This window comes from Roseofilum halophilum BLCC-M91 (assembly GCF_030068445.1).
Classification (GTDB): Bacteria; Cyanobacteriota; Cyanobacteriia; order Cyanobacteriales; family Desertifilaceae; genus Roseofilum; species Roseofilum halophilum.
On sequence record NZ_JAQPOK010000012.1, the window covers coordinates 1 to 52047 of the forward strand.

The following is a 52047-nucleotide window of genomic DNA, read 5'->3' on the forward strand; positions in this document are numbered from 1 at the left end:
GCCGCAGGACTTGCGGTGTCAGTCTGTGGAGCGAGTGTAAGACCAGAGCAGAGTAAATCTGTGAAGGCAACTGCTATGAAGCAGAAACCTAAATTGTGAGATTTAGGAATCACCGTCCTTCTAGGGCGGTGAGGATGTCAACTTAACCTGTGTCAGACCATTAACTCGATAAAAGTTACCCTCTCCTCTGGGAGATTGCGATTTTAAGTATTTTTATTTATAAATAAGGTACATTAATGGCGGTTTTTGTCCGCTTGCTCAAAGCTAGATTGAGTTTGTTGGTTGCTCCCCCCATTCCCCTATTCCCCCACGACAGGGCGCAAAGCTCTGTATCAGGGGATTCCAGGAGTGCGGCGCTTCTCTTTTCCTATTAACCGGATTTTAATTTTGAATGGTATCAGTTGGATTTTCAGTGTCCGAGCTACCCCAAGGCAATTTACACAAAATGCGACTGGTTCCCCGTTTTGCGGAGGATTCAGGAGAGGGAACTTCAAGTAATTCTAAGCTGCCGTGCATCAGTTCTAAGAGCAGTTTATTAGCCATGAGGGTGAGTCCTGGGGAGGGGGAGCCATTCCAAGTCAATTCTGAGTCAGGGGGAGTATTTAATAAATCAATGGGTTCTTGCCAACAGTCGGGGGAGCGTTGATCTTCGAGATAGAGATAAACTTGTTGGGTTTCGGGAACTGGATCGGCATGAAGGTGAATAGAACCTTCACTCATGTGGGCGATCGCACTATCGACTAAGCTGGTTAAGACTTGTCTGAGGCGACGTAAATCGGCTTTGACATAAATTTCGGGGTCAGGCATGACAATATTGAGGTTTAAATTGCGATTGGCTGCCTGCAAGTAAGTTAAATCATAGATGTCTTGAAAGACCTCGGTTAAGGGAATGGTTTCGATTTCCATCACATCGGTTCCTTGCTCGGTTTTGGAAATGATCACCATTTCATCAATGAGCTTAATGAGCTTGAGGGCAGAATCATGAGCTTTGGCGATAAATTCCCGTTCCTCTTCTGGGGAGTCACAGAGGTCATTGAGAATCAGTTGATGCATTCCGATCAAACCGTTGAGAGGCGATCGCAATTCATGGGAAATTCTGCCTAAAAATCCTTGCTTGAACTGGGCCATATCGGTTGCCATTTGATAAGCCAGTTTAAGCTGTTGCACATCATCCCCATCGGACGAAGAAGCAGAGTGATTGCGGTTCATTGTTGTATTCCTTGAGCGTTTCCGATTCTTCCACAGGGTGCGACTGATACTCAGCCCCGCCATGCCTACGATCAGTCCCGATGTAAACTGTAACCAATTCCCCCAATCCATACCCATTTTTAATTTTTAATTTTTAATTGATCTTAACGGCTCCTTGCCGTAAAATCTCCCAATCTTTTCCTGTCCAACGGGCGACAGTTGAGGGAATACCACTGGCTGAGGTTTCAGGGTTAAACTCATCCGATTTCAGGGTTAGCACTTGGGGGAATTCGGCGGCAATCTCGGCTAGAGTTTCTAGGGCAGGATGGCCGGAGCGGTTGGCGCTGGTGGTGGCGAGAGGCCCGGTTTGAGCGAGAATGGTTTGGGCGATCGCACAATTGGGTATCCTCAAGCCAATACTGGTGGGATTTTGGGGATTCAGTTCTTTGGGAACGGCCGGGGATGCGGGTAACACTAGGGTAAGCATTCCCGGCCAATGCTGCTTGGCCACCTGTTGCCAAATTTGCTGCTCTTCTGGCGTTCCCTGACAAAAAGGCCAAAGGTCTTCCGGAGCAGCCCCCATCAGGATCAGAGGTTTGTCTAAACTGCGGTTTTTAGCCTCAAAAATCAGGGGGGCGCACGGGGGCAGAGCGGCTAAAGCGGGTACAGTATCCGTGGGGAAGCTCACCAACTGACCCGCTTTTACACCCACAATCAGTTCCTGGAGAGGGACTTGGCTCATGGGGAATCTTCCTCTTCCTCCTCTTCGATGTCCTCCTCTGTTTCCCTCGCCGGTGGGGGTAAAATTTGCTCTGGGGTAATCAGGCGATCGTCTTTGATAATGGCGATAATCATTTGGATCGATTCCATTACCCCAGGGCTTTCCACAAATTGTTGATGCTCCGTGACCGAGTTAGCCAGGCGAGTAAGAATTTTACTAAAGGATTTATCTTTAGCCTGTACGGTCTGTTCTTCGGTCAGTTTTTGCCCTTTTTCAGCAGCCTCTAAAATCGGTAATAGGGGCGTGGCCTCTTGGATGGCTTGCCCGCGATTAATCAGTAAATCGATTAGGGTAACCACGTCTCGCGCCGCTTTTTGTAGGGGCAATTCTTCCTCTGTAGCGGCGCTAGATGAGTCTATGGCAGGCCCAGAGGCTCCAGGGGCAAAAAGAACATTTTCTAGGGATAACCCATCGGGAAAGCCCTCTAATTGCCCTTCTTGCCACAATTCGATTGCCTTGTCTAAGGCTTTTTGGCGGTTGCCTTCGGTGTTGCGACGACCTTCAACGGCGATCAGGGTTCCTTTTTGGTCTTCCGGGGGAACACTCAGGTCATCGACGATCAGATAATTAACAGTTGCTTTTTTGCGACCCATGAAGTTTATAGCAGATGAAAAGCGCTATCTCAGTTTACCGTATGGGTGACAAAGATGACTTGAGGAGGGAGAAAGGAGCGCGGCGATCGCCCAGACTGATAAAATAAACCTATCAACCTAATCTTCAGTGTCTGGGATGAATGATTCTGCCGCCTTTTATCTTTATGGTATTTTTCCCGCTCCAGGGCCGCAACACTTAGATGGGGTAGGCTTGGATAAACAACCGGTTCATGCTCACCGAGTGGATCGATTTACATTTCTTTACTCGGAAGCCAAGCAAGACCGGTATTTGGCCAGTCGTCGGAATCTGTTGTCCCATGAACGGGTACTAGAAGAAGCGATGCAAGCGGGATATCCCACGGTTTTGCCTCTGCAATTTGGCTTAACGGTGGACAATTGGCAAGAGGTGGAAGCACTGCTAATTGAGCCTTATCGAGACCAGTTAACGACGTTATTTGAGAAACTGAAGGGTCATCGAGAGGTGAGCGTGAAGGTGTTGTGGGAGATGGAGGAGGAGTTACAACAGCTTTTGGCGGAAAATGAGGATCTAAGGCAAAAGCGCGATCGCCTGGAAGGACAACCCCTAGCGATGGATCAGGTGATTGGCATTGGTCAAGCGCTGGAGCAAGCTTTGCAGCGTCGCCAGGATCGGATTATAAGCGAATTTCAACAGGTGCTGAATCCGTTGGCGATCGAGGTCATTGAAAACGACACCCTTACCGATGCCATGATTTACAACACCGCTTATCTTATTCCTTGGGATGATGAACCCAAATTCTCACAGCAAGTCGAGCATTTAGATCTGCAATTTGAAGGCCGTTTGCGAATTCGGTATAATAATTTTACCGCTCCATTCAACTTTGCCAAATTAGAGGATTAACCTCTGGGATTTCAACATGATTATCAAATTACTCACCCTACCCGTTCTTGGCCCCATTGAAGGAATGCTCTGGATTGGCGAACAAGTCCTAGAACATGCCAACGCCGAGTTAAATGATAAGGAAGATTTGAACAAGAAATTGCTCACCCTTCAGTTGGCCTTTGATATGGGTGATATTTCCGAAGAAGAATTTGAAGAACAAGAAGAAGCCCTCTTACTCGCGATTCAGGAGCTAGAAGACGAGAATAACGAAGAATGAACCATTACCGATCGCGATCGGGGTAGAAACAAGGCATGTCTTCATCTGTAGGGGCGGGTTATACCCATATTTTTGTAAACCCGCACGAACCCACTGTCTGTACAGTACGCAGAAAGTAGCAACCCTTTAAGGATTTGATCTGACTAACGCACCCACCCCTTCTAACTGGGTAAAGGAATGTCATCGCCACATTCCCAAGCGGTTTCGAGCCAGGCAGTTTTAGCGTCTTGGATATTGGCAACAGCTTCTTCTAGGGTATCTCCTTGAGAAATACATCCGGGTAAGTCGGCGATCGCCACCGTATATCCTCCCTCTACTTCTGGGTATAGTGTAATGGGATAGCTTAAATTAAGATAATCTTGCAAGGTTTGCGGCTTAATCTTGATTTTCATCATTCCATTCTTCCAGATTAAGAAGTTTGACAATTTGTTGGACATAGACTCGTTTTACCATTTTGCCACCTGTTTTTGGAACTGTAATTTTTAGACCATCTTGGTTACGAAATGTGTGATGACTGCCTTTAGATCGCTTTTCTTCAAAACCAAATGATTCCAAAAGATATTGCACTTGATTGAATCGGACTTCGGGAGGGTCTCTTAAAAACAATTCAATGAGTTTTTCTAGTTTACTCATATTTTCTTTATTTTCAAGGATATCAATTAAAAATCACAGGTGCAGGAATTCTCTAGTAATCTAACAAGAATGTCTCATAACTAGTCGATCGCCCTGATGTTTTTTTAGTCGGATTGAGTCCGGGTAAGGAAGGGTTAGAAGCGCTGGTAGCGCCGGGAGCTGGGGTGTTTTTTTTTAGTCGATCCATCTGACGATTAATGATCGCCAAGCGTTTCTCAATCTGCTGACTCCGTTGCTCAATGGTTTGCAGTTCATTCGCCAGTCTTTGTTTTTCTACTGCGAGTTGATAGAGATTCAGATAATCCGATGCTTCCGACTCTTGACGGGGGATGGTGCTGATTTTCGGGGGAATGCTACGGCGAGAAATAGGGCGTTTCATAAGCTGGTAATGGGTGTATCAATTCTTGATTTTACGGTGAGGGACTCACAATCCGCTTTGGAGTCAATCAACGATGGGGTTTATTGCTCATTTCTTCAAGCTTTTTAATATCATCGTATAAGGCTTTCAGATCCCAATTGAATTGGGCAGCATAGGCCTCGCGGATAGCTCTAATCTCTTCGACAATTGGATCATGTTTCATTGTTCATCCTCTATAAGTTCTTCTATTGAGTGCTTACTGGTCTAGTTTACCGGATAAAATGGAAGTTAGACTTATCCTCAATAATTTGTAAACTCAGAATGATGACGATTTATTTCTATTCTACTCGTGAAAAGCCTTATGGCTGTTTCTCCAATTTTTCAGCCCATGGGTTTATGTTAGATGAGTTATGGTGGCCCACTAGCGAGCATTATTTTCAAGCGCAAAAGTTTGTAACCACCGATGCAGCGTGGTTTGAGCAGATTCAAAGGGCGAAAACCCCGAAAGATGCGGCAAAAATGGGACGCGATCGCACCCATCCCCTACGAGAAGATTGGGAACAGGTGAAAGAGGAGATTATGTTTCAGGGAGTGTTGCAAAAGTTCACAACCCATGAGGAGCTACGGCAGATTTTGTTAGAAACGGGAGAAGAAGAAATTGTTGAAAACTCCCCCATTGACTATTATTGGGGATGCGGGAAGGACGGAAGCGGCAAAAATCGGTTAGGGGTCATTTTGATGCACGTACGTGAAGAACTCCGTAATATTTGTTAAAGTTCTCCCCTATCCGTGACGCACAGGTGTAAAATCGAGAACGGACTATAACTCCCACACCTCATGAAGACCATTGCGATTTACCACAACAAAGGCGGAGTCGGGAAAACCACCACGGCAGTGAATCTTGCTGCTGCCTTTAGTAACAAAAATAAGCGCGTTTTGCTCATTGATATTGATGCTCAGGCTAACTCGACGTTTGCTACGGGGTTAATCAAGTTTCAATTTGAAGAAGATGATAACCTGAAAGATCGGAATATTCTACAAATTTTGAGTTCAGGGGAGTTGGATTTTATTCCCGAAATTGCCCGTAAATCCAAGGGGTTTAATATGCCAGAAATTGATGTGGTTCCTTCCCACATTACCCTGATTGATGAACAAGATAGGCTCAATCGTATCAGTGCTGTTCCGTTTCGCCTGAATACTAAGCTACAACAAGTCGAGGATCGCTATGATATTGTGATTATTGACGCGCCCCCTTCGAGAGACCTCTATGCTCAGATTGCGTTAATTTCTGCTGACTATGTGATTATTCCTTCGGATATGAAACCCTTTTCTAATCAGGGACTCACGAATGTGAAAAAATTTATTCGTGAAATTAATGAGACTCGATCGACGATTGGTAAAGAACCTTTGGAAGTGTTAGGGGTTTTGGCTTCTAAAATTTTAACCAATAGTAAATACTTGGAATTTGTGTTTCCCAAGCAGAAACAAGCCGTCTTACAACGGTATCAGCTTTCGATGTTGAAGACGACGATCTATGAGAGGGTGGCACTTTCTCATTGTGTGAATCAAACGGTGAGTCGAGGCGATATGGAAATTCCTGACCCAAAATCGGTGTTTGAGTTTGAGCGGGATGGGTATTCCGTGACAGAATTTAGAAATCTGTCGTCTGAAGTGATGCAAAAAATCGGTCTGTAATTATGAGCAAGTATTATTTAGTGGATGTTAAAAGTATTCAGTCAAAGGTTTCTCGTTCAGAATTTGCTGTAGAGGAGTTGGAACATTTGGCTCAAAGTATTCTGAAGTCAGATGGGTTGTTAATGCCTCTGATCTTAAAACAAACTGGGCCGGAATCTTATGAGGTGTTGGCGGGCGATCGCCAATATTATGCAGCCGTCAGAGCGAAGGAAATCAATCTGCGTGCAGGGGAAATGGTGAATGCGTTTGTGGTTCCCCCCAAGTTGCAAGAGGCAGCCCTAGAGCAGGTTTCGGCGCTCCATCCGACACTGACTCAGGGGGGGAATACCTGGACGGATACAGGAGCGACGGGAGCGGTAGAGCAACGTTTGAATAACCTGGAATCTCGCTTCGATCGCGCACTGCAAGATATGAAACAGATGCACCAACAGGCAATTCAGGAATTGCAACAGCAGATTGATGGCTTACAGGAACAAATTCCGGCGAAAATTGAGCCACTGGAGCTACTGAACCAGGGTAGTTCTGTGGAATTGCTGGAAAAACTGGCGATCGCCAATATACGGGGTAAAACCGCAGATAAAATCATTGATGGGATCGAGAAAGCCCGCAAAAAAGCGCCATTTAAGTCCTTCAGCGATGTCATCAAGCGAGTTCAAGGACTGGGAGACAAACGCATGATCTCCCTCCTCGATGCTTGGGAAAATCGCCTTTGATATAATAACATAATTATGCCCATCGTTTAATAACAATGATCAATAATCAACCCATTTCTATTTCTTTGTTTACCGGAGCCTATGGACTAGATTTAGGTCTAGAGCAGGCTGGTTTTATTACAGTCAGTGTAGTCGAGAAAGATCTGAATGCGGTCAAGACTATTGCTCTGAATAGACCTGTTCTTAAAAACAGTGCTATTCCTAGAGAAATAGAACAAGTGACGGCACAAGAATTACTGGAAGAAGGAGGGAAAGCTTTAGGTTTAGGTCGTCCTTTACAACCGGGTGAAGTAGATTTAATCACTGGTGGCCCGCCTTGTCAACCCTTCAGTACCGCCGGAAAAAGAGGTTCTGTTCTAGATCCTCGTGGTAGTTTATTCATGGATTTTATTCGGATTGTTAAAGAAGTACAACCTCGTTTTTTTTTAATGGAAAATGTTAAGGGTTTACTTTCTGCTCCTCTACGCCACCGACCGATTAATCAACGTGGAAAAGGTTATCCTCCTTTAAGAAAGGATGAAATAAAAGGTGCGGCTTTGGAGGTGGTAATATCAGAAATGAAGAACATAGACTATCAGGTAATTTACAATGTCTTAGAAGCAGCAGATTATGGTGTCCCGCAAACCAGACAGCGTGTCATATTTATGGGTTCCAGAGATTCTGAATCTGTCACCTTTCCTCTGCCAAAATATTCCAAATATGGTAAAAACTTACCTAAATGGCGGACTTTAAAAGACGGTTTAAAAGGGTTGGTAGATTCAGAACCAGAGTTTATACCCTATTCAGAAAATCGCCTCAAGTATTTAAAATTATTGAAAGCTGGGCAAAATTGGAAAAATCTACCAGAAGACTTAAAACAAGAAGCTATGGGAGGTGCTTATCATTCAGGAGGAGGAAAAGTCGGTTTTTATAGAAGATTATCTTGGGATAAGCCTTCTCCAACCATCACAACCAGTCCCAATCAAAAAGCTACCGATATGTGTCATCCTGTCGAACTGCGTTGTTTAACAGTTCGTGAATCGGCGAAACTGCAAACTTTTCCTGATGATTGGATTTTCTCTGGTTCCACTCTTTCTAAATATAAACAGATTGGCAATGCAGTACCAGTTTTACTCTCGAAAGAAATTGGTGTTTATCTTTTTAATTTAATTCAAGGACACCAAGAAAAAGGCCAACAAATTACTGAACAACTTTCTCTATTTTCTTGATCTCGTCTATTGAGCCGCAAGTTTGGCAAAAGCCCGATCGATTTTGAGTAACATCTGTCTTACTCGCTCCTCTAGGAGATCATAATTAATATAAATGATCTCCCAAAACTCTTTACCTGCAAGACGAGGAATTCGGGCATCATTAAATGTCCATTCTCCTAAATCAAAGGCTGATATGAAAACTGGATTTTCATGAATCGCTAATTCTTTTTTAGCTCTACTGCGTTGGGAACCCGTCAATGTTCCTTTTAAGGTCTTAATTTGTGCAAACACAATTTTATCTTGTGATAAGATAAGCAGATCGATTCCCTTAATTTTAATTCCAAATTGAATTTCAGGAATAATTATATAAGGACTAATATCAGCTATATCTTCCCAAAGCCTACCCATTTTTGTACTTAGACTTCTGGTGACTGAGTTACTGGTCATTAGTAATTTTGCCCCACATAGCTCAAAAAGATTTTTAGGTTTAGGATGGGATTCCAAGAGAAGACTTTGGTTTTGAAAATCTACTGTTAACCACTCAATAAAATTATCGGTAAATTGGTTGGTTTTGCTAGAAATTAACTGATATTGTTTATCCAATTCTAAAATGGTTCCATTTTGCAAATCTTGTGCAAGTTGATATTCAAAGTAACCCGGTGCTATTGAGGAAATGATTTTTCCATATTGGTAGGGCTTATGTAAATCTTCATCAGTAATATGGGTCACCTTAATCAATGAAGCATGATGCAAAATGAGTGATTTCCTTTCTTCAACAGAAAGCGATATTAACGTCTCAGCAGATAATGGACTAAGCATGATTAAACCAGTGGAAGCATTTTAAGTTAAATCCAGACTTTGCGCCAGTTGCCACGCTTTGAAGAAACGACCTTGCATAGCCCAGGAAATGGCTTGTAAGGCTTGCAGTTCTGGCTCGTCTGGTTTGAGCTGTAGGGCAGTTTCTAGAACTTTTTGCGCTTTTTGAGGTTTCCAGTCATAAAGATAGACGACGGCTAAATAGGCCCAGGGATAGGGGCTGTTTGGCTCTAGGGTGGTGAGGGGATCTAAGGCGGCGATCGCCCCCGGCACATCTTGACGCAATACCCGCGATAGCACCAAGCCATACAGCCAGTCTACCCGGTTCGGATCTTGCTGTAGTCGATAACTCAAGGTGCGATCGACTTGCCATAAATAATCTTGCGTCGGATCGTATTGGTTAATCCGGCCCACTTCGGCGAAAATATGCTCTAGAGCTGTCGGCCCTTGGGATAACGTCCCTGCAAACTGGCGAAACTGGGTCGATAAATCCAACTCTAAAGCGGGTTGGATGGGAGCCTCTAAAGATAAACTGATGGGAATGGGAGGAATGGGAACATCTTGCGCAGGAGTCTCCCAATTTCGGTCTGGCAGATATTGCACCTTTAATAAATAACTTCCCGGTTCCATATCCGCAGGGGGTAACATCGAGGTCAACTCGCTCACTTCCACCCCTTGCTCTGGATCGAGGTTTTCCGGAGCGTAGAGATTTCCCATTCCGAACCCATGGTCATGTATCCAGGCAATTTGACCATCTCTTTCCCGAATCCAAGTAATTAGCACTAAACCTGATTGTAGATCTTTCCAGGGGCCGCGCCATTGGTAGGTTACAGGAACGGGACTTCCGGGAGGGACGGGACTGGAGACAAACAAGTTATAGAGCTGGACTTCAGCCAGGGGTTGAGGAAGGGGAACCACCTGCACGGGGGGAGTATGCTGATGATAAAGATTGAGTTGCGTGCCATCGTTGAGAGACCAGGATCGATGCAGGTTAAATAAGCCACCGGTTTCAATGAAGTGGGTTAATTGTTGTCGTTCTGCGCTTGGTGCTGAACCTTGTTGACCGGTTTTGGTGATAAACCAACGCAGCGATCGCCCATCTTGTAGAATGTGTTCAGGATTGGTTCCCACTTGCCGACCATAGACCTGTCCATTTCGCACTTGCCCATAGTAGTTAATATTATGCTGATTTAAGGTTGGCTTGGAGGGCAAAACCCCAACATTGGAGCGTAGATAGGGTTCGGTTTTAATCATTTCATCGATGACTTTGGGATGGGGAGCAGGTAACCCCAATTCTGGATAATGCATCCCTCCGGGACTCAATGCTTGCATCAAGAATTGTCCTCCGAGGGGATAGAGGTTTAAGAACATCAATAAACCCGCTAATCCTACGGTTCCCCAACGGATTTTGGGGCCCCATTTGCGACTGAGTTTATCCCACTGATTTAAACCGCAAGCCAGCAGGAGGGAGAGAACGGGAAGAAAGGGGAGAATGTAGCGCGTATCTTTGTTGACGTTTAAGGAACAGAGAAAGTAAGACCCGACTAGAAATAGGAGTATCCAAACGGTTTTAGGGTGCTGTTTTAGGTTTAGTCGTTTTTTGGAGCTACAAAATTGAATCCCTAAACCGATGAAACCGACGATCGCCATCCATAATAGGGGCCAAGAGACCAGCTCTGGCAGGTCTTTCCAGTAATAGAGCCAAGCATCGAGGGTATGGAGGGGGGGGTCACCTTCGGCGATCGCCGCGTCTACGGTGGCTCGTTTTCCGGAGGTGAGCATCAGTAACCAGTTGGTACGCACCCAAGGATAGAGTAGGGTGATGGCGATCGCACCCCCTAAAAGCCATTGGCCGAAGCGTTCCCACTGTCGCTGATAGAGGGTGCTGATTCCGGAAACGGCGATCGGGGTCAGCAAAAAAAATAGCGCTGTTTGTTTCGTTAGCAATGCTAATCCTACGGAAACACCCATCAGCGCAGCCATTCCCCACTGTTGCAGTCTCGCAGATTTTTGGGAAAACCACCATAAAGTCAGACAAAAAAAGCTCCATGTCACCATCGCCGTTAAGGGATAATCCAGGAGAAAATCCAGGCGATAGCGATAGAGTCCGGGTAGCAACATACACAACAGAGCCGCCCACAGTCCCAGATGGCTATTGAACAGGAGGCGACCTAATCCATAAACTGAACCCAGGAGAATAGCGCTATAGAGCAGCATCACCAGGGTTGAGGAATCCGGACTTGCGCCAAAAATCTGCACAAAGGGAACCGTCGTCACATAAACTAGGGGCGGAATTTTGGGAGAAAGGAGCCAAAATTGATGCCACCAGTCGCCAGAAAAAAATTGGGCGTTTTCCAAGATACGCTGATATTCTAAGACCCAATTGAGATAGTCGGCCTGATCCCAAGCCGGAACCCGGCGATCGATCGCCAACCAGAGGCGATCGCCCACCATCACCAAAAACATCATCAACCCCAGCGCTAACACCGGATCGGTTTCCGTATTTTTCTCAGACCAACGGTGCTGAGTTTTTTCCAATGCTTCCTTAGTCATGCGATCCTTTCGGCATTTTAATATGGGGTATTCGGGCTTCTAAACTAATCCAGTAGTGCCGTGACACAGCTAAAATAGTGCATTAGCGTAGGGTGGGTTAGGCGGCTAAAACCTAGACTCTGACAGCAATCTATCAATCCGCCGTAACCCACCATTTTAGGGTTGTCACGGCACTACGATCCTAATATCCACAGGAATTAAGTGCAAACTTAAAGAGCAATTGTATTACAGAAGAAGCAATTATAATTGAAATTTACCCAAATGGAAATTGGAAGTTTGTTAATGAAGTCTGATTTTGAGTTAATGACGATGAAAGAACTTCAAAAGTATGTTCTAGAGCATAGAAATGACCAAGCCGCATTTCAAGCGCTTATGGATCGGGTTGATGCCGTCCCCCAGAATCAAGTCTATGGAGAGGTGAATGCTCAGGAATTCTCTGTACTCCTTGAGCAGTCTCGTCATATCAAATCCGAATAATTAGTCACACTATGTTATCACTAATTATTCGGACTCGATTTAAATATACCGAGAAATATCCTCCTGACAATCATCCGCCAGATAAGACAAAGCGCGGAAACGCAACCCCACCAACTGCTCATAAAGCGGATTTAACTTACACATCGGGGGAATATGGACAATTTTATGGCCAAACAGCTTAATATCCCGTTCAAACGGACATTGGGGCGGAATCATTTTACAGAGAAACCTAGCCATATAAGGCGTATTAATATCCAAACCATCTAACCACTGCCGCACCGGATGCAAAACATCACCTTCCGGAAAAGTCGCTTGCAACTTTTCAATCATCGCTTGCCGTTTTTGCTCCGGTAGAGTGTCTGAAGTAATCAATAAAAACTTCAGCACATCTAACACCTCACTCGAAGGCTCTAGAGCTTCACAATAATCTTGTAAAACCCGATCTTCCTCCTCAGAATAGGTTCCATTAGCCAACGCCATAATCACCCCAGTCCGCAGAAAATTCTCCGCCACTGAAGTTTCTCGCCCTAAAACTGCTGCCAATTCTTCGCCCGTAATCGGTTTCAGGGAGCCTAAATTGAGATTAGAGCCTAACTCATCTTTAATTAATTCAGAAATTAGCTCTTTTTCCTCTGGATTATATTCACCATCTGCCCAAGCAATAGTGAGTAAACCTCTTAGCCAGGCAGTGACATGATGGTTAAGAATACGCACTCGCTGACACAAAAGCCGAATTATATTTAACCCCAACTCTGGATATTTTTCAATAGTTTTATAGAGATTTGTTTGAGATAAAACCAAACATTTACACTCTTCTAGGGCAGTGACAGAAGCCGAATGGCACTGGGAATCTAAAACCGACATTTCGCCAAAATAGTCGCCCGGTTTGAAATGAGCTAACCTCAGTCCGCCGATATGGACTTCAACTTCTCCAGACACGAGAATATAGAGATAAGAACCAATTTCATCTTGACGAAAAATGGTGTGACCGGCGGGAAATTCAATTTCTCCCAATTGATCTGCTATTTCAGCTAAAAAAACATCATTTTTAGCTTCAATATTACCAAAGAGGGGAATATCTTTCAGAAGTTCAAGGGACTGTGTAGAGATCATGATAAAACTTGCCGTTGTACCTGGTTATAAAAGATGTCTTCAGATGCTCCAAAGAGGCGATTGAGTTTACGCACCCGTTGGCAAAGAACGTTAATCATTTTTATGGCTACTTTGGGCCGTTCTTTGATCGCTTGATAAACTTGTTCTTGGGTTAAAACCAGACATTGACAGGGTTCTAGGGCTGTCACGGAAGCCGATCGCGGCCGAGATTCAAAGATCGCCATTTCACCAAAATAAGATCCGGCAGTCAGTTCTGCCAGTTGCACGTCATCAAAATGGACTTTAACCCGACCGGAAAAAAGAATGTATAATAAGTCGCCGCGATCGCCTTGAGTAAAAATGGTATGGTCTGGGGGAAACTGCACCTCTTCTAAATGAGTGGCTAACTGTTCTATGAACTCCGTTTGAGCGAGATCTTGGAAAATGACCAGCTCGGTTAAAAATTTGAGTCGGTCAGTTACACTCAACATGGGTTTTTCTCGATCGCCTGTATCAGTCACCATAGGCTTTGAAGGAATTGAAACTGCCTGCTTCTAAGCTACCATGTCATTTGGCTTCTGAGCAGTAGGGAAAACATCCCAAGTCATGGGTTAAGCTTCTGGATTGGTAAATAGATTGGATAAGCATAGCAACGAGGACTATCCCGCAAGGATATAGTAGAGCTATTTCGGCTCATCGACTGGCTGATGGAACTTCCAGAACCAGAAGAGCGGCGGTTATGGGCAGAAATGGAAACCTTAGAGGATGAAGTGGCTACATCAGCAGAAGAGCCAGATAGCCCAGAAGAGTGATGTTTCTCTCCTTAACGATCTGATCCGATTTAGAATGCCTTTAAAAACTGGTCAATCACAGCGACGGGTTGACTCGCACACTGTGACTGGTCATAAATGCGGATCAGATCGATACCCGGAAGCTGCTCCAAATCACTTAATTCTGGAAGATCTAACTCTTTTGACTGCACAATGAGTAAGCCTGATTTATCTTGATGCTGCACCAGGAGATCGAAAACATAACTTTGGCGGCTATTTGCGATCGTCAGACGGAATTGGGGACTGACCAGAAAATTGATATTGCGAGCCTCAAGAATTTCTGCAAGTGTGGCGACAATGGAGCAATGACAGGTTAAATTTTGCCAGCGAAGAATGGCATCTTGGGAATAGGTCAAAGAATGGGTATCCGAGGAAGAATCTGTAACCGCAGGTTCAATTAAATTAGCAACTAAACGAGAACCCGCTAAATTCGCTCCACTGAGATCCGCACCACTCAAGTTAACCTCAATCACCAAATTGCGCTGAATATTCACTTTGTGACGGTGGAGATAACGACGCAGAACCGCTTTCAGATTATCTTTTTTAACCCGCTCCCCTAACTCCTGAGAGATCCGCTTCCACAGTTTAGCGCCCACATCCTTGATATAATCGGGATCGTAGCCCGCATCCTGGGCAATTTTACTGTAAGATTTGCCTTCCCAAGATTGCCGAAAGACAAGTTCTTGGACTTGAGTTAAAGCTTCATAGTCCAAAATGGTTTCCACCCAAGTCAAGGCTTCATCAACGGTCATTGGGGGATACTAGCAAGCCATTCTGTTAAGTCCTGCTGTTGTTGGAAGTTAGGCATCGCTTCCATTAACCCTTGGAGTTGGGTGAACGACAGATTATAAATTTTCTCTTCCGTCTCTGCTGCGATCTTCCCAAGTTTGTGGCGTAACATCATCAAGACCGCTTCCTGGCGGCCTTCCTGAAGACCTTCTTGGCGACCTTTTTGCAGGATAAACTGATAAAAAGAAGAGTCTTCCAGCAAGTCTTCGCGGAAGAGGTCTTGAATAATTTCCGGGTTGTGAATCAGTCCAGACATAATAGCAGTACAGGCGATGATTTCTTTGCGTTGATTAGGGTCAGGAATTTTGCGCGTGGCCTCTGCTACCTGTTGTAGCAGATCTCGCGGCGCATTGCTACGGGTTAGAGGGGCTAAAGGGAGAAGAGCAGCATCATTGAGGAAGGGAGCAGGATCTTGTTCCCACAAACGGAGGACGCGATATGTGTGAAGGGTATTTTGGACTTGGAAGCGATCGACATACACTTCAGGTGAGTTGGTCTGTTTCAGAAAAATGACCACTTGCTCAATGGTACAGTGATATTTCCGATAAAGCCTTAACCAATAGTCGATCATCCGCTCTGGTAAGGGGGGGTTAGGTTTGGGAACGCGCTCAAATTCCAGATGCAGGATAGTATCGGCTGCTTTGAGTAAGATTAAGGAGTCAGCACGAACCGGTTCAGTAGAGAGTTCAGTTTTAATCACTTGCACATTGCTGGCATTGACTTGGGGAAGCAGCAAACGGACAAAACTGATTGGGTTTTGGGTTGCCAGGAATTTACAGGTGTTGTCAAAAGCCACAATCTACAAGAGACCCAAACGTGAAGTTTCTTCACTATTCTACCTCATATTGGGGTAGCACCTGACATTTGCCTTACTTTTTGATTACTTTTTGCTACTGACAGAGTGAGCATAAACAATTATCCTTTTAGAGGGGAGTATATAATCATACAGAAAATCCTTCTAATTTCAACATTCTAATGTCCTTCTTGACTCAGGAGGCTTGCTACCTTGGATATCTTGATCAAATTGATTACGCCAGGCCCTTTTGCTTTGCCTTCAGGCTTTGGTCTTCGCGTTGTCAGTAGCTGGTTTGTTTCTCACTTTATTTTGACATTTGTAATTGCTTTTTTTGCTATAGTTTCAGGTGATCTAAAAGATCCAGATTTCGGTTATCTAGCTTACAATGGAAGCCTATTTGGAGTCGCGCTGTGTTTTTATGGGTTACTGGGAATAGCTATAGATTATATGCGAGGGAACCGACCTTATTATCCGGGATGGTATTGGTATTTATACCCTTGGATTTCAGCATTTTATGTGGTGATATTATTGGTGATCTTTCTACTATCCCTTTTGGGGGTGAGTTTACCAGAACAACAAACTAGGAAGCTCACTAGAGATCGGTTACATCAAGCTCTTGAACAATCCTCTCTCCAAGATTTATTAGAGAATTATGGTAATGCATTTGAAGAACTAAAAAAAAGAGAGCAAGCAGGAAAGCTCGATCCGGCTCAAGCAGAGGTTGTCAGAAAGTTGAGGACTTTTGATCGCTCGAAGTATGATAGAAAGATCACCTCGCTGTTGAGTCAGGAAGAATTTAAAAGACTATTTATCCTGATGTTGATTGTAATGTTGATAGAGGAATAACCATGGGATTTCAACTGTTTAAAATGAATGTACCGCGCAATAGCCCTATTTTAAAACATCTCAGTATTCAGCCGGGCAAGTATATATTGAAATGGGACAACGTTAATGGTGATTTAATATTTTTGTCTCAAAGGGGTACAGAAAAGCTTGCCTTAAAACTGTCCCCTGAAGAATTTAAAATGATGCAATTAATGATGGACAATCTCACAGATAAGTACACATTTGATGAAGAGAAGCTAAAAGAATTTGTTAAACGTTCAGGAGGATTTTCATCAAAGGTAAAAGATTATGTAGGGCATCATATAATCCCTCTAGACTTATTCAAGACTAGCAAGTTACTCTTGGCAGTAAGTCCAAATAATAAAAAGGGGAACCCAATCCATATTAATTTTTATGAGAACCACCCTGCTAATCGTCTTCCATTACCAGCTACTTTTCATAAGGGGTCACATGGTTCGTACAGTAACTTCGTTGAAGACTGCCTAGAAGGTGAATGGTCTGATATTGTTAAGTTTGGGTTGGAAAACGATAGGTCTCACATTGTAGAGATCATATATCAAATCATTATTTTTCTGAAAGATAAGATCCGGGAAATGCGAAAAGATGGGTTAGTTTCAATTAATGATATTTAGGGGGAAATGTCCCCAAGTCATGGCTTAAGCTTCTACATCAACAGTATATTCTTTCAGCAATTCTAAGGAAATCACCGCTAAGGTGTTGAGATGGGTAGCGGATAGGACGACAGGTGGTAGATAAAAACCAGCGATCGCACTCAAACCGCTATCCTGATAAATACCAAGTTTTCCTAAAGCCACTCAGGGACAAGCAATGACCGATTATGACTCCCCCTGGAAAGAAGCCATCTCTCTCTACTTTCCCGAATTCATGCGCTTCTTCTTCCCCAACATTGCCACAGACATCAACTGGAGTCGAGGATTTCAATTCCTCGACACCGAACTCCAGAAAATCAAGCGGGAAACCGAAACTGGGCGACGAGAGGCCGATAAACTCGTCCAAGTTTGGCAACATAATGGACAAGAAACCTGGGTTTTACTCCACATCGAAGTTCAATCTCAGCCCCAATCCGAATTTGCCGAACGCATGTATATTTACAACTCTAGGCTCTTCGACACCTATCGTCGGCAAGTCGTCAGTTTAGCTGTCTTAGCCGACGAACGCCCCTCCTGGCGACCCCATCGCTACAAACGAAAACTGTGGGGATGCAAATCGAGCTTAAACTTTCCCATCGTTAAGCTTCTGGACTACAATACGAGTGAATTAGACAGCAACCGAAACCCCTTTGCCGCCATAGTTCAGGCCCATAGAGCAGCTCAAGCGATGGGAAAGAACCCAGAAAAGGGCTATCAGAACAAACTCAGGTTAGTCAAAAGTCTCTATGAACGGGGATTATCCCGCAAGGATATAGTAGAGCTATTTAGGCTCATCGACTGGCTGATGGAACTTCCAGAACCAGAAGAGCGGCGATTATGGACAGAACTGGAAACCTTAGAGAAGGAGAAAGTCATGCCTTATATTACCAGTGTTGAACGCTTTGGCATTGAGAAAGGACGTGCTGAGGAACGACAAGAATCTATCCTTCGGATCTTGGAAGTTCGTTTTGTGGAGGTTCCAGACGAGTTAAAAGAGCAAGTGAGGAAAATCGCCAGCTTGGAAGTGCTGGCAGAATTGTTGACTCAAGCTGTAACAGTCGAGTCTTTGCCGTCTTTCCAAACAGTAATTGATGAAGTGGCTACGTCAGTACAAGAGCCAGATCGCCGAGAAGAGTGATGTTTCTGTCTTCAACAATCTGACGATCGATGGTTTTCAATCAACCGCATACTCTTTCAGCAATTCTAAGGGGATCGTGGCTAAGGTGTTGAAATGAGTAGCCGATAGAACCACGGGAGGCGCAACCCCAGCTTCGAGGGCTTCTTTCCAACGGGAGGCACATAAACACCAGCGATCGCCACTTTTAAGCCCCGGAAACCCATAGATCGGTACAGGGGTACTGAGGTCATTGCCCTGCTTGCGGGTATAATCCAGAAATTCATCCGTCACTTGGGCACAAACCACATGCAGACCGAAATCTCCCGGCCCGGTTTCGCAATATCCGGTGCGGTAATATCCCGTCATGGGGTCAGTGCAACAGGGTTGTAAGGGTTCACCGAATACGTTTTTGGCTTCAGATTGGGTTTCAGACATGGGGGTTAATGGAGTCGCTTTTGGGTTTATTTTAATCCTTCGTCAAGAGTTATGGATCTGTACCTGATTCAGCTACAATTCTAGGGGATCATTTCCTCACCCCCGATTACCCATTACTGATTACCAGCGCCAAGCGCTATAGTTGATGAAAGTTGCCACTTGGAATGTTAACTCTATCCGTACCCGACTCGATATTGTTGTTAATTGGCTGCGGGAAAACCCGGTAGATGTGTTGGGGTTGCAGGAAACAAAGGTGATTGACGAACTGTTTCCGCGATCGCCCTTTGAAGAGGCAGGATATCATGTTTATGTCTCTGGCCAAAAATCCTATAATGGTGTCGCCCTGATTACGCGATCGCCCCTTTCCGATGTCAGTACCGGTTTTACCCCCATTTTAGGCGCGGATCGGGTAGGAGAGTTTGACGAACAAAAGCGTTTAATTACCGGAGTCTTAGATAATATCCGCATTATCACCGTTTATGTGCCCAATGGCGGCGACTTTGAAAGTGATAAATATTTCTATAAATTAGATTGGCTCTCGCTTCTACAAGATTATCTCGATATCCTCCTCAAACGCCATCCCCAAGGCCTATGTATTAGTGGTGATTTTAACATCGTTCCAGAAGATCGAGATGTGCATTTTGAAGTCTCCCCCAATAGCCAAAAAACCGGTATAACTCCCAAGGAAAGGGAAGCATTGCAACGGATTCTCAAATTGGGATTAGCCGATGCTTTCCGTAAATTCAACCAAGAAGAAGGTCAATATACTTGGTGGGATTATCGTCAAAATTCCTTTAAGCGTCAGCGAGGGTGGCGGATCGATCATCACTATTTATCGGCTCCATTAGGCGATCGCGCTTCAAGCTGTATCATCGATATCGCCCCTCGACATTTGACGAAACCGAGCGATCATACTCCCGTAATTGTGGAGTTTTAAGCCCTATTTTTTTATGATCCGAGTATTATTAGTAGACGATCAAAGCTTAGTCCGAGAAGGGTTATGTAGCCTTCTACAAACCAAAACCGATCTCGAAGTAATTGGAGCTGCTGAAAATGGAAAAATTGCCCTTGAACAAGCCATATCTTTACAACCGGATGTGATATTGATGGATGTGCGGATGCCTGTGATGGACGGCGTTGCCGCTACGAAAGCCTTGCAAGAACACTGTCCCCAGATTAAGGTTTTAGTCTTAACGACCTTTGACGATGATGAGTATGTCACCCAAGCCGTGCGCTATGGCGCGAAGGGCTATTTATTAAAGGATACACCTTCAGAAGATTTAGCCGAAGCCATTCGAGCTGTTCATAAAGGCTACACCCATTTAGGGCCAGGATTGTTAGAAAAAATGCTCGCCAGTCAACCCGAACCAGAAGTGAATTCAGCGCCACCAGAATTGCAACTGTTAACTCCAAGGGAACAGGAAGTCTTGAAGCTTATTGGTGCAGGGTATAGTAACCGAGAAATTGCCCAAACCTTGTATATTTCCGAGCGCACGGTGAAAAATCATGTCGCGAATATCTTAAGTCGGCTCAATGTCCGCGATCGCACTCAAGCTGCTATTTTGATCAATACCAAATTTTCCTAAAACCCCTCATCGACAGAAAGAGTCAAGTTAACTGAGTTTTTTCACCATCCAAGTGGACAGGGGTTGGAAGCCTAACTTATCGTACAAGGCGATCGCCGCTTGATTTTGACGAAAGACTTGCAGACTAATTTGCTGCTCTCCCCGCTCCTTGGCGTAAGTTTCCGCTTGCTCCATCAGTGCCGAACCCAGACCTTGGCGGCGGTGTTCCGGTAGGATATAGAGGAGGAAAATATGGGTATGTTGCTGTCCATTCACCTGATCGACTGCGTTGCCCATCCATAAACAGCCAATGGGTTGAGAGCGGGGAGTCGAAGAGAGGAAATCAGAAATTTGCGGATCTTCCACTTTCTCCACCCACCAGAGGGGAGTCGTCTGGGCAAAATGTAACTCGATCGCCTGATTTAAATGGGAAAAATCCTGTCCCGGAAACAACTCCTCATAGGTTTTGTGCATAAAGCTAATTAGCATGTCGCGCTCCATCACCCATCCGGCGCGAATGCGATAGCCTGGAATCAATTCATTTTGTGCCATTTACCAACGAGAAACTCAGAGTCAAACTCTATCCTAGGGCAAAACTGTACCCTATTACCCTTGTGCCGCCCATTCATGTCCGTGAAGCTCGAAGGGCTATATGTTGTTTCAGCACATCTAAACGAGAAATATCCCAAGTATCGATATGGGAGCAAATTAAGCCATTTTCATTGATTTTGAGTTCGCTCGATCCAGGAATAGAAATACGGGGTTTCCAGGGGAGGGGAGTATTCCAGTGCAATGTCCATCGGGTGTGGATAGTGTTTCCATCTTGCTCGATGTGATGTAAGTCCATTTTGATATTGAAGAACCAGCGTTCCATCAAGGAGATCATCTGCTGATAGCGATCGCCTCCCCGAAATTCGGTCATTGGATCTTTAAAATACACATTTTCTGCGTAAATATCATAATTTTGATTGACCGGAAACCGTTCATAGTCTGCTTTGAGAATATCAATTATTTCCATAGAACTAGCGCTTTCTTCTGGTAGTTGTATAATTACAGAGAAATAGTATGCATTGAAAACCTAACCTCGCGATCGCACAGATTCACCATGGTTGCCTTGTCTCCAGAACTGCAAGCTCGACTCTCGTCCCCCCTGAAAATTGGCACGGTAGAAGTCAACTCTAGGGTATTACAATCGCCCCTATCGGGGGTGACGGATTTGGTCTTTCGTCGCTTAGTGCGTCGCTATGCTCCCAGTTCCATGATGTATACGGAAATGGTGAATGCTACGGGATTGCATTATGTGCGGGAGTTGCCAAAACTGATGGAAGTAGACCCCCACGAGCGCCCCATTAGTATTCAGCTCTTTGACTGTCGGCCGGATTTTTTGTCCGAGGCGGCACAGATGGCGGTGGAAGAAGGGGCCGATACGGTAGATATTAACATGGGCTGTCCCGTGAATAAGATTACTAAAAATGGGGGGGGTTCCTCCTTGTTACGAGAGCCGGAAGTAGCCGAGGCGATCGTGCGGGAAGTGGTGGCAGCCGTTGAGGTTCCGGTAACCGTAAAAACCCGGATTGGCTGGTCAAATCAGGAAATTAATATTTTGGAGTTTGCCCAACGGATGCAGGATGCGGGAGCGCAGATGTTGACCCTCCACGGCCGCACTCGGGCCCAGGGGTATAATGGGCCGGCCCGTTGGGAATGGATCGCGAAGGTGAAGGAAGTTTTGTCGATTCCGGTGATTGCCAATGGGGATATTTTTTCCGTGGAAGCGGCGGTGCGTTGTTTGGAGGAAACGAAAGCGGATGGGGTGATGTGTTCGCGGGGAACGTTGGGGTATCCGTTTTTGGTAGGCGAGATTGATTATTTTTTGAAGACAGGGGAAATCTTACCCCAACCGACGGCGATCGAGCGCTTAGAATGTGCCAAGGAGCATTTGCGGGCATTGTATGAGTATAAGGGCGATCGCGGCATTCGTCAGGCCCGTAAACACATGACCTGGTACGCCAAAGAGTTCTATGGTGCCGGAGAATTGCGGGGTAAGTTAGCCCGGATAGAATCGGTGGAAGACGGGGTAACCTTATTAGAAGGGGCGATCGCCAAACTGATAGAATTAGACCTCGATCCAGCTCCTGTATCCGTGGGCTAGTTTTCTCCAGTTTCCGGGAGATCGGCCGCAGTAGTGTGTATTCTCAAGAATGGCATTTAGACAGGAATGTGGTTATGAAAGCGCTAAAAATGGTGGCTTTAGTTGGAGGAGTGGCGATCGCCACCCTCACCGGAGCAATGGTCGCCACCAACCCCAAATCCCCCAACTATGAAGAATTTGCCTCCCAACAGTTAGTCGAATATCTGCAAGAAAACGTTTGCGACAAAACCAACCAAACCCTCGGTAACATCCTGCAACAATCTTGTGATAACTTCCTCCAAGAGGCTCGACCCCAACTGCAAACCATCATTGCCCAACGCACCGAACGCCAAAACTATATACTATTCAGTATCTATCGAACTAACCTTTCAGTTGCCGCCTTTCTGCCTGCCTACGAATTTGAAACCCTAGGGGTTTTTTCCAATTTCCATATCTTAAAGGCAGAAGAAACATCAGCCCCATAACGTCATCTTCCTAGTCAGGATACTCCCATGAGTTACTGTGTCAACCCCGACTGCAAATCCCCCCAAAATCCCGATAGCGCTAAATTTTGCTCCAGTTGTGGGACTTCCCTCTATCTCCGACAACGCTATCGGCCCGTGACCCAACTCGGTCAAGGAGGATTTGGTAAAACCTTTATTGCCATTGATGAAGATATTCCCTCCCAACCTCTACGGGTCGTTAAACAACTCTACCTCAAAGGCTTTAGCGATCAAGTCGTTCATAAAGCCCAACGGTTATTTCGCCAAGAAGCCGTTCGCCTCGATGAGCTAGGAAAACACGATCAAATTCCCGATTTACTCGCCCATTTTGAGCAAGATAAACAGCTCTATTTAGTCCAGGAGTTTGTGGACGGCCCCACCTTAGCTCAGGAACTCCAGCAAAAAGGAGCCTATGAACCCGAAGAAATTGAACAACTCCTGCGAGATCTTTTACCCGTTTTGCAGTTTGTCCATGACAATAATGTGATTCATCGGGACATTAAACCCCAAAACATCATCCGCCGCAAACGCGATAATTTACCCGTATTAATTGATTTTGGTGTCTCTAAATGGGTCTCCCAAACCACCTTAAATCAAACAGGAACCATCGTGGGCAGTGCCGAATATATGCCCTTAGAACAATTGCGAGGCAAGGTATTTCCGGCCAGTGATTTATATAGTTTAGGAGCCACTTGTTTGCATTTGCTCACCGGATTGCCTCCCTTAGAACTCTATGATATTGCCAATGAAAAATGGGTATGGCGAGATTATTTACTACCAGAAAAACGGGTGAATTTATATTTGGCCGAAACCCTCGATCGCATGGTCTCTCGGAACTTAAATCAGCGTTTTCAATCGGTCTCCGATGTATTGTCTGTACTCTCGGTTACCCCTGGTTCCTTAATGGCCGTTGCTCCACCCAAACCCAAAACCCCTAAACCCGTCACCCCTCGTCCCGCTTCTAGTCGAACTGCGCTGAGTAACCAACCGACAGAACTCTCCACAAAAATCTCCACGAAACTCCCCAGCAAAACCTTTAACCCCCTTCATGTGGTGAAAACTTGGGTCTTTGGCTCCTCGGAAATATCCGCAGAATTAACTTCTGTCGTTGGTGTGGATTATACAAAGTTGCAAGGTTTCTTGCAACTCAAACGCTGGAAAGCAGCCGATGAAGAAACCTGGAACTGTCTGCATCAAGCCGCAGGTAAACCCCTGAGTCGCTTTTTAGCCCCCCGCGATATTACGAAGATTCCCTGTGAAGATTTGCAGACAGTCGATCGACTGTGGCTAGAAGCGAGCGAGGGACGCTTTGGATTTACGCTTCAGGTTCAGGTGTATCAACAGTCGGCAGAGGAGTATTTTCAGTTCTGTCAAGCCGTAACATGGCCCTTACGACCGGGTGGTAATGCGGAGGACTATATTCAGTATAAAAATAATGCTCCAGTCGCTCACCTGCCCTCCCCCATTCGCTTCAAAGGATCGGATTGGTCAAAGCATGTGGAGGCGATCGCCTCTAAGTGTATTAGTTGCGGCTTAGTTTAGCGATCGGCTCACGGGAGAGTACAATGGTGAGGGAATGGGGGAATAGGGATATAACATAGACCTCGGCTGCACATTATTAACTCATCTGACAGGTGTCTAATGTTGGATGACCCATAACCACCCATTACCCCTGGGCAGCACTTGATCTTTATTCTTCTTGGGGAATAAAGTCTAAGGCCGCAGAATTCATACAATAGCGTAACCCCGTGGGAGCAGGGCCATCAGGGAAGACGTGGCCAAGATGGGCATCACAGGCAGCACAGAGAACTTCAGTGCGCTTCATGAAAAAGCTCCAATCATCTTTAGTGGCAATATGTTCTTCCTTGCTGGGGGCCCAAAAACTGGGCCAACCCGTACCCGAATCACATTTCGTTTCTGAGGTAAATAATTCTGTCCCACAACAGATGCATTGATAGGTTCCGGGTGTTTTATTGTTATAGTAAGCACCGGTAAATGCCGGTTCTGTACCCTTTTTGCGGGTGACCTTAAATTGCTCTGGGGTCAATTGAGCCTTCCATTCGGCTTCTGATTTCGAGATTTTTTCCACTGGCTTCACCATACACGACGATAGAATTAAGATACCATTGCGATCAAAGCATAAGCTAAATAAACTAAAGCTATTGATCCATAATTCGTGATTGCCATGATTCGGATTGGAAATTGGAAGCTCCGTTATTGGATTCTGACAGGTTATGCAATTCCACTCGGTGCGATCGCCCTCTCAACGATCTTAACTGCAATCAGTTTGAATGCGGTGCAACAGCGTAGCCATACCTTAGAATTGTTTAATCGGATTGAATATCGCATTGCCCGAATTTACACAGATGTTAAAAATATTTCCATCCTGACGCGAGGATATCTACTCTCCCAGGAATCTCAAGTTCTCGATAGCATTACTAATTTGCGAGAGGTTTATACGAAGGATTTGGATCTTTTAGAAGAATTGATGGCCCAACAGGGACGGGAAGGAGAAGTGCAAGAAATTCGCCAGTCGATCCGGTTTCTGAGAAGTGCGAATAATCAACTCTTAGACACAGCCCGTGGGGGAGATGTGGAGGGGGCGATCGCCGCCTGGCGGAGCGGAGTGGCACGTGAGGAAGCCGAAGAATTGTCTGAACAGGTACAACGGCTATTCGAGCGCAATAATGATTTGACGGGGCGTGCAAGTCAGGAACAGGCCAAAGCCATTCAAAGACTTTCATTTTCAATTTGGGCGATCGCCTTTTCAGCGATATCCCTTTCCTTATTAGCCGCCTGGAGAACCTTCCAGAGAACCACTCGGCAAATGGACGCATCCGCTCAGGCGATCGTCCATTCATCGGCGGCGATCGGAGAAACCGCAACCGTACAAGAGCAAAACACCCAACAACAAGCCAGCTCGATTCGAGAAACTGATATCACCATGGGCAATCTGCGCTCAAGTTCCCAGCACTCTGCCCAACAAGCTGCCTCTGCACAGACAGAAGCCGAGCAAGCCCGACAATTGGCTGAACGGGGACGACAAGTTGTCGCCCACACCCTAACCCAGATGATGGAACTCCAAAAACAGGTCACAGCCGTCACGGAAGATATTAACGGGTTACGAGAGAAAACCGCACAAATTCAAACCATTTCCGATTTAGTCGGCGAATTAGCCGAACAAACCAATATGCTGGCCCTAAATGCCGCCGTAGAAGCAGTACGAGCAGGCGATCGCGGTCGTGGGTTTACCGTGGTTTCTGAAGCCATTCGCAACCTTGCCGATCGCAGCAAAACATCCGCCTTAGAAATCAGCGCTTTGATCGCCGATATTCAAAAAACCACCGGTAACACCGCCCAGAGTGCCACAGCAAGCGCTCGATCTGCCCATTCAGGAGTCGAAAGTATGCGGGAAACAGCCGAAGTGTTTCAAGGTGTGACCATCGCCGTGGAAAAAATTGCCACCAACAGCCAGACCATTGCCATTCACCTGCAAGAGCAAGCCGCCGCGATCGAACAAATCTCAGTCGCCATGACCGATCTCAAACAAACGGCACAGCAGACAGTACAAGGCATTCAGCAGGTTAAAGTTGGGACACAACAATTAAATGCGGCGGCCGTCGATCTGCAAGCATTTGTCTGACCTCAAGGGTTGACATCAATCAAAAATTTTCACCACTATGATTACCAATCATCATAGGGTGGGCAGCAGAAGGGAGCTATGGACTTGGAGAAGGCGCGGGAGCCGGTGCTGGGGAGGGAGAAGGAGAAGGAGAAGGAGAGGGGGATGGTGTCGTGCCTGGAGAGGGGGATGGTGTCGTTCCCGGCGTTGGGCTAGGTGTCGTTCCCGGTGTGGGTGTCGGAGTAGGAGCAGGAGCAGGAGATGGGTCATTATTCAGGTTGGTATCAACGGTAAACACATCCGTGACATTATCTCGGAATTGTCGCCAAAACAGCATGAAGGTAAGGACATCTTGAAACGGCTGGGTAATCCGAGTCAGGGTTACGCTCAATCTAGATAATAAGTTGCGATTCACTACGATAATGTCATTATCTAGCAAGCGAATATTTTGGGACACATCCCCTAATATGGCACTACGAGCATTAATGATTTTGCTCACCACTCGTCCCTGTTCTTGATCGAAGCGAATGACCCCGACTTTACTCAGTCTCGCTTCTTCAAAATTGGGCCCGATCGCCGTAATCGCATCGGCAAAGGTACTGCCATTGGGTAAAGTAATTGTCCCCACATTGTTAGTCGTATGGCGTACCACATCAATATTAATCGTGGGTTGAGATAAATTTGATTCTGCGGCTAACTGATGATCGTAGTCGAGATCCTGAAAATCAATTTTAGGGACAATAATCACATCCCCATCTTCAATCCGCAGGTCTTGGACTCGTTGCCCATATTTGAGGGGAGTGAGCAAATCTACCGAAGCTTCTAAGACTGAACCATCCAATAAGGTTCGCCGAATAATAATATTACGCAGGTCTGCCGATTGAGTAGATCCCCCAGCCTGAACAAGAGCATCGGCCACTAAAGGAATCGGATTACTAGGGAGAGCATAGCTTCCCGGTTGAAAGACTTCACCGGTAATAATCGTTTCAACAGGTCTCCGATTGCCCAGAGTGACCAAGACATTGGGTTCAATCACAAATTGATTTAAGCCAAAGCGTAGTTTTTCTTCCAGTTCGGGGAGAGTTAAACCTTTAACGGCCAATCGTCCCATTAAGGGGACAATAATATTCCCCTCTAAATCAATCAGAGCTTGAAAATTGAGATCGGGAAAATTGCTGACATTAACCGTAATGGAATCTCCGGGGCCTAGGCGATAAACATCAAATTCTGGAGGAGGAGCGGTAGGCAATTCGTTATCGAGTTCCAGAGTTTCCCCTCGGTTTCTCAGTCTCTCTCGTGCGTCTTCTAGCAGTTGATCGACGGAGGTCGGTTGATCGATATCAATGGGTGGCAGTTGTCCCCTGGCCTGAGAAGGGAGGAACAATCCCATCGCTAATGTCAAATTAATAGTAATGTGGAAATTCCGAGAGTTAGCCATAGAGAATTTATTGCACAGGGGATTGAGTAAAGACGGTTTCCATGAGGGTGGTTTGGATGGTTTGCACCAGAGACTGGGAAATGTCTTCAACGTCCTCTAGATCTCCTAGATGTTCCATCGGAATCATCATCGAAACGGCCATCCAAGGGGCCCGATCGCCTCGTGTTTGGGCTAGGCGATCGGCCATAAACCAGTTGACGGGAGCCGGATTTCCGCCAGTGGGCCAAGCATACCATTGCACCACAGCAAAGGTTTGCACCGGATTCCAGCCGCGAAAAAACCGCGATCGCACCCTTACTTCTTCACCAGAGGGAGTCTTCACTTCCCAAGTCTTCATTTGATAAGAATCCGTTTGCCAATCCCTAAAAATCTGTTGCACAAACCCATTCACATCGACCCATTCCACCCTGGGTTGGTCTAGGTCAGAATTTTGGATTAACAGCAACAGCAGTACGGGTTTTTCCCAGTTTCCCTCAAGTTGCTGATAAGACCATCGATGACCCCCCAGACGAATCTCCATCTGCTCGATGGTTTCCCAACCGGAAAGGGTTAATCCATTGTTGCGGACTTGTCGCAGCTCTTTTAAGGCCACTACTTTGGGGGGAGACTGCCATTGCCACGATCCATTGAAGTATCCCGGAATCGCACCTATGGCTAAAATGACTACCATAAAGCCGAGCAATACCCATAGGGGCCAAGACCGTTTTCCCGTTTTGGGGGGAGGCCCATCATTCATCGGAGTTGAGGGATTCAAGGGTTTCATCAGTCTCTTCTGAGTCTAAATAGTCGTCACGATTGAGCCAGTTCAAAAAAAGCACCACCATACCTAACATGCCTGCGGAATATAAATCTCCGCCCCAACTTTCATGTAACCAATGAAATACGGGGTCATTGCCTGTGCCATGAAAATAGGTGAGTAGGGCATTACGGATAATATTGGCCACCACGCTAATCACTACCGATCCGGCTAATAAGGAAATGACTTTACGCCCAGAGGCGATCGCCCCCGTCCAATAAAGCAGCATTAAGGCCACATAGAGACTGGTAAACAGCATTTTCAAGCCCGCGCAGTGGGGCGCAACTTCCACCAGTCTGCCCCCAGTGGACAGATAAATACCATTAACCGTCACATCCATTCCCACGATACCAGAGAGGATAAATCCCGCCATGGTAGAAATAAAGCTTTGTAAGGGCAGAATATAAGGCTCGATTAGATAGGGGACTTCTGTGGGGGTGGCTAGGGCAACTAAAATCAGGGGAAAGGTTTGGAGTTTGAGACCGGGAATCCCTTTTAGCCAGAGACAGACTCCAATCAACATTAGGGGAAAGGAGAGATTAACCAAATCGGGTAATCCGGTAATGTAGAACACTCCACCGAGTCCCAGGAAAACGCCGCCTAGGGGATGGAAATTGTCTGGCAGTTGGGCCCATTGCTGGCGTTTTTCCCAGAAGGCAATATAGAGGGCAAAGGGTAGGCCGATTAATCCATGACTAAAATATTCATGTTCAATACTGATACTTTTATTAATCCAGCCGTCATACCAATGGAAAAGTAAGGGCCCATAGAGCAGGATAAAGAGGGCTAGAAGGGCATAGTTCACCCAAGATTTGGGGATGGAACTGGGAAAAGCAGAGGGTTGGGTCATGGTTTTATGCTCGGAGAGGGTTTTAAGAATTGATACATTCAGCGATCGCCTCAACGACTCGTTGCATTTGTTCTGAGGTAATCCCTGGAAACATGGGTAGAGAGAGGATCGACTCGCACAGTTGTTCGGCTTCTCGAAAGTCTCCCGCATGATAACCCAGATGGGTATAAGCGGGTTGCAGATGGCAGGGAATGGGATAGTGAATACCGGTTTGAATGTTGGCGAGCTGGAGTTTTTCTTGTAGGGTATCCCGGTTAATTCCACTCTTTTCTAAGAGGCGAATCACATAGAGGTGATAAACATGGCCTGAGCCACTGAAGTTGGCGATCGGGACAATACCAGATTGGGCTAAGGGGGCGAGCAGGCGATCGTATGCTTGCGCCGCTTGATTGCGCTGTTGGTTCCAGCTCTTCAGGTGGGGTAACTTGACATTGAGAATCGCCGCTTGGATGGTATCTAAACGGCTATTGGTTCCCAGTTCCGTGTGGTAATACTTGCGCGGCGCTCCATAGTTTCTCAGGCTTTGCATGGTTTGGGCAACCTCTGGATCGTTGGTTAACACCATGCCCCCATCCCCAAAAGCCCCTAGATTTTTACTGGGATAAAAGCTATAGGCAGCCGCTTTGCCCACGGAACCTGCTGTATAGCCTTCTCGATGAGCTAAATGCGCTTGGGCGGCATCTTCAAAGATAAACAGGTTATGGGTTTGGGCAAAGTCTAGGAGGGCCTGCGGGGAGACCATTTGACCGTAGAGATGAACGGGCAAAATGGCTTTAGTTTTGGCAGTGACCAACTTTTCGGCCGCTTCGAGATCGATTAGGGCGCTCTGGGGGTCACAGTTGGCTAAAATAGGGGTTGCGCCTGAATGTATAACCCCGATTAGGGTGGCGATGAAGGTGTTGGCCGGTAAGATGATTTCGTCTCCGGGTTGGATGCCACAGGCTTTGAGTCCGAGGGCGATCGCATCGGTTCCACAAGCAACTCCAATACCATGCTTAACTCCGGAGCTTTCGGCAAAGGCGCTTTCAAAGTCTTTGACTGCTTGACCCATGATAAAGTCGCCTTGTCGCAAGACGGCTAACATGGCTCGATCGAACTCAGTTTTCAGGGGCTGGTGTTGGATCGAGAGATCCACAAAGGGAATAGTTGCAGAGGATGGGTTCATTCGCTAATGACGATCGCAAGTTTAATCTTTTTCGAGTTTGGCATTAACGGATAGAAAGTGGCAAATCACTGAAGTGGGTTAGGTGCTGAGATCAAATTTTATCGTTCTGGGGAGAGTATTGTATGGACTATAAAACTGCCTGTGAGTTTGCGATCGCCCAAGGGTTACCCACGGGTGAAAATCCCGATGCCTTTTTGCTCCGCCTGCGAGCCGGAGAGCCACCGGTTCCCGGACAAGTTACTTCTTTGTTGTTGGCACTCAGTATTATTGCTGAACAATCCCAGGAGCAGCAACTCTTAGATCGCCGTTTGGTTTGTGCCCTGCATCAGTTAGCCATGGACTCTCGCCAAGCCTTCCTGGAGTATAAACAGTCGGGTGTCATTTGGCCGCCCTTATTAGACCAGGATCTGACTCGGATCGCGATCGCCGTGCGGAAAGTCTTTATCCCAAAACCGGCGATCGCCTTGAAACCTAGCAAATAACAGTAATTCCCCTCCGTTGCACTCCAATAAACCCAGCAAAAGATTCACTTATTGTTAACCTAATTTTGACAAAATCTTGATGAAAAACATCAGGATCTATGGTAAATCGATCCCTTCCCCACACTACTGAAATCACCCCTGACCCGTGATCTAGATAACAAACCTTCAACAATCGACAATTTTCTTTACTTTCTGCTACCATTAAAAGTAGCGCTCTCTAATAGGTGTTAAGAAGAAAATTGAACTATCCTCCCTTAACTGGATACCCCTGGCAAGGCTTGTGGTATCTAGACCTAAAACTCAAGCGTAGACGTAAATGTGACCCCACAATCTCCTGGGTGGATAGCTGTGAACCCCCTAGTTTGATTTGACCGGTCTGTAACTGCTAGGTTTGCCCCACCCTCAACTGAAGTTGGCAAACTGGGCCGGTCAATCAGCTAAGTTCATCCTAAACATTGCCTCTTGGAGAGAAAACCCCAAGGGAACTCGACGGTTATTTAGCTGCTCAAATCTCAAACCTTATAAGCTTTAAAGCTCTCGAAAAACACAGGGATAAAAACCCAAAACCAGCTAGAAACCAATCTCTAGACATAACGTTTTGGGCAATTTTTGGAATAATTATAAAAAAGCCCTGCAAGTGATAACCCCTCCAAATTTGGGATTGAATTGACCTGGAAATTCTCAAAATCTGGATTCAAGAAAGATAGAGAACCGGTATCCCAATCAAGCAGATTAGAACATAGGAGAATCCATCATGTCTCGCTTACTCAAACACAAAATTGCTCCCGCACCTTTACCCACAGAAATTAGCGTAGTCGATCTGATTGATGGCTACTTTACCGCCTACAACTCAGCACGACTGCGGGAAATTTGTCACCTCCTTACCCAGAAAGTGATGCAACCGGGGGTAACCGTTGGTGTCAGTCTTTCCGGAGCCATGACTCCCGCCGGATTTGGGGTAGGCATTCTCGCGCCCTTAATGCGGCAAGGCTACATTGACTGGATGATTAGTACGGGGGCCAATTTATATCACGATCTCCATTATGGTTTGGGCATGAGCCTCTATGCAGGCAGTCCCTTCTTAGATGACGTGAAATTGCGAGAACAGGGACATATCCGCATCTATGACATTGTGTTCGATTACGATGTCCTCTTAGAAACCGATACCTTTATCCGCCAGACCTTGAAAGCACCCGAATTCCAAAAACGGATGGGAACGGCTGAATTTCATTATCATTTAGGGCGGTATATCTGGGAAATTGAACAGCGTTTAGGCATTGAAAATCCTTGCTTACTCTCAACTGCCTATGAATGTGGCGTTCCCATCTATACCTCTTCTCCTGGGGATAGTTCCATCGGCATGAACGTGGCAGCTCTAGCTTTAGAGGGATCGGAGTTAATGCTCGATCCAGCCATTGATGTAAATGAAACCGCAGCCATTGTCTATGGCGCTCGCAATTCTGGTATTCCCGATGTAACCGGTAGAAGTGCTGCGTTGATGATTGGGGGGGGTTCGCCGAAAAACTTCCTGTTGCAAACTCAACCACAGATTCATGAAGTTTTGGGGTTAGAAGAGCGCGGCCATGATTATTTTATCCAGATTACGGACGCTCGCCCCGATACTGGGGGATTATCGGGAGCAACCCCTTCAGAAGCGGTGAGCTGGGGGAAAGTAGACCCGAACGAATTGCCCAATAGTATTGTCTGCTATACCGATAGCACGATCGCCTTACCCTTGATTAGCTCCTACGTGAGCAAACAATCTACCCCTCGCCCCCTGAAACGACTTTACGATCGCCGTCAGGAATTGTTAGACCACCTGAAAGCCGATTATCAGGCGCAACAACAGGCTCCTGGGGTGGCTAAACCGAAAGAAATGAGTGCTGCTGCTCCGGTGGCGACTTATCCTTGCGGCACTCCTATCCGTAAATAACGTCACCCTTTAAAGAATAACCTTATTCTTCACCCTAGTCCTTCTCTAGAAAATAGAGAAGGATTTTTTTATGTTATGGGCTTAAGACCCATTCCCGTTTTTCAGATATTCAAAAACGGATTTATCGCCAATATCTGGGGGAATGGGTTGGATCAGTTTTCGGCCGGCAAAAATCAGAAATAGGATGCTCCAGGTGGCTAACATGATTTCTTGGGCTTGGACGGGCAGAGTTCCAAAGAGAACACCGAGTAGGAGAATCGGAACTAGGGGGGTGAGAAGTTTGGTTTCTAGACGATGGAAACAGAAGCCTTCTTTGAAGTAAATTCCGGTGAGGGCGGCAAAGGTAAATCCAATACCGAATAGGGTAAGCGGTTGAGTATATACCGTCAGGGCAAGGGGTTGGGCGCTGTTGAAGGTGAGGACGAGACCCGAAATTGTGCCCACGATCAGAAACAGTTGCAAGAGGCGATGGAGGAGGGCCATATAAATATGGATGGTGAGTAGGCTAACCCCTAATGCGAGACAGAAGAGGAAATAGAGGGGGGTGAGCCAGGATAGGGTTTCGGGATTATGATTGGGCCAGAGGGTGACGGTAGTGGCGATCGCCATACAGACAGCAGCAACCGTTAACCCACCCCGATAAATAATCACCCCTTGGCGATCTTTTGGGGTAATCGTAAAGCTACCAAATTGACCTTGATAAACAGGAGATTGTGCGTTAGTCATGATCGCAAGAAACTAAAATACAAGGGCCAAACATTCAAATCAAGTCTATGCCACCGGTTCACCTTAGTTCGGCAGTGAATCTTCTAAAAACCATCGGTTCATTATTTATTTTATGGGGGCGGTGGGACTTGAACCCACACGACTTTTAAGGTCAACGGATTTTCATTCTCCCACAGCTTTCGCTGTTTCCTTGAGACGTTGCTCGCCGGTTTTGAGAATTGGACCCTCCCTTTACCCTCGTCTGAATACGTTAGGGTAGCTCCCGTCGGGCCTCTGCACCTTCCTTCGACAATCGATCGAGGGTCGCCTCCTCAATCTTTGTCTTCGGCTTGGCTCAGGATTGCCTTGTCTGTCACCAGATTTAGGTTTCCCTGAGTTTGAGAGCTTCCACTTAGCAAATTTCTCTGCTAAGGCTCAGTTTTCTAAGTCCGTAGCGTCTACCATTCCGCCACGCCCCCCCACTTAAGTTAAGTGTAGGATGGTGAATTTTATCTTTCACACAATATACAATTAGAACACAAATCCCCAGTTTTGGCAAGTCTCTAACTAAAATCGGCAGGAAAAGTCCGGGATGGAGGATGGCCAGCGTAACCGGTCTAAAAGTGGTATGATCTCTCTGGATCATTCGCTTTTAAGTATAGCTAGATGGACATTATCACCTTACTGGTCTACGGAATTTTAGGAGGAACCTATCTCCTAGTCTTACCGGCTCTGATCTACTTCTACCTCGATCGCCGTTGGTATAGTGCTAGTTCCATCGAACGGTTATTGATGTACTTCATGGTCTTTTGGTGTTTCCCAGGCATTCTCCTATTGGCTCCTCTGATTAATCTGAGACCCAAACCCCGACAAATCACATAAACATCCTGGATTAAAGGTAAGCAGAACGTGCGACGAATTGATGTCATTGTCATGAGTGTGGCCCTTTTCGCCACTGGTGGTTTAGTGTATGGGCTGTTTCAACTGTTGGGGTTAGATAGCCTGGAGGCTGGCCGTTGGAGCCAACTGATCCTCATCGGTGGAGTTTTGGTTTGGGTGTCTACCTATTTATTCCGGGTGGGAACCCAAAACATGACCTACAATCAGCAACGTCGTGACTATGAAGAGGCTATGCTGCAAAAACGGTGGGAATCCTTAACTCCGGAGGAGAGAGCCAAACTCGAAGCCGAGGTAGCCTCAGAATCCGATCCTTCTATCTCCCCTGATAACTGATATTACTGTTATGACCCATGCGATTACCGAGTGTTTTGGGCGATTGCGATCGCAAAACACTCCAGCGTTAATTCCGTTTATTACTGCTGGCGATCCCGATTTAGAAACCACAGCTCAGGCTCTGCAAGTTCTCGATCGCCAAGGGGCGGATATCATTGAACTGGGAGTGCCCTATTCCGATCCCTTGGCTGATGGCCGAGTGATTCAGGCAGCAGCTACCCGCGCCCTAAAACGGGGAACCCGTCTAGAGTCGGTACTAGAATTACTCGGCCAAGTTAGCCCCAAGTTGAACGCTCCGGTAATTCTGTTTACCTATTACAATCCCATTCTCTATCGGGGAATTGACCGCTTTTTAGATGAAATTAGTCAAGCGGGAGCCTCTGGCTTAGTGGTTCCCGATCTCCCCCTAGAAGAAGCTGCATGTATCTTAGAACCGGCGGCTGAACGGGGGATTGAGGTAGTGTTATTGGTTGCGCCTACCAGTTCATCCGAGCGGATTCAGGCGATCGCCCAAAAGTCCCAAGGCTTTATCTATTTGGTCAGCGTCACCGGAGTCACGGGAGTCCGTAGCCAAGTCGCCACCAGGGTTCCCAATTTGATCCAACAGATTCGCCAAGTCACGGATAAACCCATTGGAGTCGGATTTGGCATTTCCCAGCCCGAACATGCCCGGCAAGTGGTAGATTGGGGATCGGATGCCGTGATTGTCGGCAGTGCGATCGTGCGGCGATTAGCAGATGAGGGGATCGACTCGGTAGGCCAGTTTTGCCAGAGCTTGAAACAAGCAATGACTAAATAATCGTACTCCTCGATCTATAGATGGATATCATTTCTGCTTCTGAACCCATCGATCAAACGGGCAACTTTAAGTACCAATCGACAAAAGTTTTTGATGGCTTTTCCACCTGCTTTCGACAGTGGCGATCGCAAGGTTCCCATTGTCAGTTTTTGCATGGCTATAGCGTCTCCTTTAAGGTTTGGTTTGCAGGAGACTTAGATCGCCATGATTGGGTATGGGACTTTGGAGGAATGAAAACAGCCAAGACTCAAATTGATGGCATGAGTCCTAAAGACTGGATGCATTATATGTTCGATCATACGGTGATTGTGGCAGAAGATGACCCCCATTTACCCAGTTTTTATGCACTGCAAGAAAAGGGAGTCATTCAACTGCGAGTGCTTCCCGCAGTCAGTGCGGAAAAATTTGCCCAGTTGGTATTAACCAAGCTGAATCAATTTGTGCAAACGGAAACTCAAGGGCGAGTCTGGGTTAAGCGTGTTGAATTTAGGGAACATGAGCGCAATTCTGCCGTAGTTGAGGTCAATGAGCGCTAATTAATCCCCTATAAAGGAATCATATGACTGTAAGAAGTTAGGAGTTCATCACTCGATAGGTTGGCTTGTTCTTCTTGGGGACTCCAAAGCAATTCAAACACCATAAGATACTCCGGAGAAATAGCCCCCAAACGTCCCAAAGTTTCTCTTAACGCTTCCGAGGTTTGGATATCTTTGAATAGGGGTTGATCGTCGGCCGTTCCTACTAATAACGTCACAACCACATAAGAACCGGGATCGGATAATTCCTGACTCAAAGTCGCAAGTCTTTCTTGCACTGAACCGTTGACATTAACTAGAGTTTCAGCCGTGAATTTACTCCTCTCTTCTAAAGAGAGTTGTTCAAATACCTGCTGTGCCTCTTCGCGAGAATTGACTGTTTGAGAACTGGAGGCGACATAAGACCAGCGATCGCTCCTTCGCATTAACGCCAATGCTCCCTCTTGCAGCATATCAACTAACCCTTCCTGGCTCTCGGTATCCCCCTTCACCGTTAACTCGGTTAACTGTCCCTGAAGATCCCCTTCTGGAGCCAATAAAGCCACTTGTAGCTTACTCACGGTTACAATATCATTCTCCAACTCATTGCCACGAGAACGACGGCTGAAAATTAAATAGGCAATCAATACACCTCCCCCAATAATGAGTAACCAGAACAAAAACCCGATCCAGTTGGATCGAGAAGTCCGACGACTGGCATAAACTGCGCCAGCCGTAGCCCCATCCGATTGGCGATCCGAATGAGTCGCAGCAGGGGCATGATTTAACGGCTCAGAGGACTCGAAATTGCTGCTAGAGGGCGGTGGCGCAGAAGAGCTAGGGGGGGGATCGGTTCTGGGGGTAATGTCCTCAGCTATCGGGCGATCGCCCGATATAGGAAGAGGTACAGGAACGGGAACGGGAACCGGTATCACCGGTCTCGGTGGTGGCGGTGCAGAGCGAACTGGTGGGGGTGTAGGGGTAGAACGGGGAGCAGTAGATGGAGGAGCAGAAGGTTTCGGCGAAGCAAACGATCCCCCCCGTACTCGTCCCCCTGTACTACTGCCCCTATTAGAAGGACTTTGGGAAGCCGAAGGTTTAGGTTTAGATTGAGTCGAAGAAGAGCCAGAAGTGGGCGTTTTTTGTAGAGAAGGTGTAGAACGCGAAGAACTGCCACTGGAGCGAGAGCGACTGGAACTGCCTGAACTCCGAGAGCGGGAAGAACCGCCACTGGAACTAGAACCCCTAGAACGGGAGCGACTGCCACTCGATCGCGAAGGAGAGCTAGAACCAAACGATCCGCCCCGCGATCGCCCCCCGCTCCTCCTGGCTAGAGCCTCCGTACCGATCTCAAATTCTGTATGCAGCAACGACTCGGATACCGAAACCGGAACCCCTTGAATCATCAACCACAAGGCGATCGTACTCACCAAGAACCGTAACTTAGCATTTAGGCCCATCTTCACCCTACCTTCTGAAGTACATTATCTCCAGTGTGCCTTTTTCATCCCCTAACTGTCGAATGGGGAATGAGCGATAATTAAAGTCTGAGTTACCCTTGTTTGTCCTACTGATTACCTATTACCTATGAACACCCGTATTGGAATCGTTACGGCCTCAGACCGGGCTAGTGCCGGAGTCTATGAAGACCTCTCCGGAAAAGCGATTATTGACCGACTCACCGCATACCTCACCAGTCCCTGGGAACCCCTCTATGAGGTCATTCCAGACGACTATGAGACAATTGAAACCACCCTCATCTCCCTAATTGATGAGCGTCAATGCTCCCTCGTCGTCACCACCGGAGGAACCGGCCCCGCTCCTAGGGACGTAACCCCGGAAGCCACGGAAGCGGTCTGTGACAAAATGCTCCCCGGATTTGGGGAACTGATGCGCTCCGTTTCCCTGCAATACGTTCCCACCGCTATCTTATCCCGACAAACCGCAGGCATTCGCGGCAGCGCCTTAATTGTCAATCTTCCCGGTAAACCGAAATCCATCCGAGAATGTCTCGATGCCGTATTTCCCGCCATTCCCTACTGCTTAGACTTAATTGGCGCACCCTATCTAGAGTGTAATTCAGATGTGATTCAAGTCTTTCGACCGAAAAAGAAGTAAGTTAATTATTAATTATTAATTGTTCAATGTTCAATGATTTCCTTCCATTCTCCTTGTAACGTAAATCCTGCCCAATAAAACGGAGCTTTCCATTGAGTCTCCTTTTGCATCTCTAGTTGGGCCTGTTGCAAGGCTTCTGTGGGGGATAATTGTTCTTGCCACATCAACCGATAAAAACGAATCATCATTTCTGCCGTTGCTGCGTCGTCCACATTCCACAAACTAACCAACACCCTAGGTGTACCCGCATACATAAACCCTCTGGTTAATCCGATTAAGCCTTCTCCTTGAATTTCTTTCCCCAGTCCGGTTTGGCAAGCGCTGAGGACGACTAAATCGGCGGCTAAATCTAAGTTATAAATGTCATGGAGGCGCAGAAATCCATTGCTGGGATTGCCTTGTTCGTCGATTAAGGACAGCACTAAACCCGACAATTCGGGATTGACGCTGTTGAGAATGCCGTGGGTGGCGAAGTGCAGAATGCGATACTGATTTAAGGGAGTCTGGGTCGTGAAAGCATAATTGGCTTCAAAATCAAAGGCTTGAATCTGTTGGGATTCTGGGATTAGGGAGGCGATCGCTTCTGCTTCTGTACGAGTTCCTGGAAGCCGTTGGAGTTGAAGTCCTACATCGCCTGCTGCACGGGGAAGTAAGGAAATGGGATCGGAGGGTGAGGAAGAATGACGATCGGGCAACCGTTCGTCATCTCGACTAAACACTGGATCGGCAATAATCGCCAATTGTTGAGGTGCGCTTTGCCCTTGGGCAAAATCTTGGCGCAAAATGGCTAGGGTAGAGAGGGAAGGAAGATGGATAAGTTCGTAAGCTTGGACTAAGTGGCTCAGGCTGTTCTCTCTAGCATGGGGATTGGGTAGAGCGCTGAAGGGGATGTAATGTAAGGCTCCATCAGCCACGATCGCCAGGCGCTTTTTATGGGGATGTTCTCTGAGGGGTTGAAGAATGAGAGCATTTAAGGCTTCACCAGAGGCGATCGCGCTTTGGGGTTGGCGACGAGCGCGAGGATGGCCAATATCGCTCCGAAACTGTCTGGCTTTTTCTTCAACCTCTTCCCGCGAGGGCAGAATATAGGAGGTTAAGCTCTCTTGAGTAATGGCCCAGAGAAAGCTGCGTTCTTCACCCAAGGCGTATTGTAGGACTAAAGTATCATCATCGAGAATTTGTGTCTGAATCTCGTCTAAAGTGACCGGTTCAGGTTGCGTCAGGGCGGAGTAGCTCGGACTTACTTCTCGAATTTTCGTTTGTAGAGCTTTGTATTGACTCAGGAAATATTGGCGTTGTTGTTTGAAGTCCACAACTTGTTCTGGAGTCAATTCTTGTTGAGAGAGAGCCGCTTCCCGTTGGTCTAGGGCATCTAATTGTTGTTGTAAGCGGCGTTCCTGAAGGACTAAATCTGGGTCAACCCCTTTGCGAATATCGGTATTCGCTTCAACCAGGAGTTCTAGGAGGCTTCTCGCGCGAGAACGCTCGTTAATATTCAAGGCTTGCGCGTCGTAGCCTTTGGCGGGGTTTTGTTGGTGTAACTCCATTAACAGGTCGATGTAGAACTGGTAATAAGCCTGTTTGGAGGCAAAAAAGGTTTGTCGCTCTTCGGGGGAGTCTTTCTGAGCGCGGACTTCTTCGATGAGGGCGATCGCCGCTTCAATACGCTGGAGAGCCAGATCCAGATTCCCGCGCTTACGTTCTACCACAGCCAAACCCAAAAGGGCATCGGCCTGAGTTTCTGGGACGGGATCTAATTTCAAAGCATGGTTAAACGCATCCCCAGCTAACTCTAAATTGCCTAACTGAGCATGAACCTGACCCAAATCAACATAAATAAAATCATACCGTCTCTTGGCCACCCTTAAGGACTGATTGAAGAACCTCAAAGCCTGTTGCAAATTCCCCAATTCAACGTGCAGTTGACCTAATTTTCTCAAACTCCCATCTATTTTACCTTGCAAACCATTGTCTTGAAAAATTTCTAGGGATTGTCCATAAAACGCTAGGGACTTTTCCCAGTCTTTCAATCGTTCGTAAACTGACCCTAACTTCTCCAGCGTCTCTCCTTCTCCCCTGAAATATCCAATATTTCGGTAAATTTGCAATGCTTTTTGATAGGAGGACAACGCTTGCTCTTCATTGCCTAATTCTACATAAATATCTCCCATTTTTGACAAGATATTAGCTTCTTTTTGAGGATTATCAATGTTTTGAGTTAACGTTAGGGCTTGTCTGTAAAAATCAAACGCTTCGGGATAGTCCCCCGAACGAAAATAAATGCTGGCACTCCAAGTTAGGGTATTGACCTCTCCTTCAGCAAAATTTCGTTCTTGATACACCCCTCTAGCTTGGTTAAAAAAATCTAATGCCCGTTCAATATCTCCCAGTTCTGCATAATCTTGTCCGACGCGCATTAAGCCAATAACCGCTTCATCTTTGCCGATGTTTTGATAGTGTTGTCGATATTGATTAAATGCGTCTAATGCCTTCTGTGGATTCCCCACCTGATAGCAAACTTTGCCGATTTCTCGAAAAATCTCGGCGCTTTTCATCTGTTTAGACTGGAGGAACTCTTGTGCAGCAATCACAGAACGACTACAAAACTCTATCGCTCGATCTGGTTTTCCAGAATAGGCATGAATTCTACTTTTTCGCAGAAAAATATCTAGGGTTCTTTCTGCTCTAAACGGCGCTTCGGGTTCTTGGTTGTATAGTTCTAAGGCTTGGTCATAAGATGCTAAAGCCTTCTCTAAATTCCCCAGAGTGGTGTAAGTAATTCCTGTGCGGTACAGCGTCCAGGCTTCCCCAGAATGGTCATTATTATCCTGGTAAACTTGCCGGGCTTGGGAAAATAGAAGAATCGCTTTTTCTATATTGCCTAATCCGTAATAAAGTTCAGCTATCCTCCTTAGATTTTCGGCTTCTTTCTTATAATCGCTTAACTGTTGATAAACGGGGGTGGCTTGTTGGTAAAACTCTAAGGCGATCGCCGGTTCTTCTAATTGGATGTAATCGTCACCAATCTCAATAAATGTTATGGCTTTTCTCTCTAAATTTTGGTCTGTTGAGTAAACACGGGCTGCTTGGTTAAACCTTTCTCGTGCGGTTTCGTGGTTTCCGAGTTCGTAGTGAATTTTTGCTAGGGTTCTCAGGTGAAATGCTTCACTGATACGGTCTCCTAATTCACGGTCGATTACAATCCTTTGGCGATAAAATTCTAAGGCTTTTTCTTTGTCTTCTAACTTTTTTTCGTAGATCGAAGCCATGCGGTAAAGGGTTCTGGCTTCTCCAGGGCGATCGCCAAGATGCCGATAAATGTTTAATACACGATCGAGAATTTCTATTCCTTTCTCAAACTCTCCGAATCGATAGAAATGGATGGTGGCAATTTTATCTAAAATCTGGGCTTCTCCTTCTCTATCTCTTGCTTGCTGATAGACTTGAACGGCTTGATTTAAGAGCGTTAGCATTTCTGCTTGACGTTCTCGATCGCCGTAGCGTTCGGCGATCGCCAGCAGAAACGTTGCTTCCCCTTGCAGGTCATTGACCGCTTGATACACTTCTCGTGCTTTGTTATACTGCTCTAGGGCTAGTTCTGTTTGTTCTAAGCGATCGTAGAGTTGACCTACCTTACCGAAAATAATGGGTTGGCGATATTGGAAATCTAATGCTCTCTTTGTATCCCCTAGTTGAGTATAAAACCGACTTGTTTCTGCCAACACCTTCAGTTCTTGGGAATAGTGTTCTAAGGCTTGAGAGGGTTTCCCCAACGCATCATAGATAGTCCCTAAATGATTGAGCATCTCCCCTTGTTTAACCCAATCTCCTACCTGCTCATAAATGTCTAAGGCTTGTTGATACAAGGCTAATCCCTTTTGGAGATTATCGGAGGCAAGATAGCGATCGCCTAAAATTTCTAGAGTTAAGGCTTCTGCACGGCGATCGCCCATCTCTTGTGCCAGACGTAAAGCCTGCTGGTGAAACTGCAATGCTGTAGCTTGATTTTCGCCCCACCAATAGCGAACGATTGTATTTAAAAGCTGAACTTCCTGTTGCTTCGCCCAATCCCTATCTTCTGAGGAAGACGCGCCGATGTCTTGGTAAATTGTCCTCGCTCGATTAAATAAGTCTAATCCCGCTTGCTCATCTAGCCAGGTTAATAAGCGTAATTCAGCTAAATTGCTCAAAATACCAGCTTCTCCCTGGCGATCGCCAATCTCTCGATAAATACTCAAGGCTTGCTGGAATAATTCGTATTGTTCGCTAGGATCGTTCTTGGATTCTCCAATCCAGTTGAGCAACTGTGCTTTAGCCTGTTGTGAGGCAAAGGTTGCGGTTTCAGGAGATTGGCTTAAATCTCGATCAATGGCTAAGGCTTGATCAAAAAATTCGCTGGCTTTCTCCGAATCCCGGTGACGTTGTTGGTTTAAAGTATTCGAGCGACGAGAGTTAACCGAGGTAAAACCATGATGAGCTGCAAATTGCCATTCTTCCTCCCATCGATCGGCATCGGTGTGGTAAATTCTCCCCAGTTGACCTAAAATAAAGGCTCGTTGCAGAGGTTCGCCAAGCTGTTGAGTTAACGCTAAAGCCTCACTGTAACGCTCCCGCGCTGGGGTAATTGCTCCCAACTCTTGATAAATCGAGCCAAGTTTAATTAAAGTTGCCGCTTCCTGCTCTGAATTGCCCACCCTTTGCCAGATTAACCTTGCTTGTTCCCACTTGGCGATCGCCTGTAATTGAGCCGTTAGGGTTGGCTGCTCTCTTAAGCGATCGCCTTCCTCCACTAGGTCTTTTTGGGCGAGAATAGGTCCTGGGTTCTGTTTTGGGGCGATCGCCAAAGATTCGGTTGTAACCAGCAACGTTAACCAGAAAGAAAACCAAAGACGATTCATGTTAGTTACGCATTATCAGGGAATAAGGTTTGCCTAGAGTTGAGCCAGCATTTTTTCTAGGGCGGGGTAGTTGATTTTGGCATTGTGACGGGCATCGACGGGGATTTTGTCCACAATTTTCATTTCGTCGATTTTAGCGAATTCTAGGGCTGTTTTGAGCTGGGATAATTGACGTTCATCAGGGGGGTAGAGGGGATTGAGTTCTAAAATGAGCCAGCGCTGATGACGATGCTTGACTAGGGCGGCACGTTTAATGAGGGGGAATTGATGGGCGATCGCCTCTACACTCAAAGGATAGAGTATCCCTTTCTCATCTTGGATCTTGGCGCGGGTACGCCCCAACAGCCATAAATTGCCGTCACTGTCGAGATAACCCCCATCTCCGGTACGATGCCAAGGGGTATCACCGACGCGAAATTTGGTTTCTAAATCCCCCTCTCCGTTCACATAACCGGGTAAAACATGGTCGCCACTAACCACAATTTCCCCAGGAGTCAGGGGCGCTAAGGTATAGTCGGCAAAGGCTTCGGGAGTCAGGGCATCTATGGGTTTTCCCCAGGAGTCGGGGATGATTTTTAGGTTGATTTCCGGTATGGGATAACCTGCAAAGAGTCCACCCACCGAGGATGGGGGAGAGGGTTGGGGGTGGAGAGTGTGAGCGATGGGTTCGGCTTCTGTGGAGCCGTACATGGGGATGATTTGGGCGTGGGTGGCGCATTTTTGCAGGCGATCGCACAATGAAGGAAACACAGGAGCGCCACCGGTAAAAATGCGCTGGAAACTCTCCAACCCGATCTCAGACTCTTCGCAGTAGCTCACCAAACGCTCCAGAAATGCCGGAGACGCAACCGTACTACTGGGTTGATGAGTTTCAATTTGCCGCAAAATAGGCGCAGGCTGAACAAAACCGGGTTTTCGCAAGTCCCCCGCAGGAATAAGGCTCGTGACTCCAGAAGCAAGATTGGACAAAATAAAGACGGGCAGCGTGGTTAAATCGATCGCCCCCGGTTGATGCTCCAGATGACGCGCTAACACCTCATGCTGGGTGAGCAGAAAGCCATGGCTACGCAAAGCCCCTTTCGGTTTCCCCGTACTACCACTGGTAAACGTCAGTAGAGCAGGGGTTTCAGCCGTTGCCGCATAGAGCGTCGGGGAAGGAGAATAGCTGCGCCAACGCTGCCAATTTTTAATCCCTGGAAGAAAAATATTAGGAACCAGTTTGATCGGAATGTGCCGTAGTGCCGAAGATTTGAACAGCAGCAAACTGGCTTTCGGAGTCGCCAACAATGCTTGAGGGGGCGCGATATGGCAACAGTGTTCTAGATGAGTTTGCCCGGCACTCGGATCGACAAACATGGCGATTATGCCCAATTTGAAGACTGCAAGCAGGGCAATGTAGAGATCGATAGACATGGGCAAGAATACCAGGACGCGCCCCCCTGGGTTTAACCCTAAATCTTGTAAATAAGCCGCCGCACAACTCGACGCGCGATCCAATTCGGCAAAGGAAATGGACTGTTTCTGGGTAATAATGGCCGGGCGATCGCCAAACTGAGTACACTGTTCTTGCAGACGTTCTTGCAGACGACGGGCAATATTCACCATTACTCCTCCTCTAACCATTGGGGAGGGTTAACAAGGAGCTGTGCAGCGCGATCGCAATCCAAAGGTTTAGCAAAAAAATAACCTTGAGCCGTCTCACAACCAAGAGCTTGTAATTGTTTAACTTGATCTAGGGTTTCCACTCCTTCGGCTGTCACATCCATCCCCAATTGGTGAGCCAGAGTAATAATCGCTTCTACAATTTTCAGATTATCTTCATTGTGGTCTAAATCCCCAATAAACGAGCGGTCAATTTTCAACGTATCCACCTTTAAGCGCTGAAGATAACTCAGAGAAGAATAACCCGTGCCAAAATCATCTAAACACACTCGGATTTGCCGGTCTCGAAACTGTTCGATCAGCACTTCCGATTGATCGTTTTCCATAATCACGCTTTCCGTGATTTCCAGCTTAATTAAGTTGCCATCAATTTCCACCGCTTGCAAGATTCGATCCAATTGCTCGATCAAATCCGCCTGTAAAAATTGCTTAGTTGACAGGTTAATGCTAATGGTGATGGGAAAATAGTTGAGATATAATTCTTGCCAAATTCGCAATTGTTGACAAGCCTCTTTTAAGATCCAACGACCGATGGGGACAATTAATCCCGTTTCTTCCGCCGCCGGAATAAACTCATTGGGCGGAATAAATCCCCGTTCTGGATGTTGCCAGCGCACCAAGGCTTCAAACCCGGATATTTGACCCGTGGTTAAGGACATAATCGGTTGATATTGCAGGAAAAATTCATGACGCTTTATGGCTTGCCGTAAATCCATTTCTAGCCGCAGTAAAGATACGGCATTAGCGTGCATAGCTGAGTCAAAAATCTGATAGCTTCCTTGTCTTGATGATTTTGCCCGATACATCGCCGTTTCTGCATCTCGGAGAATATGTTGAGGAGGTCGTTCTTCTCCCATATAGAAAGTAATCCCGGTACTAATATTCAGGTATACCGTATGTTGATCCACATGGAAGGGAGCCACAAATTCTTGATGGATTTGTTGGGCAATTTCTGTCACTTCTTCTAAGTTACGAATTTCTTCAAGTAAGATAGCAAACTCATCACCACCTAAATGGGATAAGGTATCAATGAGACGGGTTAAGGTTTCCAGACGGCGAGCCATGGAAACGATCAATTGATCGCCGATCGCATGGCCTAAAGAGTCGTTGATCACTTTGAAGCGATCGCCATCGATAAATAAAACGGCAAATCGATAATCGGGTTGATGATTTTGCCGACTCACCGCATCTTCTAAGCGCTCTAAAAATAAAGTCCGATTGGGTAAACCGGTTAAGGTATTATAATAGGCCTGATGATGCAGCCGTTTTTGCACTTTATGACGTTCAATGATTTCTTTTTTCAGTTCGTGATTGGCTTGCTCTAGTCGGGCTGTTCTCTCTTCTACTCGTCTTTCTAGTTCTAGGTTGAGTTGTTCAACTTCAGCTTGTGCCGCTTTGCGATGACGGATTTCTTCTTGTAAATAAGTTTGTTGTTTTTTGAGCTGCTTGGTTAATCCCTGGATTTTGAGTTGTGTTTTTAAGCGAATAAGGGTTTCGGGGTCGTTATAGCCATTAAAAATACAATCTAAAACGCCCATTGAAAGTAAGGTTTCTAATTGAATTTCTAATCGATCGTCGGCAATTAATACTACTGGAATCTCACAAGTTTTGAGATTTTCTTTCAGCTTTAAGCAGAGATCGTAATCTTGTGAGGTAATCTCATTGACTTTAAGGATAATCAAGTCGGGCTGAGTGGATCGGGCAATCATCAGCGCCATCACGGGATTAGGAATGTGGCGCAGGGTATATCCTTCTTGAGCTAACCAATGCTCTAAATCCTCGAATCCTTGGGATTGGGGATCGACCAGTAAGATATTTCCAAGAGGTAAAGACGATGGCATCCGATCCATTTGTTGATTGGCAGATGGATATAATCTAGACACGAAAGAAGAAGATAACAACATTCAGGAGTAGTGGGAGGATGGAGGGGGAATTTATGGAGCCAGCGATCGCCGCATAGTTTCTTCTCCAATAATTTTACTCCTTTTTGAAATCTTCTGTTATTCTATCTCCCCTAGGGAGGAAACTAAGAATAGCATAAGGGCTACGTGCGATCGCTCACCCAACCGTTGAGAATCTCATACCCCCAATGGGGATGAGCGGCTGCCAGTCGTTGAGCGGCTTCTGATTCGCCGATCGCGCACAAGTCGATCAGCTTTTGATATCCGGCTTGTTTTTCCATCTCTCGCTGCTCCTGAGCCTGTTTTCGGCGCTGCTCAGGACTGATTTGGGGTCTTCCCGGAAGTAGGGGATCGATTTGGTGTACAGGTTTCATAATGGGTAATGGGTAATGGGTAATGGGTAATGGGCGATCTCCCTATCTCCCTAAAATGGCAAAGATGGCTGTACTTGATTATCGATAATTTCATATCCCCATTCAGGATGCTGTTGGAGTTGCTGTTTTACCCAACTGCGTCCGAGGGGACTTTGGTAGGCTTTTTGTAGTTGCTCTAGGGAAGGGGGAGCGTCTGGTTCTGGAGGAGGTTCGGATTCGGGTAAGGCGGTGGGGGTAGAAACTTGTAATAATTTCTCCATCACCTGTTCTTTGGTAATTTCGGATCGTTGGGTAAAGGAGGGGGGTAAATAGGGGGTGGTTAAGCCTTTTTTCTTGGCTTTGATGGCTTCATCGGCGAGGCGATCGCACTTTCGCAAGAACCCTTCCCAGAGATCTTGAGCCAATACGGGTTTTCTTAGGTCTGCTCGCGCTCTAGAAACAGCGACTTCTAAGGGTTCCCCCTTCTGGACATAATATTGAATGCGCTCTTCTTCAAAGGCAGGATAGGGCACACCGGTTTCAATTTCCCAATCTCGTTTGACTTGCTGGCTCGACCCCAAGGGGCGATTTTCTGTAAATTCATCCCAAAAGGGTGAAATCATGCCCTTAGTGAGTCCATCGACAATCTTAAACATCCATCCCGATGGATTATCTAAACCTTTTTGTTTGGCATAGTCCAGAAGTTGGCGCTGAAAGGCTTCTAATTGTTCTGGGGAGTTCCAAGGGCCGCTAAATTGATAATTGGGAGTGACTACAGTGGCGATCGCCTGCCGTTTGGCCGGAAAATAGGGGTCAGCAGGAGCAGCAGAAGCCGGAGTTTCTCCACTCTGAAGAGCGTCTTCTAGCTTTTCCAGATTGAGTCGCACATCCACCACACCCTCTCTACCGGATACAGGACGCTCTTCTAATAATCCCTTTTGGGCTAACTGTTGGCGAGCCAGTTGTTGTTCTGTCTCAGTTAAACCCGTTTGAGCGGTTATGTCTTGTTCGTTAAGTCTAATCCAGTTGGGGGTGCGATCGCCCTGTTGCTGCAAAATATGCCAAGCCACAATCGCCGCCACTACCCCACCCGTAGCCGCCGCCAGTTGGGGATAATAGACTTTCGGATCTCCTAAATTTTGGCAAAATTGAGCAAAAGTCATCTTCTTAGCCAGGTTCAATTCTCTCGATTCAAAAATATTTTGAATTCCAATTATCGGCCAATTCCGATCGCTTTTCCCTATTCACTGACTTGTGCAAAACGTCGTTTATCCTTGAGTTGATCAATAGACCGTATTATAACCAGGTCTGTACCCATGCTCATTCCCAAAGTCATTCGACCCCGTAACCATCCCTTTCCATTCCTGTTGTATCTGGAATGGGCACTGTTGGGATTAGCCATTCTCAACGAATTTACCCCTAGACCATTACCCCAAAGTCAAGAATATTCTATCTTCATCATTGCGATCATCCTGAGCTTCGGCATTTTAGGGTTGAGAATTCCCACACACCCCTTGAGTCTCAAACTCACCTACGAGATTTTACAATTTGGCTTAGTTGCGTTAGCGGGTAGCCTGAGTATTTTTAAGGTACGGCTGTTGCTGATGCTTTATATCGTGGTGATATTGCGAAGTTGTCTAATCTTCCCATTACGAGGCCGTTTAGTGGTAACAGCCCTCTCGTTCCTCGGCTTTATGGGGATGGCCCAAATCCAAGTTCAGATGTTCAGAGATCGCCTTCCACCATCCTTAGTACAGGAGCTACTGCCCCAAATAGTCGCGATCCTCTTAAACATCATGATTATGTTTCTGTTGCTGCTCGTGTTTTTGCTTTGGCTAATCAATGCTTTACTGGCAGAACGACAACAGCAAGATCAACTGCGAGAAGCTAACCAAAAGCTCAAGGATGCTGTTGCTCAAATTGAGAAACTGGCTATGGCTCAAGAACGTACCAGTATTGCCCAGGAGATCCATGATGCCCTCGGTCATGCTTTAACAGGACTCAATATCCAACTCGAAGGCGCTCTCAAGTTATGGGAGATTAACCCTGAGCAGTCTAAGGAATTGGTCGCTCAAGCGAAGAAGATGGGTTCAATGGCGCTTAACGAAACCCGTCAAGCTGTGGCTTCATTACGAGAAGCACCCCTTCAGGAGCGGCAGGATTTATTAGCAGCGATCGCCCCCTTACTCCAGGACTTTGAACAAATGACGGGCATTATGCCTCACGTCACCTTAGACGCTCCACCTCTTTCTCCTCCCCTGCGTCTGGCTCTCTATCGAATTGTGCAGGAGAGCCTCACAAATATTTGCAAGTATGCACAAGCCGATCGCGTCGAGATCGCCATTGAACCCATAACAGAACGATTGCTAGATTCACCGTCTCCCCAGCATTACTTAGCGCTCACCGTGCAAGATAATGGTGTGGGCTTTCATCCCGAACACAACACCACAGGATTTGGCTTACAGGGAATTCGAGAACGGGCGATCGCAGCAGGAGGTACTGCCGAGTTTATCAGTGCCCCAGGAAAAGGCTGTACAGTAAAGGTCTGTTTACCCATGAATAATTAAGTTATCGACAACCAAGACCCGTTGTTAATTGTTAATTGAAACTATGATTCATGTTTTATTGGTGGACGATCAAGCCATTTTACGGCAAGGGCTACAGGCTCTCCTCAGTTTAGAGCCAGACCTGAAGATTATCGGACAAGCGGGTAATGGACAAGAGGCACTGAAGCAGATTCAGGGAGCGATCGCCACACCCACTCCTATAGATGTAGTGTTAATGGATCTGCGAATGCCGGTGATGGATGGGGTGGCGGCAACTGGTGAAATTTCCCGCCACTATCCTGACGTGAAAGTATTAGTGTTAACCACGTTTAATGATGACCAGTTGGTACAGCAAGCCGTTCAAGCGGGAGCTGCTGGCTATTTGCTCAAAGATACTCCTTCAGAGGAAGTAGCCCAAGCCATTCGCTCCATTCATCGGGGGTATGTTCAGTTTGGCCCCGGTATCTTTCAGAAAATGAGACCCCAAGTCACACCGGCTCCAGAACCCGAACTTCCTCCTGGTTTTGAGGCACTAACCCCACGAGAACGGGAAGTGCTGGCGTTAATTGGCAAAGGAGCCAGTAACCGAGAAATTGCCGAGCAATTATTTCTATCCGAAGGAACCGTGAAAAACTATGTGACGAATATTCTCAGTCGGCTTGATCTTCGCGATCGCACTCAGGCTGCCCTGTTAGCCGCTTCCTTACCTTTGAGCAACCCATAAATTTAACCTCAACTTTTCCCCGTTCCTCGAAAGCGCTATATGACAAAAGTCATAGATACAACGTGACCTTTGGCTCTGTTGTTGCAGGGGCGATCGTCAATAGATTGGAATTGTCGAAGAGAATTATCGAATGACGAGGAAAACACCATGCCTTTAAACGCCATGCCGTTCAACGTTCAAACTCTAAGAAACCGGCAAAATTTTAGGAATACCCGGCTCGCTTCGCCCCATGAAATCCCACCAGAACAAAAGGAAAATATTCAGCAATTGAGGAGCGATTTACAAGGGAGTGTTGACAGCCCCCCCTCTGAGGACAGCATCGATCAATTGCAGACAACGGTTCAGACTGCTCTAGAGGATGGTACGGTAACCCCGGAAGAGGGGAAAGCAATTGCCCAGGCTTCCGTAGAAGTGTTCGAGAGCATGGGATTAACTTCAGCAGAAATGAGAACCCTTGTCTACGATGTGCAAAATATTGCTGAAAATTCCAGATTTCCTGGTGAAGATGAGGAACTGGTGGGGACAGATAGTAGTGACTTTCTGTTGGGTAAAACCGGTTCAGATGTGCTGGTGGGCACACCTACGAATGGGCAAGGAGAAGTTGATCTACTCATCGGTGGCGGTGGTTCAGACACCTTTGTTCTTGGAGATGCCACGACTGCTTATTATGATGATGGAGAGCGATTTACAACCGGTGTCAATGACTTTGCAGCGATCGCCGACTTTAACATCGCCTATGATACCATCCAACTCCACGGAAATGAAGGCGCTTACAGCTTAGGCGCTTTACCCAACGATCTCCCCATGCAAGGGACTGCCCTCTATCACATGGCACAGGGTGAGCTTCCTGAACTGATTGCCATTGTTGCAGGGGTTGAAGTGGCAGACTTTAGTCAAGGGTTTACGTTTGTCGGTTAATAGCACTACACGCTAGGGAGTAGGAAGTAGTTAGTTATCCCCCCATCTCCCCATCCCCCCATCCCCCTATTTCTATTGGAGTTGAATTGAGATGATCGAATCTGCCAACGAATTACCGGTTAAGGAAATTTTTGTACTGCCTGTTGATGAAGTTTTAAGGGTCGTCAGTGCGATCGCGACCCAGTTAGGACTGAGTGTACCACCCGTTGTTGAGATGGACTATTTGCGATCGCTCCCTCCAGATCGTTTCGGTTATGCTTGGGCGAAACATCTCGATGACCACAATCTCAAGCCATTCCTGGAAGGGCTAAGACGGCAACAACTTCACGATGGTGTCCATGTCCTCACGGGCTATAACACTGATACAGCGCTTCGCGCTGTTATGAGGTACAGTAGCAACAATGAGCAAACCAATTTCTTAAATGTTTCGGATTAATTAAGTCAAGGGCTACAGCCAGAAGAGTATCAATCATAGAGCTAGTAGTAGGAGAAAAATCAAAAA

The 52047-nt window shown here is 46.4% G+C and carries 56 protein-coding genes and 1 pseudogene; 27 read left to right on the forward strand and 30 right to left on the reverse strand.

Annotation, left to right across the window (positions count from 1 at the left end; genetic code table 11):
* Nucleotides 1-381: 381 nt before the first annotated feature.
* The 3 genes from PJF56_RS01640 to PJF56_RS01650 all read right to left on the reverse strand — a co-directional run bounded on the left by PJF56_RS01640 (nt 382) and on the right by PJF56_RS01650 (nt 2562).
* Nucleotides 382-1209 carry a sensor histidine kinase gene (locus PJF56_RS01640; protein ID WP_283760889.1) on the reverse strand — a complete coding sequence of 276 codons (828 nt, stop codon included), beginning with the start codon at nt 1207-1209 and terminating at the stop codon, nt 382-384.
* 133 nt (nt 1210-1342) lie between these two features.
* Entirely contained in the window at nt 1343-1930 is a 588-nt protein-coding gene (locus PJF56_RS01645) for an L-threonylcarbamoyladenylate synthase (RefSeq protein WP_283760890.1), read from the reverse strand.
* A complete protein-coding gene (locus PJF56_RS01650) occupies nt 1927-2562 on the reverse strand; it encodes a hypothetical protein (protein WP_283760891.1) in 636 nt (211 codons plus the stop codon). The genes PJF56_RS01645 and PJF56_RS01650 overlap by 4 nt, the downstream gene beginning before the upstream one ends.
* Nucleotides 2563-2698: 136 nt before the next feature.
* On the opposite strand from PJF56_RS01650, the gene gvpF reads away from it, so the two are divergent.
* Nucleotides 2699-3442: a gas vesicle protein GvpF gene (gvpF, locus tag PJF56_RS01655; protein WP_283760892.1), complete on the forward strand. Its 744-nt coding sequence runs from the start codon at nt 2699-2701 to the stop codon at nt 3440-3442.
* Nucleotides 3443-3458: 16 nt separating this feature from the next.
* The gene (locus tag PJF56_RS01660) at nt 3459-3701 is read left to right on the forward strand and encodes a gas vesicle protein GvpG (RefSeq protein WP_283760893.1); all 243 of its coding nucleotides are present in this window, start codon (nt 3459-3461) and stop codon (nt 3699-3701) included.
* A gap of 161 nt (nt 3702-3862) precedes the next feature.
* On the opposite strand, the gene PJF56_RS01665 is transcribed toward PJF56_RS01660, so the two are convergent.
* From PJF56_RS01665 to PJF56_RS01680, 4 genes are all read right to left on the reverse strand, one after another.
* The gene (locus tag PJF56_RS01665; RefSeq protein ID WP_283760894.1) at nt 3863-4096 is read right to left on the reverse strand and encodes a type II toxin-antitoxin system HicB family antitoxin; all 234 of its coding nucleotides are present in this window, start codon (nt 4094-4096) and stop codon (nt 3863-3865) included.
* Entirely contained in the window at nt 4077-4334 is a 258-nt protein-coding gene (locus PJF56_RS01670; RefSeq protein WP_283760895.1) for a type II toxin-antitoxin system HicA family toxin, read from the reverse strand. Before PJF56_RS01670 ends, PJF56_RS01665 begins: the two co-directional genes overlap by 20 nt.
* Nucleotides 4335-4386: 52 nt before the next feature.
* Complete coding sequence (locus PJF56_RS01675; RefSeq protein WP_283760896.1) at nt 4387-4713, reverse strand: hypothetical protein; 327 nt, start codon at nt 4711-4713, stop codon at nt 4387-4389.
* Nucleotides 4714-4780: 67 nt separating this feature from the next.
* Nucleotides 4781-4915, reverse strand: a complete 135-nt coding sequence (locus tag PJF56_RS01680; RefSeq protein WP_283760897.1) for a hypothetical protein — start codon at nt 4913-4915, stop codon at nt 4781-4783.
* Nucleotides 4916-5016: 101 nt separating this feature from the next.
* On the opposite strand from PJF56_RS01680, the gene ybiA reads away from it, so the two are divergent.
* From ybiA to PJF56_RS01700, 4 genes are all read left to right on the forward strand, one after another.
* A complete protein-coding gene (gene ybiA, locus PJF56_RS01685) occupies nt 5017-5466 on the forward strand; it encodes a riboflavin biosynthesis intermediates N-glycosidase (RefSeq protein WP_347179412.1) in 450 nt (149 codons plus the stop codon).
* A 63-nt stretch (nt 5467-5529) separates the two neighbouring features.
* The gene (locus PJF56_RS01690) at nt 5530-6387 is read left to right on the forward strand and encodes a ParA family protein (protein WP_283760899.1); all 858 of its coding nucleotides are present in this window, start codon (nt 5530-5532) and stop codon (nt 6385-6387) included.
* Nucleotides 6388-6389: 2 nt separating this feature from the next.
* Nucleotides 6390-7100, forward strand: coding sequence for a ParB N-terminal domain-containing protein (locus PJF56_RS01695; protein WP_283760900.1), 711 nt, complete (start codon nt 6390-6392; stop codon nt 7098-7100).
* A 35-nt stretch (nt 7101-7135) separates the two neighbouring features.
* Nucleotides 7136-8308 (forward strand): DNA cytosine methyltransferase, encoded by a 1173-nt coding sequence (locus PJF56_RS01700; protein WP_283760901.1) that lies wholly within the window; start codon nt 7136-7138, stop codon nt 8306-8308.
* A gap of 6 nt (nt 8309-8314) precedes the next feature.
* Here the strand turns inward: PJF56_RS01700 and PJF56_RS01705 are convergent, their stop codons facing one another.
* Together PJF56_RS01705 and PJF56_RS01710 are read right to left on the reverse strand one after the other, a co-directional pair.
* Nucleotides 8315-9109, reverse strand: coding sequence for a hypothetical protein (locus PJF56_RS01705; protein WP_283760902.1), 795 nt, complete (start codon nt 9107-9109; stop codon nt 8315-8317).
* Between the two features lie 21 nt (nt 9110-9130).
* Nucleotides 9131-11659 (reverse strand): glycosyltransferase family 39 protein, encoded by a 2529-nt coding sequence (locus PJF56_RS01710; RefSeq protein WP_283760903.1) that lies wholly within the window; start codon nt 11657-11659, stop codon nt 9131-9133.
* Between the two features lie 282 nt (nt 11660-11941).
* Here PJF56_RS01710 and PJF56_RS01715 point away from each other — a divergent pair, with 282 nt between their 5' ends.
* Nucleotides 11942-12136 (forward strand): DUF6887 family protein, encoded by a 195-nt coding sequence (locus tag PJF56_RS01715; protein WP_430540866.1) that lies wholly within the window; start codon nt 11942-11944, stop codon nt 12134-12136.
* A 39-nt stretch (nt 12137-12175) separates the two neighbouring features.
* Here PJF56_RS01715 and PJF56_RS21985 read toward each other — a convergent pair whose 3' ends face one another.
* The 5 genes and pseudogenes from PJF56_RS21985 to PJF56_RS01735 all read right to left on the reverse strand — a co-directional run bounded on the left by PJF56_RS21985 (nt 12176) and on the right by PJF56_RS01735 (nt 15643).
* Nucleotides 12176-12862, reverse strand: a complete 687-nt coding sequence (locus PJF56_RS21985) for a Mo-dependent nitrogenase C-terminal domain-containing protein (protein WP_347179413.1) — start codon at nt 12860-12862, stop codon at nt 12176-12178.
* A 42-nt stretch (nt 12863-12904) separates the two neighbouring features.
* Nucleotides 12905-13249 (reverse strand): annotated as a pseudogene (locus PJF56_RS21990) (cyclic nucleotide-binding domain-containing protein); the annotation flags it as partial.
* The gene (locus tag PJF56_RS01725; protein WP_283760906.1) at nt 13246-13752 is read right to left on the reverse strand and encodes a cyclic nucleotide-binding domain-containing protein; all 507 of its coding nucleotides are present in this window, start codon (nt 13750-13752) and stop codon (nt 13246-13248) included. The gene PJF56_RS01725 and the pseudogene PJF56_RS21990, both read right to left, overlap by 4 nt.
* A gap of 317 nt (nt 13753-14069) precedes the next feature.
* Nucleotides 14070-14810, reverse strand: a complete 741-nt coding sequence (locus PJF56_RS01730; RefSeq protein WP_283760907.1) for a helix-turn-helix domain-containing protein — start codon at nt 14808-14810, stop codon at nt 14070-14072.
* The gene (locus PJF56_RS01735) at nt 14807-15643 is read right to left on the reverse strand and encodes an Rpn family recombination-promoting nuclease/putative transposase (RefSeq protein ID WP_283760908.1); all 837 of its coding nucleotides are present in this window, start codon (nt 15641-15643) and stop codon (nt 14807-14809) included. Before PJF56_RS01735 ends, PJF56_RS01730 begins: the two co-directional genes overlap by 4 nt.
* Before the next feature lie 210 nt (nt 15644-15853).
* Here PJF56_RS01735 and PJF56_RS01740 point away from each other — a divergent pair, with 210 nt between their 5' ends.
* Both PJF56_RS01740 and PJF56_RS01745 read left to right on the forward strand, forming a co-directional pair.
* Nucleotides 15854-16489 (forward strand): hypothetical protein, encoded by a 636-nt coding sequence (locus PJF56_RS01740; RefSeq protein WP_283760909.1) that lies wholly within the window; start codon nt 15854-15856, stop codon nt 16487-16489.
* A 2-nt stretch (nt 16490-16491) separates the two neighbouring features.
* Entirely contained in the window at nt 16492-17121 is a 630-nt protein-coding gene (locus PJF56_RS01745; protein ID WP_283760910.1) for an AHH domain-containing protein, read from the forward strand.
* 24 nt (nt 17122-17145) lie between these two features.
* Here PJF56_RS01745 and PJF56_RS01750 read toward each other — a convergent pair whose 3' ends face one another.
* Entirely contained in the window at nt 17146-17304 is a 159-nt protein-coding gene (locus tag PJF56_RS01750) for a hypothetical protein (RefSeq protein WP_283760911.1), read from the reverse strand.
* Nucleotides 17305-17317: 13 nt separating this feature from the next.
* On the opposite strand from PJF56_RS01750, the gene PJF56_RS01755 reads away from it, so the two are divergent.
* Complete coding sequence (locus tag PJF56_RS01755; protein ID WP_283760912.1) at nt 17318-18277, forward strand: RpnC/YadD family protein; 960 nt, start codon at nt 17318-17320, stop codon at nt 18275-18277.
* 36 nt (nt 18278-18313) lie between these two features.
* Here the strand turns inward: PJF56_RS01755 and PJF56_RS01760 are convergent, their stop codons facing one another.
* Nucleotides 18314-18691 carry a DUF2237 family protein gene (locus tag PJF56_RS01760; protein ID WP_283760913.1) on the reverse strand — a complete coding sequence of 126 codons (378 nt, stop codon included), beginning with the start codon at nt 18689-18691 and terminating at the stop codon, nt 18314-18316.
* 145 nt (nt 18692-18836) lie between these two features.
* Here PJF56_RS01760 and xth point away from each other — a divergent pair, with 145 nt between their 5' ends.
* Together xth and PJF56_RS01770 are read left to right on the forward strand one after the other, a co-directional pair.
* Nucleotides 18837-19628 carry an exodeoxyribonuclease III gene (gene xth / locus PJF56_RS01765; protein ID WP_283760914.1) on the forward strand — a complete coding sequence of 264 codons (792 nt, stop codon included), beginning with the start codon at nt 18837-18839 and terminating at the stop codon, nt 19626-19628.
* Between the two features lie 13 nt (nt 19629-19641).
* On the forward strand, nt 19642-20277 hold the full coding sequence (locus PJF56_RS01770; protein WP_283760915.1) for a response regulator: 636 nt from the start codon (nt 19642-19644) through the stop codon (nt 20275-20277).
* 27 nt (nt 20278-20304) lie between these two features.
* Here the strand turns inward: PJF56_RS01770 and PJF56_RS01775 are convergent, their stop codons facing one another.
* Together PJF56_RS01775 and PJF56_RS01780 are read right to left on the reverse strand one after the other, a co-directional pair.
* Complete coding sequence (locus PJF56_RS01775) at nt 20305-20808, reverse strand: GNAT family N-acetyltransferase (protein WP_283760916.1); 504 nt, start codon at nt 20806-20808, stop codon at nt 20305-20307.
* A 73-nt stretch (nt 20809-20881) separates the two neighbouring features.
* A complete protein-coding gene (locus PJF56_RS01780; RefSeq protein ID WP_283760917.1) occupies nt 20882-21274 on the reverse strand; it encodes a C6orf136 family protein in 393 nt (130 codons plus the stop codon).
* An 87-nt stretch (nt 21275-21361) separates the two neighbouring features.
* Between PJF56_RS01780 and dusB the strand changes: the two genes are divergently transcribed.
* From dusB to PJF56_RS01795, 3 genes are all read left to right on the forward strand, one after another.
* Complete coding sequence (gene dusB / locus PJF56_RS01785) at nt 21362-22405, forward strand: tRNA dihydrouridine synthase DusB (RefSeq protein ID WP_283760918.1); 1044 nt, start codon at nt 21362-21364, stop codon at nt 22403-22405.
* A gap of 74 nt (nt 22406-22479) precedes the next feature.
* Nucleotides 22480-22869, forward strand: a complete 390-nt coding sequence (locus PJF56_RS01790) for a DUF4359 domain-containing protein (RefSeq protein ID WP_283760919.1) — start codon at nt 22480-22482, stop codon at nt 22867-22869.
* Between the two features lie 27 nt (nt 22870-22896).
* Nucleotides 22897-24429, forward strand: coding sequence for a protein kinase domain-containing protein (locus tag PJF56_RS01795; protein ID WP_283760920.1), 1533 nt, complete (start codon nt 22897-22899; stop codon nt 24427-24429).
* Between the two features lie 148 nt (nt 24430-24577).
* Here the strand turns inward: PJF56_RS01795 and msrB are convergent, their stop codons facing one another.
* Entirely contained in the window at nt 24578-24988 is a 411-nt protein-coding gene (gene msrB / locus PJF56_RS01800) for a peptide-methionine (R)-S-oxide reductase MsrB (RefSeq protein ID WP_283760921.1), read from the reverse strand.
* 84 nt (nt 24989-25072) lie between these two features.
* Between msrB and PJF56_RS01805 the strand changes: the two genes are divergently transcribed.
* Complete coding sequence (locus PJF56_RS01805; protein WP_283760922.1) at nt 25073-26530, forward strand: methyl-accepting chemotaxis protein; 1458 nt, start codon at nt 25073-25075, stop codon at nt 26528-26530.
* A 76-nt stretch (nt 26531-26606) separates the two neighbouring features.
* On the opposite strand, the gene PJF56_RS01810 is transcribed toward PJF56_RS01805, so the two are convergent.
* From PJF56_RS01810 to PJF56_RS01825, 4 genes are read right to left on the reverse strand one after another with little or no spacing between them, the layout of a single operon-like run.
* A complete protein-coding gene (locus PJF56_RS01810; RefSeq protein WP_283760923.1) occupies nt 26607-27947 on the reverse strand; it encodes a polysaccharide biosynthesis/export family protein in 1341 nt (446 codons plus the stop codon).
* A 7-nt stretch (nt 27948-27954) separates the two neighbouring features.
* Nucleotides 27955-28710 carry a cyanoexosortase B system-associated protein gene (locus tag PJF56_RS01815; protein WP_283760924.1) on the reverse strand — a complete coding sequence of 252 codons (756 nt, stop codon included), beginning with the start codon at nt 28708-28710 and terminating at the stop codon, nt 27955-27957.
* Nucleotides 28676-29593 (reverse strand): cyanoexosortase B, encoded by a 918-nt coding sequence (gene crtB / locus PJF56_RS01820; protein WP_283760925.1) that lies wholly within the window; start codon nt 29591-29593, stop codon nt 28676-28678. The genes PJF56_RS01815 and crtB overlap by 35 nt, the downstream gene beginning before the upstream one ends.
* A gap of 22 nt (nt 29594-29615) precedes the next feature.
* Complete coding sequence (locus PJF56_RS01825) at nt 29616-30758, reverse strand: DegT/DnrJ/EryC1/StrS family aminotransferase (protein ID WP_283760926.1); 1143 nt, start codon at nt 30756-30758, stop codon at nt 29616-29618.
* A gap of 122 nt (nt 30759-30880) precedes the next feature.
* Here PJF56_RS01825 and PJF56_RS01830 point away from each other — a divergent pair, with 122 nt between their 5' ends.
* The gene (locus PJF56_RS01830) at nt 30881-31240 is read left to right on the forward strand and encodes a Dethiobiotin synthetase (protein ID WP_283760927.1); all 360 of its coding nucleotides are present in this window, start codon (nt 30881-30883) and stop codon (nt 31238-31240) included.
* Nucleotides 31241-31994: 754 nt separating this feature from the next.
* A complete protein-coding gene (locus PJF56_RS01835; RefSeq protein WP_283760928.1) occupies nt 31995-33173 on the forward strand; it encodes a homospermidine biosynthesis protein in 1179 nt (392 codons plus the stop codon).
* Between the two features lie 81 nt (nt 33174-33254).
* Here the strand turns inward: PJF56_RS01835 and PJF56_RS01840 are convergent, their stop codons facing one another.
* The gene (locus PJF56_RS01840) at nt 33255-33899 is read right to left on the reverse strand and encodes a DUF2301 domain-containing membrane protein (protein ID WP_283760929.1); all 645 of its coding nucleotides are present in this window, start codon (nt 33897-33899) and stop codon (nt 33255-33257) included.
* 645 nt (nt 33900-34544) lie between these two features.
* Between PJF56_RS01840 and ndhL the strand changes: the two genes are divergently transcribed.
* The 4 genes from ndhL to PJF56_RS01860 are packed head-to-tail and all read left to right on the forward strand — an operon-like array spanning nt 34545 to nt 36446.
* Nucleotides 34545-34760: an NAD(P)H-quinone oxidoreductase subunit L gene (ndhL, locus tag PJF56_RS01845; protein ID WP_283760930.1), complete on the forward strand. Its 216-nt coding sequence runs from the start codon at nt 34545-34547 to the stop codon at nt 34758-34760.
* A gap of 27 nt (nt 34761-34787) precedes the next feature.
* On the forward strand, nt 34788-35111 hold the full coding sequence (locus PJF56_RS01850; RefSeq protein ID WP_283760931.1) for a DUF3007 family protein: 324 nt from the start codon (nt 34788-34790) through the stop codon (nt 35109-35111).
* Nucleotides 35112-35121: 10 nt separating this feature from the next.
* Entirely contained in the window at nt 35122-35910 is a 789-nt protein-coding gene (trpA, locus tag PJF56_RS01855; protein ID WP_283760932.1) for a tryptophan synthase subunit alpha, read from the forward strand.
* 20 nt (nt 35911-35930) lie between these two features.
* Nucleotides 35931-36446, forward strand: coding sequence for a 6-pyruvoyl trahydropterin synthase family protein (locus tag PJF56_RS01860; protein ID WP_283760933.1), 516 nt, complete (start codon nt 35931-35933; stop codon nt 36444-36446).
* A gap of 8 nt (nt 36447-36454) precedes the next feature.
* Here PJF56_RS01860 and PJF56_RS01865 read toward each other — a convergent pair whose 3' ends face one another.
* Nucleotides 36455-37885 (reverse strand): DUF1517 domain-containing protein, encoded by a 1431-nt coding sequence (locus PJF56_RS01865; RefSeq protein WP_283760934.1) that lies wholly within the window; start codon nt 37883-37885, stop codon nt 36455-36457.
* Nucleotides 37886-38012: 127 nt separating this feature from the next.
* Between PJF56_RS01865 and mog the strand changes: the two genes are divergently transcribed.
* Nucleotides 38013-38543: a molybdopterin adenylyltransferase gene (gene mog, locus PJF56_RS01870; protein ID WP_283760935.1), complete on the forward strand. Its 531-nt coding sequence runs from the start codon at nt 38013-38015 to the stop codon at nt 38541-38543.
* 23 nt (nt 38544-38566) lie between these two features.
* On the opposite strand, the gene PJF56_RS01875 is transcribed toward mog, so the two are convergent.
* From PJF56_RS01875 to PJF56_RS01895, 5 genes are all read right to left on the reverse strand, one after another.
* Nucleotides 38567-43441 (reverse strand): CHAT domain-containing tetratricopeptide repeat protein, encoded by a 4875-nt coding sequence (locus PJF56_RS01875; RefSeq protein WP_283760936.1) that lies wholly within the window; start codon nt 43439-43441, stop codon nt 38567-38569.
* Between the two features lie 33 nt (nt 43442-43474).
* The gene (locus tag PJF56_RS01880; protein WP_283760937.1) at nt 43475-45046 is read right to left on the reverse strand and encodes an AMP-binding protein; all 1572 of its coding nucleotides are present in this window, start codon (nt 45044-45046) and stop codon (nt 43475-43477) included.
* A complete protein-coding gene (locus PJF56_RS01885) occupies nt 45046-46986 on the reverse strand; it encodes a two-component system response regulator (RefSeq protein ID WP_283760938.1) in 1941 nt (646 codons plus the stop codon). The genes PJF56_RS01880 and PJF56_RS01885 overlap by 1 nt, the downstream gene beginning before the upstream one ends.
* 161 nt (nt 46987-47147) lie before the next feature.
* A complete protein-coding gene (locus tag PJF56_RS01890; protein WP_283760939.1) occupies nt 47148-47378 on the reverse strand; it encodes a hypothetical protein in 231 nt (76 codons plus the stop codon).
* 50 nt (nt 47379-47428) lie between these two features.
* Entirely contained in the window at nt 47429-48520 is a 1092-nt protein-coding gene (locus PJF56_RS01895) for a hypothetical protein (RefSeq protein WP_283760940.1), read from the reverse strand.
* 153 nt (nt 48521-48673) lie between these two features.
* On the opposite strand from PJF56_RS01895, the gene PJF56_RS01900 reads away from it, so the two are divergent.
* The 4 genes from PJF56_RS01900 (at nt 48674) to PJF56_RS01915 (ending at nt 51981) form a co-directional block, all read left to right on the forward strand.
* A complete protein-coding gene (locus tag PJF56_RS01900; protein WP_283760941.1) occupies nt 48674-49924 on the forward strand; it encodes a sensor histidine kinase in 1251 nt (416 codons plus the stop codon).
* A gap of 43 nt (nt 49925-49967) precedes the next feature.
* The gene (locus PJF56_RS01905; protein WP_283760942.1) at nt 49968-50627 is read left to right on the forward strand and encodes a response regulator transcription factor; all 660 of its coding nucleotides are present in this window, start codon (nt 49968-49970) and stop codon (nt 50625-50627) included.
* A 147-nt stretch (nt 50628-50774) separates the two neighbouring features.
* A complete protein-coding gene (locus PJF56_RS01910) occupies nt 50775-51545 on the forward strand; it encodes a calcium-binding protein (RefSeq protein ID WP_283760943.1) in 771 nt (256 codons plus the stop codon).
* Between the two features lie 91 nt (nt 51546-51636).
* Nucleotides 51637-51981 (forward strand): hypothetical protein, encoded by a 345-nt coding sequence (locus PJF56_RS01915; RefSeq protein WP_283760944.1) that lies wholly within the window; start codon nt 51637-51639, stop codon nt 51979-51981.
* Nucleotides 51982-52047: the final 66 nt, after the last annotated feature.

Coding starts and splice junctions, on each gene's coding strand:
- PJF56_RS01705 (WP_283760902.1), bottom strand. CDS start 9,109: ATGCTTAGTCCATTATCTGCTGAGACGTTAATATCGCTTTCTGTTGAA.
- PJF56_RS01780 (WP_283760917.1), bottom strand. CDS start 21,274: ATGGAAATAATTGATATTCTCAAAGCAGACTATGAACGGTTTCCGGTC.
- xth (WP_283760914.1), top strand. CDS start 18,837: ATGAAAGTTGCCACTTGGAATGTTAACTCTATCCGTACCCGACTCGAT.
- PJF56_RS01830 (WP_283760927.1), top strand. CDS start 30,881: ATGGACTATAAAACTGCCTGTGAGTTTGCGATCGCCCAAGGGTTACCC.
- PJF56_RS01640 (WP_283760889.1), bottom strand. CDS start 1,209: ATGAACCGCAATCACTCTGCTTCTTCGTCCGATGGGGATGATGTGCAA.
- PJF56_RS01875 (WP_283760936.1), bottom strand. CDS start 43,441: ATGAATCGTCTTTGGTTTTCTTTCTGGTTAACGTTGCTGGTTACAACC.
- PJF56_RS01905 (WP_283760942.1), top strand. CDS start 49,968: ATGATTCATGTTTTATTGGTGGACGATCAAGCCATTTTACGGCAAGGG.
- PJF56_RS01755 (WP_283760912.1), top strand. CDS start 17,318: ATGACCGATTATGACTCCCCCTGGAAAGAAGCCATCTCTCTCTACTTT.
- ndhL (WP_283760930.1), top strand. CDS start 34,545: ATGGACATTATCACCTTACTGGTCTACGGAATTTTAGGAGGAACCTAT.
- PJF56_RS01890 (WP_283760939.1), bottom strand. CDS start 47,378: ATGAAACCTGTACACCAAATCGATCCCCTACTTCCGGGAAGACCCCAA.
- PJF56_RS01670 (WP_283760895.1), bottom strand. CDS start 4,334: ATGAGTAAACTAGAAAAACTCATTGAATTGTTTTTAAGAGACCCTCCC.
- gvpF (WP_283760892.1), top strand. CDS start 2,699: ATGAATGATTCTGCCGCCTTTTATCTTTATGGTATTTTTCCCGCTCCA.
- PJF56_RS01695 (WP_283760900.1), top strand. CDS start 6,390: ATGAGCAAGTATTATTTAGTGGATGTTAAAAGTATTCAGTCAAAGGTT.
- PJF56_RS01835 (WP_283760928.1), top strand. CDS start 31,995: ATGTCTCGCTTACTCAAACACAAAATTGCTCCCGCACCTTTACCCACA.
- PJF56_RS01770 (WP_283760915.1), top strand. CDS start 19,642: ATGATCCGAGTATTATTAGTAGACGATCAAAGCTTAGTCCGAGAAGGG.
- PJF56_RS01775 (WP_283760916.1), bottom strand. CDS start 20,808: ATGGCACAAAATGAATTGATTCCAGGCTATCGCATTCGCGCCGGATGG.
- PJF56_RS01690 (WP_283760899.1), top strand. CDS start 5,530: ATGAAGACCATTGCGATTTACCACAACAAAGGCGGAGTCGGGAAAACC.
- msrB (WP_283760921.1), bottom strand. CDS start 24,988: ATGGTGAAGCCAGTGGAAAAAATCTCGAAATCAGAAGCCGAATGGAAG.
- crtB (WP_283760925.1), bottom strand. CDS start 29,593: ATGACCCAACCCTCTGCTTTTCCCAGTTCCATCCCCAAATCTTGGGTG.
- PJF56_RS01895 (WP_283760940.1), bottom strand. CDS start 48,520: ATGACTTTTGCTCAATTTTGCCAAAATTTAGGAGATCCGAAAGTCTAT.
- PJF56_RS01810 (WP_283760923.1), bottom strand. CDS start 27,947: ATGGCTAACTCTCGGAATTTCCACATTACTATTAATTTGACATTAGCG.
- trpA (WP_283760932.1), top strand. CDS start 35,122: ATGACCCATGCGATTACCGAGTGTTTTGGGCGATTGCGATCGCAAAAC.
- PJF56_RS01865 (WP_283760934.1), bottom strand. CDS start 37,885: ATGGGCCTAAATGCTAAGTTACGGTTCTTGGTGAGTACGATCGCCTTG.
- ybiA (WP_347179412.1), top strand. CDS start 5,017: ATGACGATTTATTTCTATTCTACTCGTGAAAAGCCTTATGGCTGTTTC.
- PJF56_RS01840 (WP_283760929.1), bottom strand. CDS start 33,899: ATGACTAACGCACAATCTCCTGTTTATCAAGGTCAATTTGGTAGCTTT.
- PJF56_RS01680 (WP_283760897.1), bottom strand. CDS start 4,915: ATGAAACATGATCCAATTGTCGAAGAGATTAGAGCTATCCGCGAGGCC.
- mog (WP_283760935.1), top strand. CDS start 38,013: ATGAACACCCGTATTGGAATCGTTACGGCCTCAGACCGGGCTAGTGCC.
- PJF56_RS01900 (WP_283760941.1), top strand. CDS start 48,674: ATGCTCATTCCCAAAGTCATTCGACCCCGTAACCATCCCTTTCCATTC.
- PJF56_RS01665 (WP_283760894.1), bottom strand. CDS start 4,096: ATGATGAAAATCAAGATTAAGCCGCAAACCTTGCAAGATTATCTTAAT.
- PJF56_RS01675 (WP_283760896.1), bottom strand. CDS start 4,713: ATGAAACGCCCTATTTCTCGCCGTAGCATTCCCCCGAAAATCAGCACC.
- PJF56_RS01715 (WP_430540866.1), top strand. CDS start 11,942: ATGAAGTCTGATTTTGAGTTAATGACGATGAAAGAACTTCAAAAGTAT.
- PJF56_RS01645 (WP_283760890.1), bottom strand. CDS start 1,930: ATGAGCCAAGTCCCTCTCCAGGAACTGATTGTGGGTGTAAAAGCGGGT.
- PJF56_RS01795 (WP_283760920.1), top strand. CDS start 22,897: ATGAGTTACTGTGTCAACCCCGACTGCAAATCCCCCCAAAATCCCGAT.
- PJF56_RS01710 (WP_283760903.1), bottom strand. CDS start 11,659: ATGACTAAGGAAGCATTGGAAAAAACTCAGCACCGTTGGTCTGAGAAA.
- PJF56_RS01910 (WP_283760943.1), top strand. CDS start 50,775: ATGCCTTTAAACGCCATGCCGTTCAACGTTCAAACTCTAAGAAACCGG.
- PJF56_RS01860 (WP_283760933.1), top strand. CDS start 35,931: ATGGATATCATTTCTGCTTCTGAACCCATCGATCAAACGGGCAACTTT.
- PJF56_RS01790 (WP_283760919.1), top strand. CDS start 22,480: ATGAAAGCGCTAAAAATGGTGGCTTTAGTTGGAGGAGTGGCGATCGCC.
- PJF56_RS01760 (WP_283760913.1), bottom strand. CDS start 18,691: ATGTCTGAAACCCAATCTGAAGCCAAAAACGTATTCGGTGAACCCTTA.
- PJF56_RS01805 (WP_283760922.1), top strand. CDS start 25,073: ATGATTCGGATTGGAAATTGGAAGCTCCGTTATTGGATTCTGACAGGT.
- dusB (WP_283760918.1), top strand. CDS start 21,362: ATGGTTGCCTTGTCTCCAGAACTGCAAGCTCGACTCTCGTCCCCCCTG.
- PJF56_RS01700 (WP_283760901.1), top strand. CDS start 7,136: ATGATCAATAATCAACCCATTTCTATTTCTTTGTTTACCGGAGCCTAT.
- PJF56_RS01650 (WP_283760891.1), bottom strand. CDS start 2,562: ATGGGTCGCAAAAAAGCAACTGTTAATTATCTGATCGTCGATGACCTG.
- PJF56_RS01730 (WP_283760907.1), bottom strand. CDS start 14,810: ATGACCGTTGATGAAGCCTTGACTTGGGTGGAAACCATTTTGGACTAT.
- PJF56_RS01815 (WP_283760924.1), bottom strand. CDS start 28,710: ATGAAACCCTTGAATCCCTCAACTCCGATGAATGATGGGCCTCCCCCC.
- PJF56_RS01745 (WP_283760910.1), top strand. CDS start 16,492: ATGGGATTTCAACTGTTTAAAATGAATGTACCGCGCAATAGCCCTATT.
- PJF56_RS01725 (WP_283760906.1), bottom strand. CDS start 13,752: ATGGTGACTGATACAGGCGATCGAGAAAAACCCATGTTGAGTGTAACT.
- PJF56_RS01915 (WP_283760944.1), top strand. CDS start 51,637: ATGATCGAATCTGCCAACGAATTACCGGTTAAGGAAATTTTTGTACTG.
- PJF56_RS01880 (WP_283760937.1), bottom strand. CDS start 45,046: ATGGTGAATATTGCCCGTCGTCTGCAAGAACGTCTGCAAGAACAGTGT.
- PJF56_RS01825 (WP_283760926.1), bottom strand. CDS start 30,758: ATGAACCCATCCTCTGCAACTATTCCCTTTGTGGATCTCTCGATCCAA.
- PJF56_RS01660 (WP_283760893.1), top strand. CDS start 3,459: ATGATTATCAAATTACTCACCCTACCCGTTCTTGGCCCCATTGAAGGA.